This is a genomic window from Pseudomonas brassicacearum subsp. neoaurantiaca (genome assembly GCF_013608025.1).
GTDB lineage: Bacteria > Pseudomonadota > Gammaproteobacteria > Pseudomonadales > Pseudomonadaceae > Aquipseudomonas.
The window spans coordinates 113780-170327 of sequence record NZ_VDLV01000012.1 but is presented as its reverse complement, the minus strand read 5'-3'; the positions used below and the strand labels follow the sequence as shown (position 1 = coordinate 170327).

Annotated in this window: 58 protein-coding genes (1 of these 58 only partly in view); 7 read left to right on the top strand and 51 right to left on the bottom strand. The window is 60.7% G+C overall.

Going from position 1 to position 56548, the window contains the following annotated elements; all coding sequences use genetic code 11:
* The 14 genes from FHK92_RS10510 to FHK92_RS10445 form a co-directional block, all read right to left on the bottom strand.
* Positions 1 to 707 carry the 5' portion of a transglutaminase family protein gene (locus FHK92_RS10510; protein ID WP_181287985.1) on the bottom strand. It extends 97 nt beyond the left edge of the window, so the window shows 707 of its 804 coding nt (coding positions 1-707); its start codon is at positions 705 to 707; its stop codon lies off the left edge, out of view.
* On the bottom strand, positions 704 to 1654 hold the full coding sequence (locus FHK92_RS10505; RefSeq protein ID WP_181287984.1) for an alpha-E domain-containing protein: 951 nt from the start codon (positions 1652 to 1654) through the stop codon (positions 704 to 706). Before FHK92_RS10505 ends, FHK92_RS10510 begins: the two co-directional genes overlap by 4 nt.
* 10 nt (positions 1655 to 1664) lie before the next feature.
* Entirely contained in the window at positions 1665 to 3074 is a 1410-nt protein-coding gene (locus FHK92_RS10500; protein WP_181288047.1) for a circularly permuted type 2 ATP-grasp protein, read from the bottom strand.
* A 279-nt stretch (positions 3075 to 3353) separates the two neighbouring features.
* Positions 3354 to 3695 (bottom strand): ribonuclease E inhibitor RraB, encoded by a 342-nt coding sequence (locus tag FHK92_RS10495; RefSeq protein ID WP_181287983.1) that lies wholly within the window; start codon positions 3693 to 3695, stop codon positions 3354 to 3356.
* Between the two features lie 202 nt (positions 3696 to 3897).
* Positions 3898 to 4134 carry a hypothetical protein gene (locus tag FHK92_RS10490; protein WP_181287982.1) on the bottom strand — a complete coding sequence of 79 codons (237 nt, stop codon included), beginning with the start codon at positions 4132 to 4134 and terminating at the stop codon, positions 3898 to 3900.
* Between the two features lie 136 nt (positions 4135 to 4270).
* The gene (locus FHK92_RS10485) at positions 4271 to 4879 is read right to left on the bottom strand and encodes an START domain-containing protein (RefSeq protein WP_181287981.1); all 609 of its coding nucleotides are present in this window, start codon (positions 4877 to 4879) and stop codon (positions 4271 to 4273) included.
* A 55-nt stretch (positions 4880 to 4934) separates the two neighbouring features.
* Positions 4935 to 5189, bottom strand: a complete 255-nt coding sequence (locus tag FHK92_RS10480; protein ID WP_181287980.1) for a YkgJ family cysteine cluster protein — start codon at positions 5187 to 5189, stop codon at positions 4935 to 4937.
* A gap of 147 nt (positions 5190 to 5336) precedes the next feature.
* The gene (locus FHK92_RS10475; protein WP_181287979.1) at positions 5337 to 5813 is read right to left on the bottom strand and encodes a translation initiation factor 2; all 477 of its coding nucleotides are present in this window, start codon (positions 5811 to 5813) and stop codon (positions 5337 to 5339) included.
* Positions 5814 to 5899: 86 nt separating this feature from the next.
* Positions 5900 to 7342 carry an aminotransferase-like domain-containing protein gene (locus tag FHK92_RS10470; RefSeq protein ID WP_181287978.1) on the bottom strand — a complete coding sequence of 481 codons (1443 nt, stop codon included), beginning with the start codon at positions 7340 to 7342 and terminating at the stop codon, positions 5900 to 5902.
* A gap of 198 nt (positions 7343 to 7540) precedes the next feature.
* Complete coding sequence (locus tag FHK92_RS10465; protein WP_181287977.1) at positions 7541 to 8350, bottom strand: OmpA family protein; 810 nt, start codon at positions 8348 to 8350, stop codon at positions 7541 to 7543.
* On the bottom strand, positions 8347 to 8706 hold the full coding sequence (locus tag FHK92_RS10460; RefSeq protein WP_181287976.1) for a DUF4398 domain-containing protein: 360 nt from the start codon (positions 8704 to 8706) through the stop codon (positions 8347 to 8349). The genes FHK92_RS10465 and FHK92_RS10460 overlap by 4 nt, the downstream gene beginning before the upstream one ends.
* Positions 8707 to 8715: 9 nt before the next feature.
* Positions 8716 to 9540, bottom strand: coding sequence for a substrate-binding periplasmic protein (locus FHK92_RS10455; protein WP_181287975.1), 825 nt, complete (start codon positions 9538 to 9540; stop codon positions 8716 to 8718).
* 74 nt (positions 9541 to 9614) lie between these two features.
* Positions 9615 to 10544, bottom strand: a complete 930-nt coding sequence (locus FHK92_RS10450; RefSeq protein ID WP_181287974.1) for an electron transfer flavoprotein subunit alpha/FixB family protein — start codon at positions 10542 to 10544, stop codon at positions 9615 to 9617.
* A 2-nt stretch (positions 10545 to 10546) separates the two neighbouring features.
* Positions 10547 to 11296, bottom strand: a complete 750-nt coding sequence (locus tag FHK92_RS10445; protein ID WP_007908338.1) for an electron transfer flavoprotein subunit beta/FixA family protein — start codon at positions 11294 to 11296, stop codon at positions 10547 to 10549.
* A 544-nt stretch (positions 11297 to 11840) separates the two neighbouring features.
* On the opposite strand from FHK92_RS10445, the gene FHK92_RS10440 reads away from it, so the two are divergent.
* Positions 11841 to 13505 carry an electron transfer flavoprotein-ubiquinone oxidoreductase gene (locus tag FHK92_RS10440; RefSeq protein ID WP_181287973.1) on the top strand — a complete coding sequence of 555 codons (1665 nt, stop codon included), beginning with the start codon at positions 11841 to 11843 and terminating at the stop codon, positions 13503 to 13505.
* A gap of 183 nt (positions 13506 to 13688) precedes the next feature.
* On the opposite strand, the gene FHK92_RS10435 is transcribed toward FHK92_RS10440, so the two are convergent.
* Positions 13689 to 14579, bottom strand: a complete 891-nt coding sequence (locus tag FHK92_RS10435; protein ID WP_181287972.1) for an AraC family transcriptional regulator — start codon at positions 14577 to 14579, stop codon at positions 13689 to 13691.
* A gap of 180 nt (positions 14580 to 14759) precedes the next feature.
* Between FHK92_RS10435 and FHK92_RS10430 the strand changes: the two genes are divergently transcribed.
* A complete protein-coding gene (locus tag FHK92_RS10430) occupies positions 14760 to 15812 on the top strand; it encodes an NAD(P)-dependent alcohol dehydrogenase (protein WP_181287971.1) in 1053 nt (350 codons plus the stop codon).
* Positions 15813 to 15818: 6 nt separating this feature from the next.
* On the opposite strand, the gene FHK92_RS10425 is transcribed toward FHK92_RS10430, so the two are convergent.
* The 5 genes from FHK92_RS10425 to FHK92_RS10405 form a co-directional block, all read right to left on the bottom strand.
* Positions 15819 to 16622: an IclR family transcriptional regulator gene (locus FHK92_RS10425; RefSeq protein ID WP_181287970.1), complete on the bottom strand. Its 804-nt coding sequence runs from the start codon at positions 16620 to 16622 to the stop codon at positions 15819 to 15821.
* A 59-nt stretch (positions 16623 to 16681) separates the two neighbouring features.
* Positions 16682 to 17992, bottom strand: a complete 1311-nt coding sequence (locus FHK92_RS10420; RefSeq protein ID WP_181287969.1) for an MFS transporter — start codon at positions 17990 to 17992, stop codon at positions 16682 to 16684.
* A gap of 178 nt (positions 17993 to 18170) precedes the next feature.
* Positions 18171 to 19319: a galactonate dehydratase gene (dgoD, locus tag FHK92_RS10415; RefSeq protein ID WP_181287968.1), complete on the bottom strand. Its 1149-nt coding sequence runs from the start codon at positions 19317 to 19319 to the stop codon at positions 18171 to 18173.
* Positions 19320 to 19368: 49 nt separating this feature from the next.
* Entirely contained in the window at positions 19369 to 19989 is a 621-nt protein-coding gene (locus FHK92_RS10410) for a 2-dehydro-3-deoxy-6-phosphogalactonate aldolase (protein ID WP_181287967.1), read from the bottom strand.
* Between the two features lie 19 nt (positions 19990 to 20008).
* Complete coding sequence (locus tag FHK92_RS10405) at positions 20009 to 20992, bottom strand: 2-dehydro-3-deoxygalactonokinase (protein WP_181287966.1); 984 nt, start codon at positions 20990 to 20992, stop codon at positions 20009 to 20011.
* Positions 20993 to 21181: 189 nt separating this feature from the next.
* On the opposite strand from FHK92_RS10405, the gene FHK92_RS10400 reads away from it, so the two are divergent.
* Positions 21182 to 21814: a glutathione S-transferase family protein gene (locus FHK92_RS10400; RefSeq protein ID WP_181287965.1), complete on the top strand. Its 633-nt coding sequence runs from the start codon at positions 21182 to 21184 to the stop codon at positions 21812 to 21814.
* A 3-nt stretch (positions 21815 to 21817) separates the two neighbouring features.
* On the opposite strand, the gene FHK92_RS10395 is transcribed toward FHK92_RS10400, so the two are convergent.
* A complete protein-coding gene (locus FHK92_RS10395) occupies positions 21818 to 22300 on the bottom strand; it encodes a GNAT family N-acetyltransferase (RefSeq protein ID WP_014339485.1) in 483 nt (160 codons plus the stop codon).
* Between the two features lie 168 nt (positions 22301 to 22468).
* On the opposite strand from FHK92_RS10395, the gene FHK92_RS10390 reads away from it, so the two are divergent.
* On the top strand, positions 22469 to 22816 hold the full coding sequence (locus FHK92_RS10390; RefSeq protein WP_181287964.1) for a hypothetical protein: 348 nt from the start codon (positions 22469 to 22471) through the stop codon (positions 22814 to 22816).
* A 31-nt stretch (positions 22817 to 22847) separates the two neighbouring features.
* The gene (locus FHK92_RS10385; RefSeq protein WP_181287963.1) at positions 22848 to 23228 is read left to right on the top strand and encodes a Rho termination factor N-terminal domain-containing protein; all 381 of its coding nucleotides are present in this window, start codon (positions 22848 to 22850) and stop codon (positions 23226 to 23228) included.
* 404 nt (positions 23229 to 23632) lie between these two features.
* On the opposite strand, the gene araH is transcribed toward FHK92_RS10385, so the two are convergent.
* The 23 genes from araH to FHK92_RS10270 form a co-directional block, all read right to left on the bottom strand.
* Positions 23633 to 24601: an L-arabinose ABC transporter permease AraH gene (araH, locus tag FHK92_RS10380; RefSeq protein ID WP_181287962.1), complete on the bottom strand. Its 969-nt coding sequence runs from the start codon at positions 24599 to 24601 to the stop codon at positions 23633 to 23635.
* Positions 24602 to 24611: 10 nt separating this feature from the next.
* On the bottom strand, positions 24612 to 26156 hold the full coding sequence (araG, locus tag FHK92_RS10375; RefSeq protein ID WP_181287961.1) for an L-arabinose ABC transporter ATP-binding protein AraG: 1545 nt from the start codon (positions 26154 to 26156) through the stop codon (positions 24612 to 24614).
* Between the two features lie 75 nt (positions 26157 to 26231).
* Complete coding sequence (locus FHK92_RS10370) at positions 26232 to 27236, bottom strand: substrate-binding domain-containing protein (protein WP_181287960.1); 1005 nt, start codon at positions 27234 to 27236, stop codon at positions 26232 to 26234.
* Positions 27237 to 27410: 174 nt separating this feature from the next.
* Positions 27411 to 28229, bottom strand: coding sequence for an SDR family oxidoreductase (locus FHK92_RS10365; RefSeq protein WP_181287959.1), 819 nt, complete (start codon positions 28227 to 28229; stop codon positions 27411 to 27413).
* Between the two features lie 236 nt (positions 28230 to 28465).
* Complete coding sequence (locus tag FHK92_RS10360) at positions 28466 to 29341, bottom strand: SMP-30/gluconolactonase/LRE family protein (protein ID WP_181287958.1); 876 nt, start codon at positions 29339 to 29341, stop codon at positions 28466 to 28468.
* Entirely contained in the window at positions 29338 to 30084 is a 747-nt protein-coding gene (locus tag FHK92_RS10355; protein ID WP_181287957.1) for a FadR/GntR family transcriptional regulator, read from the bottom strand. The genes FHK92_RS10360 and FHK92_RS10355 overlap by 4 nt, the downstream gene beginning before the upstream one ends.
* A 263-nt stretch (positions 30085 to 30347) precedes the next feature.
* Complete coding sequence (locus tag FHK92_RS10350) at positions 30348 to 30908, bottom strand: DUF1285 domain-containing protein (RefSeq protein ID WP_181287956.1); 561 nt, start codon at positions 30906 to 30908, stop codon at positions 30348 to 30350.
* Between the two features lie 15 nt (positions 30909 to 30923).
* Complete coding sequence (locus tag FHK92_RS10345; RefSeq protein WP_030137717.1) at positions 30924 to 31529, bottom strand: DUF4823 domain-containing protein; 606 nt, start codon at positions 31527 to 31529, stop codon at positions 30924 to 30926.
* A gap of 231 nt (positions 31530 to 31760) precedes the next feature.
* The gene (locus FHK92_RS10340; RefSeq protein ID WP_181287955.1) at positions 31761 to 32729 is read right to left on the bottom strand and encodes a GTP 3',8-cyclase MoaA; all 969 of its coding nucleotides are present in this window, start codon (positions 32727 to 32729) and stop codon (positions 31761 to 31763) included.
* Between the two features lie 138 nt (positions 32730 to 32867).
* The gene (locus FHK92_RS10335; RefSeq protein ID WP_181287954.1) at positions 32868 to 33506 is read right to left on the bottom strand and encodes a TetR/AcrR family transcriptional regulator; all 639 of its coding nucleotides are present in this window, start codon (positions 33504 to 33506) and stop codon (positions 32868 to 32870) included.
* 382 nt (positions 33507 to 33888) lie between these two features.
* Positions 33889 to 34683 (bottom strand): TatD family hydrolase, encoded by a 795-nt coding sequence (locus FHK92_RS10330; RefSeq protein ID WP_181287953.1) that lies wholly within the window; start codon positions 34681 to 34683, stop codon positions 33889 to 33891.
* A gap of 11 nt (positions 34684 to 34694) precedes the next feature.
* Positions 34695 to 35051 carry a PilZ domain-containing protein gene (locus tag FHK92_RS10325; RefSeq protein ID WP_181287952.1) on the bottom strand — a complete coding sequence of 119 codons (357 nt, stop codon included), beginning with the start codon at positions 35049 to 35051 and terminating at the stop codon, positions 34695 to 34697.
* A gap of 40 nt (positions 35052 to 35091) precedes the next feature.
* Entirely contained in the window at positions 35092 to 36078 is a 987-nt protein-coding gene (locus FHK92_RS10320) for a DNA polymerase III subunit delta' (RefSeq protein ID WP_181287951.1), read from the bottom strand.
* The gene (tmk, locus tag FHK92_RS10315) at positions 36071 to 36703 is read right to left on the bottom strand and encodes a dTMP kinase (protein WP_181287950.1); all 633 of its coding nucleotides are present in this window, start codon (positions 36701 to 36703) and stop codon (positions 36071 to 36073) included. The genes FHK92_RS10320 and tmk overlap by 8 nt, the downstream gene beginning before the upstream one ends.
* 19 nt (positions 36704 to 36722) lie before the next feature.
* A complete protein-coding gene (gene mltG, locus FHK92_RS10310; protein WP_181287949.1) occupies positions 36723 to 37883 on the bottom strand; it encodes an endolytic transglycosylase MltG in 1161 nt (386 codons plus the stop codon).
* Between the two features lie 3 nt (positions 37884 to 37886).
* Positions 37887 to 38702: an aminodeoxychorismate lyase gene (gene pabC / locus FHK92_RS10305; RefSeq protein ID WP_181287948.1), complete on the bottom strand. Its 816-nt coding sequence runs from the start codon at positions 38700 to 38702 to the stop codon at positions 37887 to 37889.
* Entirely contained in the window at positions 38702 to 39946 is a 1245-nt protein-coding gene (gene fabF / locus FHK92_RS10300; protein ID WP_181287947.1) for a beta-ketoacyl-ACP synthase II, read from the bottom strand. Before fabF ends, pabC begins: the two co-directional genes overlap by 1 nt.
* Positions 39947 to 40054: 108 nt before the next feature.
* Positions 40055 to 40291: an acyl carrier protein gene (gene acpP, locus FHK92_RS10295; protein ID WP_003175607.1), complete on the bottom strand. Its 237-nt coding sequence runs from the start codon at positions 40289 to 40291 to the stop codon at positions 40055 to 40057.
* Positions 40292 to 40481: 190 nt separating this feature from the next.
* Positions 40482 to 41225, bottom strand: coding sequence for a 3-oxoacyl-ACP reductase FabG (gene fabG / locus FHK92_RS10290; protein WP_030137707.1), 744 nt, complete (start codon positions 41223 to 41225; stop codon positions 40482 to 40484).
* A gap of 15 nt (positions 41226 to 41240) precedes the next feature.
* Complete coding sequence (gene fabD, locus FHK92_RS10285; protein WP_181287946.1) at positions 41241 to 42179, bottom strand: ACP S-malonyltransferase; 939 nt, start codon at positions 42177 to 42179, stop codon at positions 41241 to 41243.
* Positions 42180 to 42302: 123 nt separating this feature from the next.
* On the bottom strand, positions 42303 to 43313 hold the full coding sequence (plsX, locus tag FHK92_RS10280) for a phosphate acyltransferase PlsX (protein WP_181287945.1): 1011 nt from the start codon (positions 43311 to 43313) through the stop codon (positions 42303 to 42305).
* Between the two features lie 4 nt (positions 43314 to 43317).
* Positions 43318 to 43500: a 50S ribosomal protein L32 gene (gene rpmF / locus FHK92_RS10275; protein ID WP_003179396.1), complete on the bottom strand. Its 183-nt coding sequence runs from the start codon at positions 43498 to 43500 to the stop codon at positions 43318 to 43320.
* A 13-nt stretch (positions 43501 to 43513) separates the two neighbouring features.
* Positions 43514 to 44041, bottom strand: a complete 528-nt coding sequence (locus tag FHK92_RS10270; protein ID WP_181287944.1) for a YceD family protein — start codon at positions 44039 to 44041, stop codon at positions 43514 to 43516.
* Between the two features lie 105 nt (positions 44042 to 44146).
* Between FHK92_RS10270 and FHK92_RS10265 the strand changes: the two genes are divergently transcribed.
* The gene (locus FHK92_RS10265) at positions 44147 to 44725 is read left to right on the top strand and encodes a Maf family protein (RefSeq protein WP_181287943.1); all 579 of its coding nucleotides are present in this window, start codon (positions 44147 to 44149) and stop codon (positions 44723 to 44725) included.
* A 167-nt stretch (positions 44726 to 44892) separates the two neighbouring features.
* On the opposite strand, the gene FHK92_RS10260 is transcribed toward FHK92_RS10265, so the two are convergent.
* From FHK92_RS10260 to rluC, 3 genes are read right to left on the bottom strand one after another with little or no spacing between them, the layout of a single operon-like run.
* Positions 44893 to 45882, bottom strand: coding sequence for a S49 family peptidase (locus tag FHK92_RS10260; RefSeq protein WP_181287942.1), 990 nt, complete (start codon positions 45880 to 45882; stop codon positions 44893 to 44895).
* Between the two features lie 20 nt (positions 45883 to 45902).
* Complete coding sequence (locus tag FHK92_RS10255) at positions 45903 to 46565, bottom strand: HAD-IA family hydrolase (RefSeq protein WP_181287941.1); 663 nt, start codon at positions 46563 to 46565, stop codon at positions 45903 to 45905.
* A complete protein-coding gene (rluC, locus tag FHK92_RS10250; protein ID WP_181287940.1) occupies positions 46555 to 47511 on the bottom strand; it encodes a 23S rRNA pseudouridine(955/2504/2580) synthase RluC in 957 nt (318 codons plus the stop codon). The genes FHK92_RS10255 and rluC overlap by 11 nt, the downstream gene beginning before the upstream one ends.
* A 699-nt stretch (positions 47512 to 48210) precedes the next feature.
* Between rluC and rne the strand changes: the two genes are divergently transcribed.
* Complete coding sequence (gene rne / locus FHK92_RS10245; RefSeq protein WP_375154607.1) at positions 48211 to 51420, top strand: ribonuclease E; 3210 nt, start codon at positions 48211 to 48213, stop codon at positions 51418 to 51420.
* Positions 51421 to 51672: 252 nt separating this feature from the next.
* On the opposite strand, the gene FHK92_RS10240 is transcribed toward rne, so the two are convergent.
* Genes FHK92_RS10240 through FHK92_RS10225 form a run of 4 tightly spaced genes read right to left on the bottom strand, consistent with a single transcriptional unit; the run spans position 51673 to position 56034 of the window.
* Positions 51673 to 52263, bottom strand: a complete 591-nt coding sequence (locus FHK92_RS10240; protein ID WP_181287938.1) for a nucleotidyltransferase family protein — start codon at positions 52261 to 52263, stop codon at positions 51673 to 51675.
* A gap of 20 nt (positions 52264 to 52283) precedes the next feature.
* Positions 52284 to 53255: an XdhC family protein gene (locus FHK92_RS10235; RefSeq protein WP_181287937.1), complete on the bottom strand. Its 972-nt coding sequence runs from the start codon at positions 53253 to 53255 to the stop codon at positions 52284 to 52286.
* Positions 53255 to 55567, bottom strand: a complete 2313-nt coding sequence (locus FHK92_RS10230; protein ID WP_181287936.1) for a xanthine dehydrogenase family protein molybdopterin-binding subunit — start codon at positions 55565 to 55567, stop codon at positions 53255 to 53257. The genes FHK92_RS10235 and FHK92_RS10230 overlap by 1 nt, the downstream gene beginning before the upstream one ends.
* Complete coding sequence (locus FHK92_RS10225) at positions 55564 to 56034, bottom strand: (2Fe-2S)-binding protein (RefSeq protein WP_181288046.1); 471 nt, start codon at positions 56032 to 56034, stop codon at positions 55564 to 55566. Before FHK92_RS10225 ends, FHK92_RS10230 begins: the two co-directional genes overlap by 4 nt.
* Between the last annotated feature and the right edge of the window lie 514 nt (positions 56035 to 56548).

The following is a 56548-nucleotide window of genomic DNA, read 5'->3' as shown; positions in this document are numbered from 1 at the left end:
CAGGCGTCCAGGTAATCCAGGCCTACCGCCAATTTCAAGTGTCGCTCCGGACGGGCCAGTTGGTTGGTCACGTCGAAGCTGTACCAGGCATCATCGAGCCATGCTTCGGCCCAGGCATGGCTCGCCAGGTGTTCGCTGTCTTCATTGAACAGATAACCCGACACATAACGCGCCGGCACGCCCAGGCTGCGGGCGCACGCCAGGAAGGCATGGGCATGGTCCTGGCAAACCCCGCTGCGACCGGCAAACGCCTGGGCCGCGCTGGTCTCCACTTCGGTTGAGCCCGGTGTGTAGGCCATGTGCTGGTTGAGCCCATGCATCAGATCAATCAGCGCCACACGATCGCGACGCTGCTTGCATTGCGCCTGGGCGAAGGCGCGAAGGGCTTCGTCCGCTTCGGTGAGCCGGGTGAAACGCAGGAAGGGCAACGCCGACTGGCTTTCGTGCTCGGCTTCGCGCGTCGGGTCGATATCCACCTGGCCACGGGCACCGATGATGATGGTTTCGTGGGGCTCGTCCAATGTCAGTACATGAAGGATATTGCCGAACGGATCGAGCTGCGACCGCACCGGCCGGGGCAGGTCCAGCTGCCAGCTCAGCACATGCTGGCGTTCGCTGTCGTGCGGCGTCAGGCGCAGGTATTGGATGCTCGCGCGAACCTGGTCTTCATAGTGGTAGGCCGTTTCGTGGCTGATCGAGAGTCTCATATGACCTCCAGGTAGGAACTGTGAATGGCATTGCCCAGTTCACGAACCAGTGGGATGAATTCGGTGAGCCAGGCGTGCAGCCCACCGTCGAGGATTTCATTGATGCCGGTATAGCGCAGGCGTGCGTCCATCTCCGCCGCCAGGCGTTGGGCCTGCCGACCGTTGCTGCCGGGCAGGCTGGCGAGGATCTGGTCGATCTCTTCGGAGCAGGCATGCAAGGAGCGCGGGACGTCGGCGCGCAACAGCAGCAGTTCAGCCACGTGCCGGGCGCCGGGAGCGTCGCGGTAGATTTCGGTGTAGGCCTCGAAGGAAGACAACGCTCGTAGCAACGCGCTCCATTGATAATAGGCATGGGCCGTGCCGTCGCTGACGGCATGGGCCTGGTCGCCGGCCATTTCGTAGCGGGCGTCGAGCAGGCGCAGGGTGTTGTCGGCCCTTTCGATGAACGTTCCCAGGCGTATGAACCTGAACGCATCGTTGCGCATGATCGTGCCGTAGGTGGCGCCGCGAAACAGGTGGGACCGCTCCTTGATCCATTCGCAGAATCGGCTCATGCCGTAGCGACCCAGGCCTTGCTCGGCGATCTGGCGAATTTCCAGCCAGGTGGCGTTCACGTTTTCCCACATGTCGGCGGTAATTCGGCCACGCACCGCATGGGCACTGGCACGTGCGGAACCCAGGCAACTGTAGATACTGGCGGGGTTGGCCGACTCCAGGGCAAAGAAGTGCAACAGGCGCTCGGCGTGCAGATCGCCATGCCTGTCACGGTAGTCATCCAGCGTGCCGGTAATGAGCAACGGCATGGCCAATTCATGCAAGCCGTCGCCGCGGCCATCCTGGGGCATCAATGACAGCGAATAACTGATGTCGAGCATCCGCGCGAGGTTTTCCGCGCGCTCCAGATAACGCGACATCCAATACAAGTCCGAGGCGGTCCTGCTTAACATGGCAGCTCCTTCATTCCTCGACCACCCAAGTGTCCTTGGTGCCTCCGCCCTGTGATGAATTCACCACCAGGGAACCTTCGCGCAGCGCCACGCGGGTCAGGCCACCCGGCACTACACGGGTTTCGCGCCCTGCCAGGACAAACGGGCGCAAATCGATATGACGTGGTGCAATGCCGTTTTCGACAAAGGTCGGGCACGTCGACAACGACAACGTCGGTTGAGCGATGTAGGCGTGCGGCTTGGCCTTGATCCGCTCGCGGAACGCGTCGATCTGCGCCGTCGTCGAGGCCGGTCCCACCAGCATGCCGTAACCGCCAGAGCCCTGGGTTTCCTTGACCACCAGATCCGGAAGATTCGCCAGCACATAGGAAAGTTCAGCGGGGTTGCGACACTGCCAGGTCGGGACGTTGTTCAGGATCGGTTCCTCGTCCAGGTAGAAACGGATCATGTCGGTGACAAACGGATACACCGATTTGTCATCCGCCACACCCGTGCCGATGGCGTTGGCCAACACCACATTGCCCGAACGGTAGGAGGACAGCAGCCCCGGCACGCCGAGCATCGACTGCGGATTGAAGGCCAGCGGATCGAGGAAGGCGTCATCGAGACGACGGTAGATCACGTCCACCGCTTTCGGCCCGTCCGTGGTGCGCATGAAGACCTTGTCGTCACGTACGAACAGATCCGCGCCCTCCACCAGCTCGACGCCCATCTCACGGGCGAGAAAGGCGTGTTCGAAGAATGCACTGTTGAAACGCCCGGGCGTCAGGACCACGACGCTTGGGTCGTCCAAGTGACTGGCGCTTTTCAACGTATCGAGCAGCAAGTTCGGGTAATGGTCAATCGGTGCGATGCGTTGCGCGGCGAACAGTTCGGGGAACAGGCGCATCATCATCTTGCGGTCTTCGAGCATGTAGCTGACGCCACTGGGTGTACGCAGGTTGTCCTCGAGCACGTAGTACGTGCCGTCACCATCGCGCACCAGGTCGACGCCGCAAATGTGGGCATAGACATCGCCATGCAGATCCAGCCCCTGCATCGCCAATTGATATTGATCGTTCGCCAGCACCTGTTCGGCCGGAATGATGCCGGCCCGGATGATCCGCTGTTCGTGATAGAGGTCGGCCAGGAACATGTTCAGCGCCTTGACCCGCTGGATACATCCACGTTCGACCATTCGCCATTCACTGGCGGGAATGCTTCGCGGAATGGTATCAAAAGGGATCAGGCGCTCCGTTCCCTGCTCATCGCCGTAAAGCGTGAACGTGATGCCGGCGCGATGAAACAACAGGTCAGCCTCGCGTCGCCGCTGTGCCAGGAGCTCGTCGGGCGTTTCGGCCAACCACCGGGCGAACGCTCGATAATGTGGGCGGACCTGGCCGCCGGCATCGTACATTTCATCAAAACCAGTGCGGATCATGCCGTACTCCTTGTCACCCTGGCTCAGGCGTCGCAAGGCCCGTGCCAGCGGCATAAACGCTTTATGATCAACAGCTTGGTTTATCCCTCGACAGGCCGGGCACCCTTGTGGTGCAGCCGATCTCCCTGTCCGGCTTGCGTCGCTTCATTGCGACGCAGGACATCGCTCTCCCTGAGCATAGTCAAGATAGAGAGGCGACAGTGATGAATCAGCGGACGTGCCAGACATGAAAACGGCCGACACAAAGGTCAGCCGTTGCTGTGACGCACAAGGAAAATGTCAGGCCTGCAGGCGCCGGATCTCCTGCTTGACGCCCCAACCTTCGATGATGCCACCCAGGGGCTCCACCACGGCTTCGAAGTTCAGCTCGAAGTCGCCGATGTCATCATAGGTGGCGTACATCACCCGGCTCAGTTCCAACGACCAGGCTCCGTCTTCCCGAGCACTGATCTGCGCGTTCAACGATTCGCCGCGAAAATGACCTGCCGCCCTGCGCGCCCGCTCCTCGTCGGGGAAAATGGCGTAGAACTCGATGGGATGGAACCGGGAAAAATCGAAACCGCCCTCTTTCATGCGGCGCAGCACGCTGGTGCTGATGTCTTCTTGATAGGCTGTGCTCATGAAACGTCCTCCTCAGACCGATGGATAGACTTTCCGTCTTCCCGTGCGAGCAACCTGCGGTTACAAGCAGTACGGCATCAACTGACCGTCGGGACACAAGCATGTAGCTGACAAGACCGGACCTTGGCGATCCTTTCGCTGATCTCGATTGCAGAGTAGCTTCAAGTCATCGCAACTGCCAAGCGGGACCAGACAAGGATTTTCATGAAATCGGTTTAATGCTGATGATTTCAATGCTGTTTTGGGATTTGAGACTTTTGAGCGTAGGGTCTTCGGTGCGACCTTCCAGGTCGTTGAGGTCAAGCTTGGCGGGGACTGGCAACAGCTTCTGCCGGATCAACTGGGCAGCCTGCTCCATGGTGGGCTCCTGGTCGTAATCGAACTGCTCGGCGATGGCTTCGCCGTGATCGTCAACGAAAGTGATTTCCCACTTTTGCATCGGTGTCTCCTTGATCAATTCATGGCAGGGCTTGCCTTCATCTCGACATTGACGGCGAAACAATCGTTCCGCTGAGGCGCAGATGGCGCAGATGAAAAAACCGCCTCGGAGGCGGTTTCTTCATAGACTGTAGCCGTTATTTTTCGGCGCGTTCTTTCAACGCTTTCAGCGTGTTGAACGGCGCGTCAACCACGAACTTGTTAGCCAGCCAGGACGGTACGTCACCGCCCGGCTCGGTGTGGACCTGGTAGGTCACTTCGATCCGGTCCGCACCCTTGGGGGTGAATGTCCAGAAGCCGTCGACTTGTGCCACACGTACAAAGCCCTTCTCTTCCGGCGCGTAAGTCGGTACGCCCTTGAGCTTGCGAGTCAGGCTGCCATCGGCACCTTCCTCGGAGGTGACTTCCAATACGGAATCACGGGACGTAACCGGCCACGGCGTATTGAACTGCGTGTAGGTCCAGCTCTTGTTGCCTTCATGCTTGAGCAGTTTCTGGCTCTTGCATTCATGGATCCAGGCGCAGGCGCCAGGCACGTCTTCCTGCAGGGCTCGCAATTTGGCCATGGTGGTCTTCATGACGGTCACGCCACGGTAGGCCTTGTATTTGGAACCGGCCACTTCACTGAGGGACACCTGGATACCGTCCTTGTCCTTGACGACCTCCCAGTCCTCTGCCTGGGCGGTAGCCGTTGCCAAAAACACGGTCAAACCACACAACACAGCCATACGATGCAGCGAACCCATAGGTTGTTTTCCTTATTGTCCAAGTTCGTTCATGTCAGTTTTGACGATTGCCCCGCTACGCTGCCGTGACCTGCTCCCACCATCCGATCAACCGAATGGCTTCGTCGCTGCTGCTGCCGCAGACCTCGATGTCGGCTTCAAACGCCGAGCACACCGCAGGGCGTTCCGGTCGGCCGAAGATCTGGCAAAGATTATCGACCGACAACTGTACGCAACGTTCTCCCGCCGGCTTGCCCTGTGGCATGCCTGGGATGGGTGAGCTGATGGAAGGGGCGATGCAACAGGCGCCACAGCCTTCACGGCATTTCATGACGACAAATACCTCACGACAGGTAATGGTTGGTAACAGCCACAGAGTAACGGCTAAAACAGGTGTTTTAAATTACCGTCCCCGTGTTTTTTCGCAGAAGGCGCGATGACTGGGCAGTCAGCGACGAACAGCAGGACTGCGCCCGGCTTACTGCTTGAATTCGAACTCCAGCGCGGCGCCTTCCACCTCGTTGCGCTCCTGATTGCGCAGCGGCAACTGCATCTCGTTGCTCAACAGGCGGCCGTTGAGCTGGAACGGCCCGGGCTTGTCCCCGAACATCGCCGGCAGCAGTGGCTCGCGCTTGGGTAACAGCACCTTGCCCGGAGGTTGCAGCTCTTCGACCATGCCATGGGGCAGGCTCAGGTCCAGCTTGGCCGGAGGCAGTGGCGTCTTGGCGACTTCGTGGGCGGATTTGCTCTTTGAGGCGATCGGCGCGCGTTTTTTCTGTGCCGGCGCTGCCTTCTTGGCGGGAGCCTTCTTGATCGCTGCGTTTTTTTTCGGCGTTTCCTTGGCAGCGCTGGCTGCCGGCTTCTCCTGCGCTGAAGCCGCCACGGCGACGCCTCCCATGTGCAGGACACTCAACAGGCCGATCAAAACCCAGACAGCAGGAATATTGGTTTTCATAAATACAACGGCACTTACGGCAGAGACCTTAATGCTGGCCTGATAATGCGGCGCTGACAAGCACATCGAAGCGACACGCGGGGTTGCTACAGATATCCGTTGGCGGTCTCCTGGCATAACTGCTTGGCCAACAGCCCCAGCGTCATCAGGGCCCGCTCCGCCTCACGGTTCCAGGGTGTGCCGCAGTTCAGACGAATGCAGTGGTTGAACTGTTCGGTATTACTGAAGATCAACCCCGGCGCAATACTGATGCCTTGCTGCAACGCCTGTACATGCAACTCCTGGGTATTGACCCGCCCCGGCAGGCTGACCCACAGGATGAAGCCACCGGTAGGACGGCTCATTTGCGTGCCTTCCGGGAAATATTGCTGGACCGCCAGTTGGAATGCGCTGAGGTTCTTGCGGTACTCCTGACGGATGTAGCGCAAGTGCCGATCATAGCCGCCATTCTCCAGATACGCCGCGATGCCCATCTGCGTGACGCTGCAGGCCGAATGAGTACTGAACGTCTGGAGCCGCTGGATTTCCTGCTGGAACTTGCCAGCAATCATCCAACCGATGCGTACCCCTGGGGACAAGGTCTTGGAAAAACTCGAACAGTAGATCACCCGGTCCAATCGATCATAGGCTTTCAGCGCCTTGGTACGGCCCTGTTCGAACATCAATTCACCATAGATGTCGTCCTCGACGATCTGGATATCGAAGTCCGACGCCAGGCGCAGCAGTTGCTTTTGCCGCTCCTCCGGCATGGTGCCGCCAAGGGGGTTGCTCAGGCGCGTGGTCAATACCAACGCCTTGATCGACCATTGGTTGGCCGCCAACTGCAGGGCCTCGAGGCTCATGCCGGTGACCGGGTCGCTGGGAATCTCGATGACCTTGAGGCCCAGCAGATCCGCCAGTTGCAGCAAACCGTAATAGGTCGGCGACTCCGCAGCGATCAGGTCCCCTGGCCGGGTCAGCACGCGCAAGGACATTTGCAGCGCATCCACGCAACCGTGAGTGATCACCACTTCGGAAGGGTCCACCACGACACCGGCGTCACGCATGCGAATCGCCACCTGGCGGCGCAACGGCTCGAAACCGGGGCTGAACATGTAGCTGAACGCCCGCGGGCTGTGGAAACGCGTGACCTTGGCCAGTTGCTGATGCAGCGCCCGAACAGGCAGGTAATCGACGCTGGGCACCGCTGCGCCCAGTGGAAACACCCCTTCGCGGCGCGACTCGACCAGTACCTGCTGGATAATGCTGCTGCGCGTCACCAGCCCGGGGCGCTCGACCCGGGCGATATCCGGCGTCGGCGCGGTCAGGGCTGGCGTCTGGTGCACGTAATAGCCCGATTGCGGCCGCGCGCGAATCAAGCCCTGGTCTTCAAGATTGGCGTACGCCTGCAGCACGGTGGCGTGGCTGACGTTGAGCTGCGAGCTCATCTTGCGCACCGAAGGCACACGTTCACCGGGTTGATACACACCGCGCCGGATGTCTTCGGCCAGCTGTTGAGCAATACGTTGATAGAGCAGGAGGTTGGTCATGACGCAGCACTCGATTTCACGGGCATTTTATTCTTGTCGGAAACTTTACCGGAACAGTTTAGAAGTGTACTGGGACAGTTGCCAGATTACCCGACAGTACAGTGCAGTGACAGCCCAACTGTACTCACTTACCGTGAATCACCAGCCAATAAAAAACCCGGCGCCTTTAAGGGGCCGGGTTTTCCAGTGACGCAGCCCTCAGCGGGCGGCGCCGAGCTGGCCTTTATCGTCGGAGAAGACGATTTCAACGCGTCGGTTCTGTGCCCGGCCGCGCTCGGTTGCATTGACGTCTACCGGGTACTGATCGCCGTAGCCTTCGACCTGGATGCGCTTCTCGTCGATGCCCAGGTCCACCAGCACGTCGGCCACGGCCTGCGCGCGGTCACGGGACAACTTGAGATTCTCCTGCTTGCCGCCGGTGCTGTCGGTGTAGCCTTCGATACGCACCACGCGCTTGGGATTGAGCTGCAGAAATTGCACGATCTTGAGCGCCACGCGATTGGCCGAGTTCTTCAACTCTGCCTCGCCGGTATCGAACAGAACGTCACCAAGGGTCATCACCAAGCCCCGGTCAGTCTGGGTGGTGGCCATCGCCAGGATCTGTTCTTCCAGCAACTTGCCCTGCTGCTGGACGCTCTGCAGCTTGGATTCGCGCAAGGCCAGCTGCAGGCGCTGACGTTCCAGCTCGAGTTTCAACGCACGCTCCTCGTTGAGCACCTGGTTGCTATGTTCGCGAGCGATCTGGCTGTAGCGTTGGCTCAGGTAGGCGTAATGCTGCACGTCCTCGCCACTGCCCCAATAAGTGGACAAGCGATCGGCACGGGCCAGGGATTCACCGGCACGGATGACGTCCTTGGGCGCGGCACGCAACACGTTGGAATCTTCCTTGACCTTCTGGAAATCGGCGCTGGCCTGCTCCAGTGCCGCTTCGCTGCGCTGGCCAGCGCAGCCGTACAGACTGGCCAGTCCTGCGAGAACCAAACCGCCGAATATGTGGGAGTACTTCATTGGGCATCCTCCCTCAGCTGTTTGCGCAAGCGCTTGATGCGCGTATCGAGCACGTTCAGTTGCTCCTGGCTCTTGAGAGTCAGCACCTTCGCTTCGGCCAGGCGTGCATCCAGTTCGGCCTGTTCGGCCCGCATGCGTGCCTTCTTGTAGGATTCGTCGGTCATGTTGCCTTTGGCGCGGGCAAACTTTTCCTCGGCGAGTTTCAATTCAGGCACTTCATCGGCGGTGGCGCCTACTGCGTGGGCTTGCTCGATGGCTTGCTCAGTCAAGCGGATCTGTTCATTCGGCGCCGGATCGGCTGCACAACCCGCCAGAGCCAGAACGGCCAGGGCAGCGAAAAGAGGTCGAATAGTCACTAATGTTCCCTACTGTTTTGGGGCACTGACAGTTGGTTGCAACTGTGTTCGCCAACGCTCCAGATTGCGCTGCAACACAGCCTCTGCCAGGCCGGACGCGGCCAATTCTGTCATCTTTTGCGCCAGCTGTCCGCGTAACCATGGGTCGTTGCAGGCGGAGTTATGGGAAACCGCGAGGAACAGGCCCGGCTTGTCCATCGGTTGCGGCGCAGCTTGCAGGTCATTCGCCATTCCCAAGGTCTGCGCCATCGCCAGGCCTGAGTAGCGCCCAGCCAGTACATATTCCACTTCGCCCAGGAGCAATTTCTGAAAGGCCTGGGTCAGGTTGGGCGTACGGGTCAGGGTTAGATTCTGCTCAGCGAAGACGCCAAATCCCTGTGTCATTCGGGCCTTTTCCGACAAGGCGCCGGGATGCCCATGAAGGTCCTCCGGTCGCTCGACAACCAGTGTCGAATCCTTGCGGGTCCACACTAGGTAGTCATTCTCCAGCAGGGGCGGATGCACGTAATCCAGCACTTCGAGGCCAGTCGTGGTCAACGGGGCGTCGGTGAGCAGGTCCATGCGTCCGCTGCGCACTTCGTCCAGCGCCTGGGCGCGCTTGCCGGCGTAAAGAATTTCAATCTTGATGCCCAGCGCTTTCGCCACTTGCTCCAGCAGATCGGCGCCAGCGCCGATCAAATGCTTGGGATCCTGGGGGTCTTGCCATAGATACGGCGGCGCATCGGGGCTGCCGGTGGCGATCAGGCGCTCGCATTTGCCAGCGGCGACCGACAGGCCTGGCGCGCACCCCAGCGCCAACAGCAACGACCAGCCAGCCAATCGGCGAAGATCCATCGCACCACACTCCCGTCCGCAGAAATAAAAAGCCCGGCCAAAGGGCCGGGCTCTTTATAAGTGAAGACGCTGGATTAGACCAGCTTCTCCAGCTCAGGTACGGCTTCGAACAAGTCCGCAACCAGGCCGTAGTCGGCCACCTGGAAGATCGGCGCTTCTTCGTCCTTGTTGATCGCAACGATCACTTTGGAGTCTTTCATGCCAGCCAAGTGCTGGATCGCGCCGGAGATACCGACGGCGATGTACAGCTGTGGCGCAACGATCTTGCCGGTCTGGCCGACCTGCATGTCGTTGGGCACGAAGCCTGCGTCCACCGCCGCGCGGGATGCGCCAACGGCAGCGCCCAGCTTGTCGGCGAGGGCGTACAGGTGCTTGAAGTTGTCACCGTTCTGCATGCCGCGGCCGCCGGAAACGACGATCTTGGCAGCGGTCAGCTCAGGACGGTCCGACTTGGCCAGTTCTTCGTTGACGAAGCTGGAGATGCCGGCGTCGTGGGCAGCGCCTACGGCTTCAACGGCAGCCGAGCCACCTTCGGCGGCAACCGGGTCGAAACCGGTGGCGCGTACGGTGATGACTTTGACCGAGGCAGTCGATTGCACGGTGGCAATGGCGTTGCCGGCGTAGATCGGACGCTTGAAGGTGTCGGCGCTTTCGACCGAGATGATTTCGGATATCTGGTCGACGTCCAGAGCAGCGGCGACGCGTGGCAGGATGTTCTTGCCGTTGGAAGTCGCGGCAGCCAGGATGTGGCTGTAGCCCTTGCCCAGCTCGGCCACGAGCGGCGCGACGTTTTCCGGCAACTGGTGCGCGTAGGCGGCGTTGTCGGCGTTCAGGACTTTGCTGACGCCCGCGATTTTCGCAGCGGCTTCGGCAACGGCGCCAGCGCCCTGCCCGGCCACCAGGACGTGGACATCGCCACCGATTTTGGCAGCGGCAGCAACGGTGTTCAGCGTGGCTGGAGCCAGCGCTTTGTTATCGTGTTCGGCGATTACCAAGATAGTCATTTTTAGATTACCTTCGCTTCGTTTTTCAGTTTCTCGACCAGTTCAGCCACCGACTTGACCTTGATGCCCGCGCTGCGTGCAGCCGGCGCTTCGACTTTCAGGGTCTTGTTGGTGGAGGCGGTGGAAACGCCCAAAGCGTCAGGAGTCAGCACTTCAAGCGGCTTCTTCTTGGCTTTCATGATGTTTGGCAGGGACGCGTAGCGCGGCTCGTTCAAACGCAGGTCAGTGGTGACGATGGCCGGCAGTTTCAGGGAAACCGTCTGTGCGCCGCCGTCGATTTCGCGGGTCACGGCAACGCTGTCGCCCGACACTTCGACTTTCGAAGCGAAGGTGCCCTGGCCGTAGCCGCTCAATGCAGCGAGCATCTGGCCGGTCTGGTTGTTGTCGCTGTCGATGGCCTGCTTGCCGAGGATGACCAGCTGTGGCTGTTCCTTGTCGACAACGGCTTTCAGCAGTTTGGCAACGGCCAAGGAAGTCAGGTCTTCGGCGGACTCGACGAGGATGGCACGATCGGCACCCAGCGCCAGCGCAGTACGCAGTTGCTCCTGGGCGGTGGTCGGGCCGATGGAAACGACGACGATCTCAGTCGCCACGCCTTTCTCTTTCAGGCGTACGGCTTCTTCTACGGCGATTTCGCAGAAAGGGTTCATCGACATCTTGACGTTGGCGAGGTCGACGCCGGAGTTGTCCGCCTTGACGCGAACCTTGACGTTATAGTCGACCACTCGTTTGACAGCTACAAGAACCTTCATGGATTCCTCGTTACTCTCCGGTGAAAAGAAAGTCGCCCGGGCGAACCTGGCGGTTGATGATCATGGGCGCAAGGGCACCTCTAAAAACGCCGGCATGAACCACACATGACCTTGCTCACGGGAGTGAAGACCATTCGTCAGTGATGACCGATGAGTCATTCATTATCGCGGCGTGTAAACTGCGCGTCCAAACCTCGCAATTCGTCACTTTGTGCTGCCTTCGCCCTGTCTTTAGAGGTGCTCTTGAAACCAACAGTCAGCCTACGGCGAGCGCAAAACCGCCCGTATCTTGACCGGAACACCTATTCCGGTCAATACGGCAAAATGGCCAGTCATAAGCCGTACGTCAGTGATTTATCTGGGCTGCGGCGTTTTCAAACAAACGTTTGTATTGGACCCTGAGAGTGGTGTAGATATAATGCGCCGCTTAGAGAGAGAGCCGCGTCTCATCCATTGTCGCTTTCGTCGCTTCGCGAAGGAAACAACGGATGCAACGCCAAACCTCCAATTAGAAAAACTGTGAGCCTTGAGTAGGAGATAGCCTGTGGAACGCGAATACATGGAATTCGACGTGGTCATCGTCGGTGCCGGCCCCGCTGGCCTGTCTGCCGCCTGCCGACTGAAACAGAAGGCCGCCGAAGCCGGTAAGGAAATCAGCGTCTGCGTGGTCGAAAAAGGTTCCGAAGTCGGTGCGCATATCCTCTCCGGCGCGGTGTTCGAGCCCCGCGCCCTGAACGAATTGTTCCCGGACTGGAAAGAACTCGGTGCGCCATTGAACACGCCGGTCGTGCGCGATGACATTTATGTCCTGAGGAACGCCGAGGCCGGGAGCAAAATCCCTGACTTCTTTGTGCCCAAGACCATGCACAACGAAGGCAACTATATTATTTCCCTTGGCAACCTGTGCCGCTGGCTGGCCCAGCAGGCCGAGAACCTGGGCGTGGAAATCTACCCAGGCTTCGCCGCCCAGGAAGCGCTGTTCGATGAGAACGGCGTGGTTCGCGGAATCATTACCGGCGACCTGGGTGTCGATCGCGAAGGCCACCCAAAGGAAGGCCTCTACACCCCTGGCATGGAATTGCGTGGCAAATACACGCTGTTCGCCGAAGGCTGCCGTGGCCACATCGGCAAGCAATTGATCAAGCGCTTCAACCTGGACAGCGAGGCCGACACCCAGCACTACGGCATCGGCCTGAAGGAAATCTGGGAAATCGATCCGGCCAAGCATCAACCAGGCCTGGTAGTACACACCGCTGGCTGGCCGCTGGACATCATGGGCACCGAGAACACTGGCGGCTCTTTCCTTTATCACTTGGAAAACAATCAGGTGGTGGTCGGCCTGATCGTTGACTTGTCCTACAGCAACACGTTCCTGTCGCCGTTCGACGAATTCCAGCGCCTCAAGCATCACCCGGTTCTCAAGCAGTACCTCGAAGGCGGCAAGCGCGTCAGTTACGGCGCACGCGCAATCGCCAAGGGCGGCTTGAACTCGCTGCCGAAAATGGTCTTCAAGGGCGGCGCGCTGATCGGTTGCGATCTCGGCACCCTGAACTTCGCCAAGATCAAGGGCAGCCACACCGCGATGAAATCCGGCATGCTCGCCGCCGAAGCCGTGGCCGATCGCCTGTTCGCCGAGTCCGAAGGCGGTGATGAACTGACTGCCTATGTCGACAGTTTCAAGAACAGCTGGCTGTATGAAGAACTGTTCGCCAGCCGCAACTTCGGTGCAGCAATCCACAAGTACGGCGCGATCGTCGGCGGCGGTTTCAACTGGCTCGACCAGAATATCTTCGGCGGCAAGATTCCATTCACCCTGCGTGACACCAAGCCGGATTACGCTTGCCTGAAACCGGCGGCCGAATGCAAGAAGATCGACTACCCGAAACCGGACGGCAAGATCAGCTTCGACAAGCTCAGCTCGGTATTCATCTCCGGTACCAACCACGAAGAAGAACAGCCTTGCCACCTGAAGCTGACCGACCCGAGCATCCCGATCAGCAAGAATCTGCCGCTGTACGACGAACCGGCCCAGCGCTACTGCCCAGCCGGCGTATACGAAGTGATTACCAAGGAAGACGGCGAGAAGCGCTTCCAGATCAATGCCCAGAACTGCGTTCATTGCAAGACCTGTGACATCAAGGACCCTGCACAGAACATCACCTGGGTCACGCCGGAAGGCGCCGGCGGGCCGACTTACCCGAACATGTAAGCTGACACGCTGAACATCGAGGCTCCCGTTATGGGGGCCTTTTTGTTGCCTGCAATCTAACAGACACCGCAAACCAATGTGGGAGCGAGCTTGCTCGCGATAGAGATTGTTCATTCAACAAAAATGTCGACTGATACACCGCCATCGCGAGCAAGCTCGCTCCCACAAGGGATCTTCAGAGGCTCAGGCGACGCGCTCTTCTCCAGGATTACGCTCGAAGTAACGCTTGTACTCCCGGCTGAACTGCGACGGGCTCTGATATCCCACCTGATGCGCGACCTGCGCCACGCCCATGCCCTCGATCAGCAGCAGCCGCTGGGCCTTGAGCAAGCGCAACCGCTTGAGATACTGCACCGGTGACAACAATGTGCTGCGCTTGAAATGCTCATGAAAGGTCGAGGCGCTCATGTTCGCGCAACTGGCCAGCGTCTCGACGTTCAGCGGCTCGGTGAAATGCGCGTGCAAATGGCTCAGGGCCACGGCAATCCGCGCGAACTGCCCTTGCTGCTCCACCAGCGCCCGCAACACATCGGCCTGGGGCCCGCGCAACGCGACGAAGAGCAATTCCCGCAGCCGCACCTGGCCCATGACCTGGCACTCCAGTGGATCGTGCAAGCAGCGCAACAACCGCTCGACAGCCCCACGCATGGCGTCGTCGAGCACCGCGCTGGTCATCGATTCCGGTGTCTGCGGCGGCAGATTCCGACCGGGCATCAACCCCATGGCCAGTACAAGTTCCCCCAGCATCGCCCGATCGATCGCAACGGAAACGCCAAGCAGCGGAGCATTGGGCATGGCGTAGGTTTCGCATTCGAACGGCACCGGCAGCGCCTGGATCAGATAATGCCCGGCGCCATATTCCAGCGTGCGAGGTCCCAGGTAGGCCAGTTTGCTTCCCTGGGCAATGATCACCAGGCTCGGCTCGTAGAGCTGCGGGCCACGAGCGACGTCCTGGCTGGCGCGAAGGGCCTGCACGCCGGGCAGTCGCGTAGGGACGAAACCGTCACGGGTCGCCAAGGGTTCTATCAGTGAGACCAGCGTGGCGTTCGCATCGAGATGACGAGTCAACAACATAGGTGAAAACTTCACGAAAAAAGGGATGAAACCATCATCGCAGGTCTTGCGTCACAAGAAATCAAATCCTGGCCAACGCCGGAGGATTAGGCATGACAGGCGTAGGAATCGCCATCGCCGCCTGTCGCCAGGACTCCCAGAATGGAACCCCTCACCGTTCACTGCTAAGCGAGGTCCATCATGTACACAGCCATCGGATATGCCGCCCAATCGGCCACCACTCCCCTCGCCCCGATGAAGTTCGAGCGTCGCAGCCCGCGCGCCGACGACGTGGCGATCGAAATCCTCTACTGCGGCGTCTGTCACTCCGACATCCACCAGGCCCGCAATGAATGGGGCATCGCCGTTTACCCGCTGATGCCCGGCCATGAAATCATCGGAAAAGTCACCGCCGTCGGTGCGAATGTCACCCGTCACAAAGTCGGCGATCTGGTAGGCGTGGGCTGCATGGTCGATTCCTGCCGCGAGTGCGAAGCTTGCCGGTCCGATCTTGAGCAATACTGCCTGGAAGGCATGACCCAGACCTACGCCAGCCCGGACCGCATAAGTGGCGGCCACACCATGGGCGGCTATTCCGACAGCATCGTGGTCAGCGAGCATTTTGTGCTGCGCATCCCGGCAGCACTCGACCCGGCCAGTGCCGCACCGCTGCTCTGCGCCGGCATCACCACCTATTCGCCGCTCAAGCACTACGGCGTGAAGGCCGGTGACAAGGTCGGCGTGCTGGGCATGGGCGGCCTGGGCCACATGGGCATCAAGTTCGCCAAGGCCATGGGCGCGGAAGTGACGCTGTTCACCCGCTCGGCGAGCAAGGCGGAAGAAGCCCGTCGCCAAGGCGCGGACCATGTGATCGTATCCACCGACGCCGAACAGATGGCCGCCGCGGCAGGACGTTTCCACTTCCTGCTGGACACCATTCCGGTGCAGCACGACCTCAACCCCTACCTCGACACGCTGCGTTTCGACGGTGTGCATATCATCGTGGGCCTGGTCGAGCCCGTTGACCCACCGGTACACGCGGCAAAACTGATATTGGGTCGCCGCGTCCTGGCCGGCTCGCTGATCGGCGGCGTCGCAGAAACCCAGGAAGTGCTGGATTTCTGTGCTGAACACAACATCAGCTGCGACATTGAAATGCTCGACATCCGCCAGATCAACGAGGCCTACAGCCGCATGATCGCCGGGGACGTGAAGTACCGCTTTGTCATCGACATGGCGACACTCAAGGCCTGACGCTCGTCAGACCTTGGCGCCCAGTTCCGCCGACAGCCGGGCTGTGACCCCTTTGACCAGGGGAATCAGCTCGGCCATCTTTTCCAGCGGCATGTACGGCACGGTGCTGGCGATGCTGATACCGGCGACGATGCGCTTGCCGGCATCACGAATCGGCGCCGCCACACAGCGGATCGACGGTTCGTTGTCCTCCAGGTCGAAGGCATAGCCCCCCGCCACATACTCCACCATCCGTTGCTGGAACTGCTCCCAGGATTGCTCTTGATGCTGGGGCCAGAACTGATTCTTCCCACTGGCAGGCAAGCTGATTTCGTACAGCCGCTTCCATTGTTCCTGGGAGTCATCGAGCATCAGCGCCTTGCCGATCCCGGTCCGCGCCAACGGCATGCGATGACCCACCCGTGAACGCATCTCCGGGCCGTTACGCCCAGGATTCTTCAGCAGGTACAGGACTTCGTCGCCCTCGCGAATCGCCAAGTGCACGGTGTCCCCGGTCAACGCGGACAGCTCGTCCAGGTACGGCCCCGCCAGGCTCACCAGGGGCAATTCTTCCCGGGCCTGGAAACCCAACTCGATCAACTTCGGCCCCAACAGGTAGCCCACTTGCGGCACCACGCGCAGGTAACGTTCGTCCACCAGGCAACTGGCCAGGCGATGGGTGGTGCTGCGGGTGGTGCCGATCAGCCGGGCGATTTCCTTCAAGTCGCGGGCGCCACTGGCAACCGCCTGGACCACGCCCAGGCCGCGCAGCAATGTCTGCGTGCCGGTAGGAGCGGCATCCTTGATGATTTTTGGATCGTCTTGCTGCATGGCCGGCCTTCAACAGTGAGCGGGGAACGGGCGGCATTATGGTCGCCCGTCTCGTAGGACTACAACTCGATGCGCTCGACTTTCCCGACCAGCAGGATGTAGGACAACGCGCCCATCAAGGCCAGTACGGCGATGTAGGTAATGGCCGGGGCGAACGAATCACCGCTGGCGAGGAAGCCAATGACGATAGGCGTGGCAATGGCCGCAAGGTTACCGATGAGATTGAACACCCCGCCGGTCAAACCGAGCAATCTTGCCGGTGCCAGGGTCGACACCAACGACCAGGTGATCGAAGCCAGGCCATTGCCAAAGAATGCCAGGGCCAGGAACGCGATCACCAGCGGTGTCGACTCGACGAAGTTGGCGCCGATGATCGAGGTGGAAATCAACAGCCCGCCAATGATCGGCAACTTGCGCGCGAACCCCACCGTGGCGCCGCGACGGATCAGCCAATCGGAGAAGAACCCCGAACAGAGCACGCCGACGAACGCAGCAAGGAACGGCAACGACGCCAGCAAGCCGGACTTGATGAAGTCCATGCCGCGATATTTCACCAGGTAGGTCGGGAACCACGTCAGGAAAAACCACAGCGTGGAGTTGAGGCAGAACTGCCCCAGGTAGATGCCCCACAACTTGCGTTGGGTCAGGACGATGCCGAGGTCGCTCCAGCTGAATTTGGCCTTGGCCTTGGCGGTCTCGGCCTGGATATCCACCAGCCCGCCGCCCTCGCGGATCAGTTCGATTTCAGCGGCGTTGGCGCCTTTGAAGTCCCGTGGCTCGCGATACACCGCGTACCAGATAACCGCCCAGAGAATGCCCACCGCACCTGTGGCGACAAACACCATGTGCCAACCAAACGCGTGTTGCAGCCACGCCAGAACCGGAGTCAGGAATGCCAGGCCGACGAACTGGCCGGAGGTATAGAAACCAATGGCCGTGGCCCGCTCGCGCTCGGGAAACCAAGTCGTCACCACGCGGCTGTTAATCGGATAAGCCGGTGCTTCCAGGGCACCTACGGCCATGCGCAGCACGAACAAGGCGATGAAACTGGCAGCGAAACCGAGCATCACCGTGGCCGCCGACCACAGCAACAACGCCACGCTATACAGGATGCGCGGCGGCACTCGGTCCACCAGCCAGCCACCGGGGATCTGCATGGCGGCGTAGGTCCAGCCGAACGCCGAGAAAATCAGCCCGACGTGGATCGGGTCGATACCCAGGTCGGTGGTTAGCGCCGGGGCGGCGATAGAGAGGTTGCTGCGGTCCAGGTAGTTGATCACCACGGTGATGAACAGCAGGACCATGATGAAAAAACGCTTGCGGCTGGGCGTCACCAACGACGCCTGCGCGCTTAGGGTGTGCGCTTGCATGTGAGGTGCCTCTTTTTATGTTTATTGAGGAAACGGGCGCATCGAGGATGATCTCCCTGCTTGCGGAGATCCAATTGTGGGAGCGAGCTTGCTCGCGATGACGGTGTGTCAGTTGGCGCATGTGTGACTGATGCATTGCCATCGCGAGCAAGCTCGCTCCCACAGGGTCAGGCGTGACTCACCACTCGGCAAAACTGCCATCGGCATGGCGCCAGATCGGGTTGCGCCAGCGGTGGCCGATGGCCGCGCGCTCGATGACGTATTCCTCGTTGATCTCGATGCCCAGGCCAGGACCGTTCGGGATTTTCACGAAGCCTTTGTCGTAGTCGAACACCTGCGGGTCCTTGATGTAGTCCAGCAGGTCGTTGCTCTCGTTGTAGTGAATACCCAGGCTCTGTTCCTGGATAAACGCGTTGTAGCAAGCCGCGTCCAGTTGCAGGCACGCCGCCAGGGCGATCGGGCCCAGCGGGCAGTGCAGCGCCAGCGCCACGTCATAGGCTTCGGCCATGTTGGCGATCTTGCGGGTTTCGGTGATGCCGCCGGCGTGGGACGCATCCGGCTGGATGATGTCGACGTAGCCTTCGCTGAGCACCCGCTTGAAATCCCAGCGCGAGAACAACCGCTCGCCCAAGGCAATCGGGGTGCTGGTCAGCGGCGCCAATTCCTTGAGAGCTTCGTAGTTTTCGCTGAGCACCGGCTCTTCGATGAACATCAGCTTATAGGGGTCGAGCTCCTTCATCAGCACCTTGGCCATCGGCTTGTGCACGCGACCGTGGAAGTCCACGCCAATGCCGACGTTCGGCCCGACTGCATCGCGCACCGCCGCGACGTTGGCCAGGGCCAGGTCGATTTTTTCAAACGTGTCGAGAAACTGCAGTTCTTCGGTGCCGTTCATCTTCACTGCGGTGAAGCCCCGCCCTACCGCCTCTTTCGCTGCCCGGGCGGTGTCCGCCGGGCGGTCGCCGCCAATCCAGGAGTAGACACGGATCTTGTCGCGCACCTGGCCGCCCAGCAAATCGCTGACCGACACGCCCAGAGCCTTGCCTTTGATGTCCCACAACGCCTGGTCGATACCAGCCAGGGCGCTCATGTGCACAGCGCCGCCACGGTAGAAGCCGCCGCGATAGAGCACGGTCCAGATGTCTTCGATGTTGCGTGGGTCTTTGCCGATCAGGTAGTCGGACAATTCCTCAACGGCAGCCGCCACCGTATGGGCACGGCCTTCCACCACGGGTTCGCCCCAGCCGGTCACGCCCTCGTCGGTCTCGACCTTGAGGAAGCACCAGCGCGGCGGAACGATAAACGTGGTCAGTTTGGTGATTTTCATCTTCTTGTCTCTCTTGTCAGATGCAGCGCGCGGGGCGCTGGAAAAGTCTTCAGTTCAAGGCATTCCATGCGGCCACATAGGCCTTGGCGCGCTCCGCCACTTCATCCGCTGTCAGGCCCGGCTTGAACAACCCGGAACCGAGGCCGAAACCCTTGACGCCGGCCTCGAGGAACACCGCCATGTTGTCCGGCGTAATCCCGCCCACCGGCACCAGCACCGTCCCGGCCGGCAGCACCGCGAGCCAGGCCTTGACCACCGCCGGGCCCATTTGCTCGGCGGGAAACATCTTCAGCACATGGGCACCTTCGGCCAACGCGGCAAACGCTTCCGTGGGCGTGGCGACGCCAGGCGACAAGTACAAACCCGCCGCCTTCGCCGCCCGCAGCACCTTCGGATCGCTGTGGGGCATGACGATGACTTGGCCGCCAGCGGCCTTGACCTGCTCCACTTGTTCCGGCGTGAGCACGGTACCGGCACCGATCAGGCAATCGGCGGGCAAGGTACTACGCAGGATGCGGATACTTTCGTACGGTTCGGGGGAATTGAGCGGCACTTCGATGACGCGAAATCCCGCGTCATAAAGGACTGTGCCGATGGCGGCCGCTTCCTCGGGACGCAGTCCGCGCAGAATCGCGATCAGCCCGTTGTGCGCCAGCGCTTGTGTGAGCATGTCAGGTCTCCAGTCAGGTTTAACGCGATGCGGTGGTTTCGAGCAGGCCGGCCGCCACGGCCAGTTGCCACAAACCACGCTCGGTGGCCTGTTCGGCCAGGGTCACCCGGGCGAAACCGCAGGCGTCGAGGGCCCGCTGGTAACGGGCGCAAAGTTGAGAGTTGCCGATCAGCACCACGGTCGGCAGGTGAACGCTGTTGCGCCGATGACGCTGCACGGCGGCCAGGGCCGTCAGCTCGTGGCCGATCAGGACGCCCGACAGGTAATCGGCCTGGGCGCTCGCGCCGAGCTCGCCGGTCAAGCCCAGGCTGCGGGCGCTGAACACCGTGGACAACGGGCCGGTCTGGCCATCCGCCGACAACGCCACCTGCACGCCGCGATCGAACGCCACGCCGTCGAACGCCGCGCCACGCTGCTGGGTGCGGCCGAGAATGCTGTGGTCACTGAGCACGGCGAAGATCTCGCCGGTCATGAAGGTGTCGAAATGGACGATGCAGCCGTCGGTCACTTCCACCCATTTCGAATGACTGCCCGGCAACCCGATCAGCACCGCTTCGTTCGGCAGGCTGTGCAACGCACCGAGCACCTGGGTTTCTTCGCCGCGCATCACATTGGGCAGGCGGGAACGTTGGATCACCCCTGGCACGATGTGAACATCGACACCACGAAGGCTCCGAACGACTTGTAGGGAATGTCCGAGATTCGCGACGTTTGCCGGCGTGTCGCAGTAGGGCGCTTCCCGCCAACCTTGGGCGCTGCCCACCATGCCGCAGGCAATGACGGGCAAGCCTGGCTGCGCATCCAGCCAATCGCCGCAGGCTTCATCAAAGGCCAGCTCAAAACCATCGGTGCAGACCTGGCCCGCCACGGTTCGCGGCCCGGACGGCAACTGCATGATCCCCGACGACAGCGAACGCTGTTCGAGCACCTCGCCTCCAGCGGCAAGTTTGTAAGCCCGTAATGAGGTGGTCCCCCAATCGAGCGCGATCAATTGCGCCTGCATCCGCTTCACCTGTTTTGTTTATTTGGCAGTGAGTGAGGCGGACTATAAACCCGGGCGCAGGAAAATCTCAATATATAAATATCACTCCCATATATTGGGATTTCAGCCATAACGGCAAAACCATCGCCATCCCGCCAAGACCCTGCTACGTTTTCTGACCGGACGCCAAACAACTCAGGGAAATAAGTGATGGGACAAACGCTGAAAATCCTCGGTCGCACTTCCTCGATCAACGTCAGAAAAGTCCTGTGGACTTGCCAGGAACTGGACATCGCCTACGAGCGCGAAGACTGGGGCATCGGCTTTGCGTCGACCCATGATCCGGCGTTCCTGGCACTCAACCCCAACGCCCAGGTGCCGGTGATCATTGATGAAAACGGCGTGCTCTGGGAGTCGAACACCATTTGCCGCTACCTCGTAGGTAAGCATCGGCGTGAAGATCTGCTACCCGTCGAACCTGCCGCACGAGCGCGTGTAGAGCAGTGGATGGATTGGCAAGCCACCGAGCTCAACCCGTCGTGGGGCGATGCGTTTTACGGACTGGTGCGCAAGCACCCGGATTTCCAGGACCCACGACTCATCGCCGCCGGCGTCAAACGCTGGAACGACAAGATGGGCTTGCTGGAACAACAACTGAACCACACCGGCGCTTACGTAGCCGGCGCGGACTTTTCCCTCGCGGACGTGCTCCTCGGCCTGTCCGCCCATCGCTGGCGCCAGACGCCCATGGAGCGTCCGGATTACCCGGCGGTGGCCGCTTATTGCAAGCGGCTCGAACAGCGGCCGGGGTTTGCCGAGTACGCGTCCGACGCGTACTCATGAACCTCAGTTGCCGTTAGCGAAGTCCCGCAGCACCTTGCCATCCATTCGATAGCGCACCCACTCTTCCTGCGGTTGCGCGCCGAGGGACTTGTAGAACTCGATGGCCGGGGTGTTCCAGTCCAGTACGCTCCACTCGAAGCGACCGCAATCGTTGTCGCAGGCGATCTTCGCCAGATGCCGCAACAGCGTCTTGCCCGCCCCGCCACCACGCTGTTCAGGCGTGATGTACAAGTCTTCGAGGTACAGGCAGTTGCTGCCCAGCCAGGTGGAATAGCTGAAGAAAAACACCGCGAAACCGATCGGCACGCCATCACGCAAGCAGATCAAGCCGTGGGCGGTCGCGCCTTCGCTGAACAGGCTGCGCTCGATGTCCGCAACGCTGGCGATGACTTCGTGGCGGGCTTTTTCGTAATCGGCAAGCTCGGTGATGAACGCAAGGATTTGAGGCGCATCGCTGGGTTGCGCGGGACGGATCTCGATCGACATGAACGGGCCTTGTAGCCAATTGAAAGCGCCATACTAAGCCGCCCGGCGGCGCTCGTCACATCTTCTGCTGACAAACTTGCACAGCGCCGTTCGTCGCCCCTCAGGCACCAACCCCGCTCCAGCGCGGCCAAAAATCTGGCAAGCATTCCAAAAAATGGAGGCGACACCATGATCAACTCAAGGCTGACTGCATTTACCTTCGCCGCAATGCTGTCCTCGGCGGCATTCGCGGCCACGACCTCAGGCACCGGACCAACCGACCCGGTCCAGGCACCGAACTCGCCCGCCACCCAAGGCTTGCCCAAATTGAACACCGACGGCACCGGCGGCGGTAGCCTGAACAATGGCCAGCCACCTGCGACGGGCACCGATCCACGGGTCCAAGGCAACGACACGGGTCGTCAGGGTGGCATGAACACTCCCGACTCCACCGCCCCGGACAACGCCGAGACTGGCGTGGGTTCAAAAACCACCACCGGAGGCTCGGGCTCTGAAGGTGGCGCCGCCAGCCAGTAGGCTCTACTGGACACTGAGGAGGAGACATCCCATGCCTCGTGGAAGCAAAGAGAAATACACCGACAAGCAAAAGCGCAAGGCCGAGCACATCGAAGAGAGCTATGAGCAGAAAGGTGTGTCGGAAGGCGAGGCCGAGGCTCGAGCCTGGGCCACCGTCAACAAGCAGTCCGGCGGCGGCGAACGCTCCGGCGGCTCCGGCAAGAAAAAACCGGCCGAGGCGAAACAGTCCGACCGCAAGGAATCAGCCCGCCGCGCCGCCAAGACCCGCGAAGGTCATCCGCGCACCAGCAAAGCCTCCCATGAGGCCCAGACCGTGGACAGCCTGATGAAGGAAGCCCGGGCGAAAAACATTCCCGGGCGGTCAAAGATGCGCAAGCAGGAGCTGGTCGAGGCGTTGCGCAAGGCTGGGTGATGGTTGACGTCTGTGAGGACGTCTTCGCGAGCAGGCTCGCTCCCACAGGGTCTGTGATGCACCTCAGGACTTGTGGCCGGCACAAAAACCAGTGGGAGCGAGCTTGCTCGCGAAAGCGGTGGGTCAGCTAAGACAGTATTGAATGTGCCAACGCCATCGCGAGCAAGCTCGCTCCCACACTGGCTCTGCGCTGCGCCGAGGTTCTGAGCCCAGCACAAAAACTGTGGGAGCGAGCCTGCTCGCGAAAGCGGTGGATCAGCTCAGGAAGTATTGAATGTGCCAACGCCATCGCGAGCAAGCTCGCTCCCACAGGGTTTGTGATGCACCTCAGGACTTATGGCCGGCACAAAAACCTGTGGGAGCGAGCTTGCTCGCGAAAGCGGTAGATCAGTCACCAACGATCTTCAACGCTGTTTCAACCGGTCAATCACCACCGCCAGCAGCAAGATCGAGCCGCGGATGACGTACTGGTAGAACGTGTCGATGTTTTTCAGGTTCATCGCGTTTTCGATGATCGCCAGGATCAGCACGCCGGCGATGACATGGCGGATCATGCCGATGCCGCCGCTCAACGAAACCCCACCCAGCACGCAGGCCGAGATCACCGTCAGCTCGAAGCCTTGGCCGATCATCGGTTGGCCCGAAGTCATGCGCGACGCCAGGATCACGCCCGCCAGCGCACCAATAACACCGTGTACGGCGAAGATGATGATCTTGGTGCGATCAACGTTCACCCCTGCCAACAACGCAGCTTCCTGGTTGCCACCGATGGCCATGGTGTTGCGCCCGTAGGTGGTGTAGTTCAGCAACCAGCCGAAGAACAGGAAGCAGGCAATGGTGATCAGGATCGGCACCGGCACGCCAAACAACTGGCCGTTGCCGAAGACGAAGAAAGATTCCTCGGAGACACCGACCGCTTTACCGTTGGCAAAGATATAGGCCAGGCCACGAACGATCTGCATGGTCGCCAGTGTGGTAATCAGCGCATTGACCCGCAGTTTCGCGATCACGATGCCGTTGATCAGGCCAACGATCAGCCCCATCACCAGCGCCGCGCTGACCCCGAGGAAAACGCTGTCGGTGTCGCGCATCACCACCGCCGCGACCACACCGGCACAGGCAATCACCGAACCGACCGATAAGTCGAAGTGCCCGGACGCCAGGCAATACAACATCGTGCAAGCCGCGATGCCAGTGGTGGAAATCGCCAGGCCCAGGCCGCGCATGTTCAGCGGTGACAGGAAATTGTCGATCATCAGGGTGCAGAGCACGAAGATACCGATGGCCGCCAGCAACATGACCCAGTCGTCGAGGAAGCGGCGCAGGTCCAGGGGTTTGCGTGCCGTTGGCAGTGCATTGTTTTGAATGGTCATGATTTACCTCTCAGTTCGCCGCGTCGGCAACGCGTTGGCGCGGCAGCGCCAGTTGCAGCAGGTTGGATTCGTTGGCCTGGTCACGCGGCAGCTCGCCACGCATGGCCCCTTCGCAGAGCACCAGGATTCGGTCGGAAATGCCCATCACTTCCATCAGGTCGCTGGACACCACAATCACCGCGATGCCGTCGGCCGCCAGGTTGTGGATAATCTGGTAGATCTCGGCCTTGGCACCGATGTCGATACCACGGGTCGGCTCGTCCAGCAGCAGGACTTTCATCGGCATCGACAGCCAGCGACCCAGAATCGCCTTCTGCTGGTTGCCGCCGGACAGGTACATGATTTTCTGGCTCGCCGCCGGAGTCTTCACTTTCAGCGACTTGATCTGCTTGTCGGCATTGCCCCGCTCCCAGTCCCCACGCAACAGGCAACCCAGCGCGGAATGAGCCGGACGGGCGCTGATGTTGATGTTTTCGCCCACGCTGCCCAACGGGATGATGCCTTCTTTCTTGCGGTCTTCCGGGCAGAGCAGCACGCCAGCGCCGATGGCATCACGGGGTGAACGCAGCTTCAGCTCCTTGCCGTGCAGCACCAGGCTGCCCTCGCTCTGGCGCTCCAGGCCACTGAGCAAGCGCAGCAGCTCCGTGCGACCGGCGCCGACCAGCCCGAACAGGCCGAGAATCTCGCCCTTGTGCACCTGGAAACTCACCGGTTCGCGCAAGCCCGGCCCGAGCAGGCCTTTTACCTGCAACGCGACATCGCCGCGCTCCCGAGGGCGGTAGTCATAAATGTCCTCGATATCGCGACCGACCATGCAGGTGACCAATTGATCATGGGTGAGCTCGCTCATGTTCTCGAAGGTGCGGACATAACGACCATCCTTGAAGACCGTCACCGCATTACAGATGCGGAACACCTCTTCCATGCGGTGGCTGACGTACAGCACCACTTTGCCCTCGTCCCGCAGGCGGGCGATGATCGCCATCAACCGGTCGATTTCCCGGGCCGACAGGCTGCTGGTCGGCTCGTCGAAGGCGATGACGTGGGCGCCACGGGACAAGGCCTTGGCGATTTCCACCAGTTGGCGCTGGCCAAGGGACAGGCGACCGACTTTTTCCTGTGGGTCAATTTCGTCCGCCAGGCCTTTGAGCAGCGTCAACGCCTGCTGGCGCAGCACGCCGCGATTGACCAGGCCGAAACGCGCCGGCAAGTGACCGAGGAACAGGTTCTCCGCGACGGTCATTTCCGGCACCAGGTGCAATTCCTGGTGAATCACCGCGACACCGCTGGCGATGCTGTCGGCAGTGCCTTTGAAGGCCATCGTCTGCTCGCCGATCTGCAAGTCACCGCTGCTCGGAATGTAGGCGCCTCCGAGAATCTTGAGCAAGGTGGACTTGCCCGCGCCGTTCTCGCCCATCAAGGCATGCACCTGCCCCGGATGCGCGACGAAACTGATATTGGCCAGCGCCTGCACGCCGGGAAAGGATTTACCGATCCCATTGAATCGCAAGCTGCCGCCGATGTTATGTTGCCGTGTCGCTGTTTGCGCTTGCATAACCACCTCGAACTTACAGAGATCAAGCGACCCGGTCACGCCTGTGACCAGGGCCGCTTTTGAATCAATCGGCCATCAGTTCCACAGGCCGATCTTTTCCAGCTCCTGCTTGAAGTTCTCCCGGGTGATCAGCGTCACCTCGTCCATGGCGGTGTACTTCGGCGGCTCCTTGCCGGTGGTGATCCACTCGTACATCATTTCGGCGGTCTTGTAGCCTTCGATGTGCGGGCTTGGCAGCATCGAACCGAAGAAGCCGCTTTTCGGTTTCTTCAGCTCACCGATGGCATCGGTGCCGTTGATGCCGATGCCGATCACATTGTCTGCCTTGAAGCCGGCGGCTTCGGTGGCGCGCACGCCGCCCAGCACGGTGTTGTCGTTCATGCCGCCGATGATCAGGTTTTTCGCAGCGCTTGGCAGCTTCACCAACGCCGAGTTGGTGGAGTCCATGCTGCCCGGCACGTCGAGGGTCTTGAGCGCCGTGAACAGGATATGGTCTTCCGGCATCCCGGCTTTTTTCAGGGCATCGACCGAACCGTCAGTGCGCTTCTTGCCAGTGTCCAGCTCGTTGAAGGTGTTGACTACAGCGTAGGTTTCCTTCCAGTCCCAGTTGCGTTTTTTCGCTTCAGCGGCCATCGCCGCGCCTTGCTTCTGGCCGACCTCGAACGCCGCCATGCCCAGGTAAGGCACGTCTTCCATGAACTTGCCCTTGGAATCGACAAAACGGTCGTCGACGGCAATTACCTTGAGATCATTGAGTTTGGCCTTGGCCATGATGGCCGGGCCGAGGGACACGTCTGGCGGGCAGATCACGAAGCCCTTGGCACCGTTGGCGGCGAGGCTGTCGATGGCCGAGAGGGTTTTCTCACCGTCAGGCACGGCGATCTTGATCAATTGGAAGCCTTTGTCCTTGGCCGCCTTCTCGGCGAACGCCCACTCGGTCTGGAACCAAGGTTCCTCTGCCTGTTTGACCAGGAAACCGATTTTTACCGGATCGGCCGCGAGCAAGTGGCTGCTGAGGCTGACCGCGGTCACCGCCAGGGCGGCGCGACACAGGGAACGGATCCCACGACGATGTTTCATAGCTGACTCCTTGTTTTTTTTATTGAAAGCCAAACGTCCAGGGGTCTGCTCCACGTAGGTGGAAATGCGCAGGCTGGTCGCTCAAATCGTGTTACTGCACAGCATAGGTCTAAATAGTCATATCGTATGATGATTGGATTACAGGCGAAGTTTCCTACCGCAATCCAAGAATGTTCAGTCGTGGTACATGACCGAACGTCCACCATCGATGGTGATGCATGAGGCATTGATAAACGGTGCTTCGTCACTGGCCAGGAACACAGCCGTCATTGCCACTTCGATCGGCTGCCCGATGCGCCGTGGCGGGTGCAGATCCAGCGCGCGCTGGCGTTCGGCATGGGGATCGGCGAAGCCGTTCCAGTAATCGATGTTCAGCTGAGTCTCGATGTAGCCCGGCGCAATGGCATTCACGCGCACACCCTTGGGCGCGTACTCGATGCCCAGGGCACGGGTCAGGCCCAGCAGCCCATGCTTGGCGACGGGATACGGGAAACAGCCCGGAATGATGTGGGACGAATGGGTCGAGGCAATGTTGATGATGCTGCCCACGCCCTGCTCGATCATTTGCGGCAATACCGCCTTGCAACCGTACCAGGCGCCATCCAGGTCGATGGCGAAGCAGCGACGCCAATCCTCTTCGGTCATTTCCAGCGGATCGCGGAACACATTGACACCAGCGCAGTTCACCAGCACATCGATGCGGCCGTGCAGTTCAATAGCCCGGCGGGCCATGGCGTGCAGATCCTGCTGGTTCGAAACGTCGACCTTAAGCGCCTGGACATCGGCGCCTTGTCCACGCCAATGGACAGCGACGGCTTCGACCTTTTCCGCCTGGATATCGCTGATCACCAGTCGCGCCTGTTGCGACGCGAATGCGGCCACGATTGCCTCGCCGATGCCTTGGGCCGCACCGGTCAGTAACACGACTTTGTCTTTCAGTCGCTGGCCTTTTGGAGGCTCGGCCACGGGCGGCAAACGCAGCATGTCAGCCATGGATCATGGCTCCTGCAAGCAGGCACGACAAAAACCGGACATCCATGGATGGCCGGCCAGACAGAGCCTGAACGAGGAATTGCTCGCGGACGTCGCCGGGGCGTCCGAGAAAAGATCGATGCATCGCTTCACCTGTTTTGTTTTTTTAGTGTGAGTGCGTATTGCTGATGGAGCCGACTATAAACCCGACCGCCAAATAATCTCAATATATATATTTACATCCCATATTTTGGGATTTAACCAGCGAACCGCGTACAAGCCACGCCCGGCACATCGACGCGCATCGACAACACCGCACCGTCCAGCGGATGACCGAGCGGACTGGCCGCACTGGTGATGTACAGCGTCTTGAGATCTTCTCCTCCGAATACACAACTGGTCGGGCGACTGACCGGCAATTCGATCACTCGATCGACGTGGCCGTCCGGATGCAAGCGCAGCAGGCAGCTGCCGTCCCAGCGAGCGTTCCAGACATAGCCCCGCGCATCCATGGCCGAACCGTCCGGGCCGCCACGGGAATGGGGCCCGAACCAGACTTCAGCCGGCGCCAGCTTGCCATCGGGATAAATGAAATGGCGGTACAGCGTGCCGTCCAGGCTTTCGCCGAAATACACCGTCGTGCCATCGGGGCTCCACAGCAGCGTGTTGGGAATGCCCAGGCCGCGCAGCAACGGCATCACACGGCCATCGGTTCCGACACGGAACAGGCCGCCGGAACGGCGCTCGACAGGCAGGTCTTCGCCATTCTCGCCAATATTGTTCTGCATGGTACCGAGCCAGAGCTGGCCCAACGCGTCGCAGCGGGCTTCGTTGGCGCGATTACCTGGCTGCGGATCGGCCATGCACAGCAGCTTCAGGCGCGGCTCCAACCCTGGCGAATCGAGATCCAAGCGATAGACGCCGCTGCTCAGCGTGACCAAGGCGTCGCCGCTCTGGGTCGGGATAAACGCCGAGACGTGTTCGGGCATCTGCCAGATCTGTACGTTCGCGCCAATCAGCCGCAGCGCCTGCTTGCCGGCGATGTCGACCCAATACAGTGCCTGAGTCGGCTCATCCCAGAATGGCCCCTCGCCCAGCTTCGCGCGGTGTTCCGTCAAGGCCGTCCACTTCATTGAATCCTCCTGTTCCCGGGTTTCCCGGCGTTATCTGTCCGACCGGCCATGACATTTGGGTAAAAGCGCTTGATGGCCAGGTCTGCGTTATCGATCAAAGTCATGCAGGCCCAGACGCCGCGCGTCGCGTCCCGGGCGGCGATCGCCTCGGCAATGTCCTTGTGGATCGGCAAGGTGCGGCGCAGTTCGTCCGGGTCGGCCGCCGACACCTCGAACGAAACCGCCAGCAGCGCGCCCAGGGCCGGGACCATTTGCTCGATGAATTGATTGTGGCTGGCGGCGAGGATGCATTCATGGAAGAACTGGTCGGCGCGGTTGTAATCCGCGCCGCTGTCCACCGCCCGCTCCAAGGCATGATAGGCCACGCGGATCGCCTGCACCTGCTCGGCCGTCGCCCGTTCGCAGGCCCAGCGGACGGCCATGGGTTCGATGGTGCGTCGTAGGTCCAACAGGTCATCGACGAAGTTTTCCGGCAGCCCGCTGCGTGACAGCCAGCCGACCACTTGCGGATCAAACAGATTCCAGCGGCGCACCGGCAGCACTCGCGTGCCGACCTTCGGCCCGACTTCCAGCATGCCTTTGGCGACCAGGGTCTTGATGGCCTCGCGAATGACCGTGCGGCTGACGCCCAGTTGCTCGCCCAGGTCTGCTTCGACCTTGATGGTTTGCCCAGGCTTGACCTGGCCGGCGGCGATCCAGCCCCCCAGCCAATCGACGGTCGATGCGTGAAAACTGCTGGACATGAATACCCCGTGGGCGTTTTTTGTTAGGCGCCCACGCTAATCATCATATGATTGGGTGTCAATTTGAATTTTGCCTAACCACTTTGGGAGCGGGCTTGCTCGCGATTGTGGTGGGTCAGCTGAAGCAGATATTGGATGGGCCGGCGCCTTCGCGAGCAAGCTCGCTCCCACATCGGATGTGTTGATACACAGATTTTGTGAACGCCCAGAACCCATGTGGGAGCGAGCCTGCTCGCGAAAGCGGCGCCTCGGTGCTCAGAGGGTCAGGGTTCGAGGCCGATGGGGAAAAACTCGCCACCACTCCAGACGCCCAACCAACGCTGCCCATCGATCTCGCGGCTGACCGCCAGCTCCACCAGTTGATAGAACACGTTGCGATGGATCAAGGCTTCGAGGTTGCTGCGCACATGCACGTAGGGCGCCGGTTCCTGGGTCTGGGGATCGATCACCACGCGCATCGGATGTTCCGGGCCGGCTTCGGTGGATTCCTCGACATTGGTGGTGAAGCGCAACAACTGCCCTTCTCCCTGCCCTTCGACTTCCAAGGTCACGGCCACGAACGGCGCGTCATCGACCTTGATGCCAACTTTTTCCACAGGAGTAATCAGGAAGTAATCATCGCCGTCGCGGCGGATAATGGTGGAGAACAGCTTGACCATCGGCTTGCGTCCGATGGGCGTGCCCAGGTAATACCAGGTGCCGTCCCGGGCGATACGCATGTCGATGTCGCCGCAGAAGTCAGGGTTCCACAAGTGGACCGGCGGCAGGCCTTTGGTCTTGGGGATCTGCCCCAGCAGGTCATTGGCTTTTTGCGGTCCGCTCATGGTGTCTCCTTCTGTTTATTCGTCGCTCATCCCCAGCAGGCTGCGGGCGTACTCACGCAACGGCGTGGCGATGAGGTCTTGTGGCTGCTTGTCGTGCAACGTCAGCAAACCGCCACGGCTCTTGATGCGTGCAGTATCAATCAAATACTGGGTGCTGGTCTCGATCAACATGATTTGAATCACGCTGGTGTCGACGCCCAGGCGATCCACGGCCTCTTCATCCAACCATTCGTCGGTGTTGCCGATGCGGTTGTCGGCCTTGGCGAAGCGGGTGTAAAGCAAGTAATGGGCACCGGCGGCCCGCGCTTCGCCCATCGCCTGGTCGAGACCTTCCGGGACTCGGGCGCGACGAACCATCGGGAAATATTCGATGAAACCGTTGAAGGCTTCTTCTGCCACGACGTTAGGCCGCGGATAGGCGCTGCCTGGCGGAGCGAAAGCGCCCTGGGCGATGTAGATAAAGGAGTCCGGCTGGATGCGCAGGTTGTTCACACGGCGACTGTCGCTATGGTCCAGCAGACCGGCGTCGCTCATGTGATAACGAACGCCCTCCCCCATGTCGCTGACATTCATGCAGCCACCAAGCGTCAAAACGGTCAGCAGCAAAAACAGGCTACGCATCCTATCCTCCAAAAACCGGTGACGGAAAACCGGCGAATGGCCGTGGGATGCAGCTTTTGCGCCAGCTTGATGGGGGGATGGTTCGTTATTCCTGTGGCGAGGGGATTTATCCCCACTGGGTGCGAAGCGCCCCCAAAGGATAGAAATGTTCGACCCGATTCTCCGAGGCGATAGTTCCGAAGGTTGCTACGCAACCCAGCGGGGATAAATCCCCTCGCCACAGCAGCCTTTTCAACCACCGATGATTTTCATGATGGTCGCACCGCCGGAGAACGCCACTTCCTGCTTGTCTCCCAATGCCTTGACCAGCAGACGCTGGAGCGCCGGCAAGGCTTGGTGGCGAGGCTTGTCCAGCAGATCGCCGACGAAGTGACGGTTACTCGACGACAGGCAGCCGTGCAGCCAGCCCGTTGAAGACAACCGCAGTCGCGAACAGGTACGGCAAAACGGCACGCTTTCGTTGGCGATCACGCCAAAGTGCCCCAAGCCCGGAATCTCATAACGCACCGCCGTGGCATCCACCGGCGCATCGGCTTGCAGATATTCGTATTGCTCGCCAATCAGGCTCAGCAGTTGCTGGAGACTGACGAACTGTTGCAGGAACGCGTTGGAATCGCTGGCCAGATGGCCCATGCGCATCAACTCGATGAAGCGCAGTTCATAGCCACGTTCCAGGCAGTACTGGAGCAATGGCATCACCTGATCGAGGTTTTGCCCGCGCAACGGCACCATGTTGACCTTGATCTTCATCCCGGCGGCCCGTGCCTGCTCCATGCCGTCGAGCACGGTCGCCAGGTCGCCGCCACGGGCGATGCTGCGAAACGCTGCGGGGTCCAAAGTGTCGAGGGAAACGTTGATTCGTCGGATGCCGGCATTTACCAGCAGAGGAAGCTTCTTCGCCAGCAATTGGCCGTTGGTGGTCAGGCTGATGTCATCCAGCCCCATCTGCCCCACCGCCATCATGAAGGTCTCCAGCTTGGGGCTGACCAGCGGCTCGCCGCCAGTAATGCGCAACCGCTCGATGCCGGCGGCCTCGATCAGATAAGCCACGCCTCGCGCCATGGCCTCGGCCGACAGTTCATCCTGCGCAGCCACCAGCCGCTTGCCATCAGGCACGCAGTAGGTACAGGCGTAATTGCAGGCTGAAGTCAGGCTGATCCGCAAATTGCGAAAACGCCTGCCTTGACGGTCAACGATCATGGATCACTCCGGCGAAAGAAGAATCGGGCCCGCGAAAATTGACCTAGAAATCAAGTTTTCGCAAGACCCAAGCCTGAGTATATTCCTGGGGCACTGCGCCATGTAAGCGGACATGGCGCAATCAGGTAGCTGAATGCCTCAACTGCTCGGGGCTTCCGGGTCGCGCTTGCGCTTGTTGCCCATGCGCACACCGATATCCATCAGGAACTGGAAGAAACCTTCCTGATCTTCGAGCACGTTGCTCCAGAACGGCGAGTGATACAGCGCCACCGCGCCATGCACCAGCGCCCAGGCAGCGCAGTAGTGGAAATAAGGCGGCACGTCTTCGAGCTTGCCTTCGCTGATCCGGCCTTTGATCAACAGGGTCAGGCGATCGAAGTTCGACGCGCGGATCTTGTGCAGCTCCTCGACCATCTCTGGCACTTGGTTGCCCTTGACCACCTTCTCTTCCAAGCGATCGAACAGGCGGTAACGCTGCGGATCGCACATACGGAACTCGAAGTAGGCACGGGACAGGGCTTCCTTGTCCTTGTCGACATCGGCCGAATGCAGGAGCTCGTTCAAATCGCGCTCGTAATCGAGCATCAGGCGCAGGTAGATCTCGGCCTTGGATTTGAAGTGTTTATAGATCGTGCCTTTGCCGATACCCACGGCATCCGCAATCATCTCGACGGTGACGCTGTCTTCGCCCTGGTCGAGGAACAACTTGAGCGCGGTGTCGAGAATTTCCTGCTCGCGGCGACGAAACTCACGGACCTTACGGGGTTCTTTGTGCATAAGAAAAAGGTCTGAAGGGTCAAAATTCGAAGCCGGGTATTATGCCTAACTTACGCAAAAATGCACGGATCATCCGTTCTGGGCCGCAGATCTCAACAAAACCGCGCAACTCCGGCTCCTCCGTTTCAGCTCGTGCCATATCGCCGCGCGGGCGTCAGGCAGTGAGAACCTATCCGAAGCGAACGTATTCCAAATTTGTTTAAAAACCAACCCGATGAAACTGGACGCACTGCCATAGTGATCAATACTTGAACTGTCGGCGCGACATCTCCCCCAAGTGACGTGCCGATAAAGGTGCCAACGGACCGCGTGCCTTTGTTTTACTCCTAATGGTCTTAACCCGGATTCACCCCCCAGAACCCGGGTTTTTTTTGCCTCGGTTTCAGGCCATCGGCGAACGGACGCGCGCCAATGGGAACAGCCGCTTGAAGTTTTCGGTGGTTTGTTCCGCGAACCGGCCATAGGATTCGCCCCGCAACATCGCCAGGAATTCCGCCACTTCCCGCACGTATTGCGGAAGGTTTGGCTTACCGCGATACGGGATCGGCGCCAGGTAAGGCGAGTCGGTCTCGACCAAGAGGCGATCGGCCGGCACCTTGCTGGCAACGTCGCGCAAGGCGTCGGCATTACGGAACGTGACGATACCGGACAAGGAAATGTAATAACCCATGTCCAGCGCAGCCTTGGCCATGTCCCAATCTTCAGTGAAGCAATGCAACACACCGGCCTGGGGCAACGCCGCGTCGCGCAACAGGGCCAAGGTATCGGCCCGGGCCCCACGGGTGTGGATAATCACCGGTTTGCCGGTCTGTCTTGCGGCTTCAAGATGCAAGCGGAACGACGCCTGCTGTACCTCGGCGGCCTCCGGCTCGTAGTGATAATCGAGACCGGTTTCGCCGATGGCGACGACCCGAGGATGGTCGAGTTCATGCAGCAGCCAATCCAGGGCGGGCGAAGCGTCCGGTTGTACGTCCAACGGGTGGATGCCGACCGAACAATCGACATCCTCGTAACGTTCGGCCAGTACCTTGACGTCGGCGGCGTTGTCGGCGCTGACGCCGATGCACAGGAAATGTCCGACGCCCCGCTGGCGCGCGGCATCCAGCGCGGCGTCCAGGGAACCACCGTGGGCGGCAAGGTCGAGGCGATCGAGGTGGCAATGAGAGTCTACGAGCATAAGGGGCCAGGCTACATCGTATGGGTAGGACGGTCGGACTTGAGCGATCCGGCCAGGTGGGTTTCGATCTGATTGCGCGCCGAGTTGTCGCCGTCGTTGAACTGCACGCCAACGCCGGCGGCCCGGTTGCCCTGGGCGCCTTTGGGGGTTATCCAGATGACCTTGCCGGCGACCGGGATCTTCTCCGGTTCGTCCATCAGGCTCAACAGCATGAACACCTCGTCGCCCAGGCGATAATTCTTGTTGGTGGGAATGAACAGGCCGCCGTTCTTGATAAACGGCATGTAGGCCGCGTAAAGCACGGATTTGTCCTTGATGGTCAGGGACAGGATGCCGTTGCGTGGCCCGGGACTGACAGGTTCGTTCATGCTGATCTCCGCTGCGATTGAGCTGAGTCTAGTGTCTCTGTCAGTTACGACCAGGCAAACTCGCCCATTGCACCAACAGCGCCTCCAGCAACAACACGCGATTGAGGTTCGCCTTGCTCAGCACCTTCTGACGTTGGGCAAGAATCCAGTCCTGAATGTTCAAGATTTTGTCCTGGCTGCTTTTTTGCGCCAGGTACTGGATCACCTTGCGCATATCGGGCAATCCGAGACCGGCTTCGTCCTCGGTGAGCTGATAACGCAGGATCAGGCTCGACCAGTCGCAGAACCAGTCGAACAACAGCAACAAGGGAATGGCGTTCCACCCCTCGGCCAGTTGTGTCGGCGATTGCTGCTGCTTGAGCAGCTTCTTCACACCGTCCACAACCAGCGCCCGCTGCTCACGCACGCCCTGGGCCTGGAGGCTGACCGCCGCCAGCGGTGAACCGGCGGCCAGGGTCAGCAGTTCGACGCGTTCTTCGTCGGAGCTGTCAGGCAAGGCCTTGCCCAGCCATTGCAGGCTCATTGCCTCGCTGGGTAGCGGACAGGCCTGCTGAACGCAACGGCTCTTGATGGTCGGCAGCAATCGGCTTGGCTGATGGCTGACCAGCAACAGCACGGTATCGCCGGAAGGCTCTTCAAGGCTCTTGAGCAAGGCGTTGGCGGCGTTGATGTTCATCGACTCCACCGGCTCGATCAGCACCACTTTGCGCCCACCCATCTGCGAGGTCTGGACCACAAAGCTGACCAGGTCACGAACCTGGTCGACCTTGATCGCCTTGTCCGCCTCTTCCGGCTCCAGCACGTAATTGTCAGGATGACTACCGGCCCTGAGCAGCAAGCAGGACTTGCATTCACCGCAGGCATTCGAGGCCGTCGGGGCCTGGCACAGCAGGCTGGCCATCAGGCGTTCGGCCAGCGCTCGCTTGCCAATGCCGCCCGGGCCATGCAACAGGTAGGCATGGGCGTGCTGGGCACGGCCCGCCAGTTGTTGCCAAAGGCCGTCCTGCCAAGGATAAGCTTCAGCCACGGGCACGCTCCAGCAAGCGCGGCAACAAACCCTCCAGCGATTGCTGGACCTGCGTCAACGGCTGAGCGGCATCGATCAACAGATAACGCGCCGGATCGGCCTTGGCGCGCCCCAGGAAGGCATTGCGCACGGTGTTGAAGAAAGCCTGCCCTTCGAGCTCGAAGCGGTCCAACCGGCCGCGAGCGCTTGCCCGTGCCAGGCCGATTTCCACCGGCAGGTCGAAAACCAGGGTCAGGTCGGGACGCAGGTCACCCTGGACAAAGGTTTCCAGCGTCGTGATGCGTTCTAGGGACAAGCCACGCCCGCCGCCCTGATAGGCGTAAGTCGAATCGGTAAAGCGGTCGCACAACACGACAGCGCCGCGAGCCAGCGCCGGGCGAATCACCTCGGCCAGATGCTGTGCCCGGGCGGCAAACACCAGCAACAGTTCGGTATCGGGATTCATGACCTCATCGGCAGGCGCCAGCAGCACCTCGCGAATCCGCTCGGCCAGCGGCGTGCCGCCCGGCTCGCGGGTCAGTACCACCTCGATACCGGCTGCGCGCAGGCGCTCGGCGAGGTACTCGCGATTGGTGCTCTTGCCGGCGCCTTCGGGGCCTTCCAATGTGATAAACAAGCCAGTCACAGACGATCCTCAATCAAAGTCATTGCGGGCTCGGTGGCTCGCTTGCATTCGGTTCGGGGGCAGGCTCTTGCGGCGGCACCTGAGGCACGGCTTCCGGCGCCGTATCCGGTGACGCTGCGGGAATCGGTGCCGAATTTTCCGTGGCCGCCGGGGCCGGACTGGAGCGGTAATCGGCACGGCGCTTGAGCTGGAATTCGCGCACTGCGTTGTTGTGCGTCTCCAGGTCATCGGAAAAGACATGGCTGCCATCGCCACGAGCAACGAAGTAAAGGCTGTTGCCGTCGGCCGGGTTCAAGGCCGCGTGGATCGCTTCGCGCCCTACCATTGCAATCGGTGTCGGTGGCAAACCTGGGATCAGGTAAGTGTTATAGGGATTTTCTTCTTTCAGATGGGCACGGGTGAGCTTGCCGGTGTAGCGCTCGCCCAGGCCATAGATCACGGTCGGATCAGTCTGCAGCAGCATGCCCAGGCGCAGGCGACGCACGAACACACCCGCGATCTGGCCACGTTCCTGGGGCACCCCGGTTTCCTTTTCAATCAGGGAGGCCATGATCAGGGCCTGATAGGGTTGGTTGTACGGGACGTCGGCGGCACGCTGTGCCCACTCCTTGGCAAGCACGTCGTCCAGCCGATCGTAGGCTTTCTTCAACAGATCGGCATCGGTGGTGCCCCGCACGAAGCGGTAGGTATCCGGAAAGAACCGGCCTTCAGGAAAGACGCCTGAATGACCAAGGCGATCCATGACCTGGCTGTCACTCAGGCCGGCGAGGGTCTGCTGGAGTTTTTCGTCCTTGGCCAGTGCGGCGCGCACCTGACGGAAATTCCAGCCCTCCACCAGCGTCACGCTGTACTGCACCACATCTCCGCGCTTCCAGACGCCGATCAAGGCGTCCATGGTCATGCCCGGCACCATCCGATATTCACCGGAGTGCAATGGCTGGTCGGCAAGATTGAAGCGCCAATAGATACGCAGCCAGAAGGCGTCCTTGATCAGGCCGTCGGCTTCGAGGCGCTTCAGGGTTCCGGTGGGGGTGGTCCCGTTGGGTACGTCCAACAACTCTTCCTGGGTGATGTTCAGCGGCTGTTGCAGCGCCGAATGAATCTTCCAGGCCGAAGCGCCCAACAACAGCCCTGCCAGAACCAGTCCGGTTTCCAGCAGCAGCAAGAATTTACGTCTCACGAATCAAGCATCCAATAGCGCACGGGCAAGGGTCTGCAGTTTACGGGTGAGTGGGCCAGCCGACCAGCGTGCCGAACCGCATCCGAGTACCGGCCACACGCCATATACGCTGTTGCAGACAAAGACCTCATCGGCCTGGTGCAACTGTTCGAGGCTGATGTCCATGATTTGCGTAGCGATACCTTGGGTATCAGCTTGAAACAACAATTCTGCGCGCATCACCCCGGCGACACCACAACGGCTCAGATCCGCTGTAGACAAAACGCCATCGCGCACCAGGAACAGATTGCTGAACACGCCTTCGATCACCCGCCCGGACGCGTCCTGCATCAAGCCGTCGGCATACCGCGAATCAGTCCACTCGGCACGGGCCAGCACCTGTTCCAGGCGATTGAGATGCTTGAGACCGGCAAGCAAAGGCTGCTCGGACAAGCGCACTGAACAGGGAAACAGAAGGACGCCTTGCTCGGCATGGGCAGCGGGATAAGCAACAGGAGCGCTGCCTTGCAGGATGCGTCGGGCGGCGGCCGAGGGATCGGCGCCATAACCACGCTGACTGTCGCCACGGGTCACGATCAGTTTCATCACGCCGTCACCCTGACGCCGGGCGTAAGCGCTCAGCTCGGCGCTCACTACCGTCATGTCGACCCTGAGCGCCAATCGCTGGCAGCCTGTTTCCAGGCGCTGCAAATGGCGCTCCAGCAAGAGTGGCATGCCATTGCGCACGGCAATGGTCTCGAACAACCCATCGCCATAAGCCAGGCCGCGATCTTTCAGCGACAGCATGTCAGCCGGTTGACCGTCGACCCAGCTCTCCATCAACCTGCGAACCGGCGGAACACCAGCGAGCCGTTGGTCCCGCCAAAGCCGAAGGAGTTGGACAACACCACGTCGATGTCCATGCCACGGGCCGTATGTGGCACGAAGTCCAAGTCACACCCTTCGTCCGGCTCATCGAGGTTGATGGTCGGCGGCGCCGTCTGGCTGTTGATCGCCAAGACGCTGAAAATCGCTTCCACTGCCCCTGCCGCACCCAACAGGTGACCGGTCATGGACTTGGTGGAGCTGACCGCCAGCTTGTAGGCATGTTCGCCAAACACCGTCTTGATCGCCTGGGCTTCGGCCAAGTCACCCGCCGAAGTCGAAGTGCCATGGGCGTTGATGTATTGCACTTGATCGCCGTTGATTTTCGCGTCACGCAAGGCATTGGCGATGCAACGGGCGGCACCGGCGCCATCGGCCGGAGGCGACGTCATGTGGTACGCATCGCCACTGGTGCCAAAACCGATCAGCTCGGCATAGATGGTCGCACCGCGGGCCTTGGCGTGTTCCAGCTCTTCGAGCACCAGTGCACCGGCGCCGTCGGACAACACGAAGCCGTCGCGGCCCTTGTCCCATGGCCGGCTCGCGCGGGCAGGCTCATCGTTGCGGGTCGACAGCGCACGGGATGCGCCGAAACCGCCCATACCGAGGCCGCAAGCGGCCATTTCGGCGCCGCCTGCAATCATCACGTCGGCTTCGTCGTACATGATGTTGCGCGCGGCCATACCGATGCAGTGGGTGCCGGTGGTGCACGCCGTGGCAATGGCGTAGTTAGGCCCCTGTGCACCCAGGTGGATGGACAGGAAACCGGAAATCATATTGATGATCGAGCCCGGCACGAAGAACGGAGAAATCCGTCGCGGCCCCGAATCGTGCAGCGTACGGCTGGTTTCTTCGATATTGGTCAAGCCGCCAATACCCGAGCCCATGGCCACGCCGATGCGTTCGCGGTTGGCATCGGTCACTTCCAGCCCGGCGTTGCGCACCGCCTGGAACCCGGCTGCCAAGCCGTATTGAATGAATAGGTCAAGCTTGCGAGCTTCCTTGACCGACAGGTATTCCTCGACATTGAAGCCTTTTACCGAGCCGCCAAAACGGGTGGAATAGGCAGAAAGGTCGGTGTGTTCGATCAGACCAATGCCACTACGGCCAGCCAGAATGCCCTGCCAACTGCTTGGCACATCCGTGCCCAGTGGCGACAACATACCCATACCGGTGACTACGACGCGTCTACGCGACACAGCACTCTCCTTTTTCAAATGACGACTTTGCATCAGGCCTAAAGAAAAAACCGCACGCCGTGATGGCAGTGCGGTTTTTCCATGACAGCTAGCGACGACTAAAAACGATTACGCCTGGTGGCTGGTAACGTAGTCGATAGCAGCTTGTACAGTAGTGATCTTTTCAGCTTCTTCGTCAGGAATCTCGGTCTCGAATTCCTCTTCCAGAGCCATCACCAGCTCAACAGTGTCAAGGGAGTCGGCACCCAGGTCTTCAACGAAGGAAGCGGTGTTCACAACTTCTTCTTCTTTAACGCCCAGTTGCTCGGCAACGATTTTCTTGACGCGCTCTTCGATGGTGCTCATACCTTGTTTTCACTCCTAATGGACAAATTCAGGCAGCTGGCCGGTGGGTAAGTGTATAGAAAGACTTTTCGGTTTTTCAACCGAAAGCTTCACTCCTCGAACCCGGGGGCCCGCCGCCTATAAATAGATTGCAGCTTTATAACGGATTTTAGACAGCTCGTATGACATTTTTTGAAGCAATCCGTCACATTTAACTCATGTACATCCCGCCGTTCACCGGGATTGTAGCCCCAGTCACGTATGCCGCACCGTCCGAAGCAAGAAAAGCGACCACAGACGCGATTTCTTGAGCTTGCCCCAGACGACCCAGCGGAATCTGGGTCAACAAGGCTTCACGCTGTGCTTCCGGCAGTTCACGGGTCATGTCGGTGTCGATGAAACCCGGTGCAACCGAGTTTACCGTAATCGAGCGCGAACCGACTTCTCGTGCCAGCGCACGGCTGAAACCTTCCAGACCGGCTTTCGCCGCAGCATAGTTTACTTGGCCTGCGTTGCCCATGGCACCCACAACCGAGCCGATACTGATAATTCGGCCCCAACGTGCCTTGGTCATACCGCGCAAGACGCCCTTGGACAGCCGGTACAGGCTGTTCAGGTTGGTGTCGACCACGTCGAACCACTCGTCATCTTTCATGCGCATCATCAGGTTATCGCGGGTGATGCCAGCATTATTAACCAGGATTGCCGGCGCACCGAACTGTTCCTGGATGCTTGCCAACACGGCGGCAACGGATTCGTCGCTGGTCACGTTGAGCTCAAGCCCGGTGCCCTGGATGCCGTTTTCCTTCAAGGTCGCGGCGATACGCTCGGCGCCCGAAGCGGACGTCGCGGTGCCGACAACGATGGCGCCTTGACGACCCAGTTCCAGGGCGATGGCCTGGCCGATGCCGCGGCTTGCACCGGTCACCAGTGCAACTTTACCTTGCAGACTCATGCAAGCTTCTCCTGTTCAGGCTTGCGCTGCGCGAGCGGCAGCGAAAGCGTCTGGGGTGTTGAGATTGGAAGTGGACACGCCTTCGGCGCAGCGCTTGTTCAGGCCGGCCAGCACCTTGCCAGGGCCGCATTCGACCAGTTCGGTCGCGCCCTTGGCGGCCAGCGTCTGCACCGACTCAACCCAGCGAACCGGCTTGTAGAGCTGCTCCAGCAAATCGCGCTTGAGCGTCTCGAGATCCGGCGCCACGTTGGCGCTGACGTTCTGCACCACAGGAATCTGCGGAGCCTGCCAGTCGATGGCGGCAATGGACTCGGCAAAGCGCTCGGCGGCCGGACGCATCAGCTCGCAATGCGAAGGCACGCTGACCGGCAATGGCATGGCGCGCTTGGCGCCACGAGCCTTGCAGCCTTCGATGGCGCGCTCCACGGCGGCCTTGGCCCCGGCGATAACCACCTGGCCCGGCGAGTTGAAGTTGACCGCGCTGACCACGTCGCCTTGCGCCGCTTCAGCACAGGCAGCCAACACATCGGCATCTTCCAGGCCGAGGATCGCGGCCATGCCGCCCTGCCCGGCCGGAACGGCTTCTTGCATCAACTGGCCACGACGCTCCACCAGTTTCACCGCATCAGCCAGGCTCAGGCTGCCAGCGGCCACGAGGGCGCTGTATTCACCCAGACTGTGACCGGCGACGAATGCCGGGCGCGCGCCGCCTTCAGCCAGCCACAGGCGCCACAAGGCAATCGAGGCGGTGAGGATGGCCGGTTGGGTTTTATCGGTTTGATTGAGTTGCTCTTCCGGCCCTTGCTGGGTCAGTGCCCACAAGTCGTAGCCGAGCGCGTCGGATGCTTCTTTGAATGTTTCGAGGATCAGCGGGTATTGCGCGCCCAGCTCGGCCAGCATGCCGAGGGACTGCGAGCCCTGTCCTGGAAAGACGAATGCGAGGGAAGCAGACATGAAAACAAAGCCCCTAATGATCTTGTCGTCAAAAATTGACGCCCCTGGGGGCGCTAGGAAACTGACAGTTGGATGGCGGCTTGAACCGACCGGTCACATTTAAGCATTGTCAGACGAAAACGCCTAAGTTAACAAATCTTCGAGACGGCCGTGCAGGCGTTCCGGCAGGTTTTCCTGCACTTCAATCACCGCCCGGTTGATCGCACTTTGAAATCCCTGCACGCCCGCTGAACCATGGCTCTTGATGACGATGCCTTGCAGTCCGAGGAAACTCGCACCGTTGTGCCGCGCCGGCGCCAGGTCTGCCTGCAGCCGCCGCATCAATGGCAGCGCCAGGGCACCTACCATCCGCGAAGCCAGGCTTTGCTTGAACAATGTCTCGATGCGCTGACCGATCATGGTCGCCAGCCCCTCGCTGGACTTGAGCAGGATATTGCCAACGAAACCATCACAGACCACCACATCGGCCTCGCCTCGATAGAGGCCATCGCCTTCGACGAATCCGATGTAATGGATGCCCCGCGCATTTTGCAACAAGGTCGCCGCCAGCTTGACCTGCTGGTTCCCCTTGATGTCTTCGGTGCCAATGTTCAGCAGCGCAACGCGAGGTCGCGCGATACCGAGGGTTTGCGCGGCAACCGAGCCCATCACAGCGAATTGCAGAAGGTGCTCGGCACTGCAATCGACGTTGGCGCCCAAATCGAGCAGTTGGCAGAACCCGCTCTGGGTCGGGATCGCCGCGACCATTGCCGGACGATCAATCCCCGGCAATGTCTTCAGCACATAACGGGACAGCGCCATCAGCGCCCCGGTATTGCCCGCACTGACACAGGCCTGGACCTTACCGTCGCGCAGCAGTTCAAGGGCTACCCGCATCGACGCGTCGGGTTTGCCGCGCAGGGCCTGCGCCGGCTTCTCGTCCATGGTGATGACTTCGGAAGCTGGCACAATTGTCAGGCGCGCACGATCGACAGCCGATTGGCCGTTGAGCAATTCTTCAAGGAGAGAGGGTTGACCGACGAGGGTCAGATGCAGCGAGGGTGTAGCATTCAGACAAGCAAGGCTGGCCTGAACAATGCTGCGGGGACCGAAGTCCCCGCCCATTGCGTCAATCGCGATGACTTGAGCGGACAAGTGATTACTCGTCGGCGCCCTTGTCGATCACTTTACGGCCACGGTATACGCCTTCTGGCGATACGTGGTGACGCAGGTGAACTTCACCAGTGGTTTTTTCTACAGACAGGGTGCTAGCCTCGAGAGCGTCGTGCGAACGGCGCATGTCACGGGCGGAGCGGGATTTTTTGTTCTGCTGAACAGCCATAATTGATTAACTCCTAAACGTTTGGGTCACGCTTTAACTGCGCCAATACACTGAACGGGTTGGACCGCGTTACCTCGTCCTCGCTCGGTTCGGGCTCATCTGCTCCCGCCGGCTGCTGGCATTCTTCCGGATGATGAGCAGGCACAATGGGCAAGGCGAGCAGAAGCTCCTCCTCGATCAGTGACTGCAGATCCAATGGATCTTCGCCCAGTTCCAGCACGTCATAACCTTTCGGCAACGACTGGGTATTCGCACCCTCCTTCACCACGGCGTAACTGCATTCGCTGTGGATCGGCAGGGTGACCAGCTCAAGACAACGCTGGCAAATCATTTTGACTTCAGTGTCGATAAAGCTGTGGATTACCACAGATTTACGTTCATCTCGCTCAAAAACGAATTTGGCCTGGACCGTCCCGACATCGTCGGAAAGCGGGTCGCAGAGTCTCTTCAAATCGGCCAGCAGCAGTTCACCTTGAAGGGTGGTGCCACGGTCAGCCAATTTGCGCGGGTCAACGTGAGGTGGAATCGGGTCATTCAACATAGGCGCAGCATTATAGGGATGCACCGGGCCATGTCAAAGGAAATTCAGCCCTGTCCGTCACTTGCGCGCCTGGCTAGAATCCTCCCCTGCCCATCGGAGAGCGCCATGCTGCCTTTATTACTCGCCTCAAGCTCGGTTTATCGCCGGGAACTGCTCGCCCGCCTGGGGCTGCCATTCGTCTGCAGCTCGCCAGACATCGACGAAAGCCGCTACCCCGACGAAGCTGCGGTCGACCTGGTAAAGCGCCTGGCCCGGGAAAAGGCCCTGGCATTGGCCGACAGACACCCAGCACACCTGATCATCGGCTCGGACCAGGTCGCCGTGCTCGGCGAGCGCATCCTGGGCAAGCCCCACACGTTCGAGAATGCCTGCGAGCAGCTAATGGCCGCCAGCGGCGCCAAAGTAACCTTCCTGACCGGCCTGGCGCTGCTTAACAGCCAGACAGGCCGATGCCAGGTCGACTGCGTTCCGTTCACCGTGAATATGCGGACGCTGGATCCGGCTCGCGTGGAGCGCTACCTGCGCACCGAACAGCCATACGACTGCGCGGGCAGCTTCAAGGCCGAGGGCCTCGGTGTGAGCCTGTTCCAGAGCACTGAAGGCCCGGACGCCACGAGCCTGATTGGCCTGCCGCTGATTCGTCTTGTGGATATGTTGCTGGCTGAGGGCGTTGACATTCCCTGAAACCTAGGCAACCCATTTGTGGCGAGGGGATTTATCCCCGCTGGGCTGCGCAGCAGCCCCCTCAATCGCTCTGATGCACCGAGGCATCAACCTTCAGGGTCGCTCCGTGCCCCAACGGGGATAAATCCCCTCGCCACAGTAGCCCCGCCAACCAGAGCGCAAGGAACCTAGCGCAACGCCGGCCCTTGGAAGCCCATCCACATCGCCAAATGCTCGGCAATGCTAGCCCCCAACTTCTTCGAGAAGCGGTCAAACGGCGACTCTTCGATGGTGAAATCCACCAGATCCTTCTGACCGATCACATCCCGCGCCACGGAGCTGGCACTGCCCAGGCCATCGATCAAGCCCAGGGGCAAGGCCTGCTCGCCAGACCAGACCAGCCCGGAAAACAGCTCCGGGTGCTCTTTGTCCTTCAAACGGTCGCCCCGCCCTTTCTTGACGCTGGCAATGAACTGATTGTGGGTGGTGTCCAGCACGCCTTGCCAGAAGGCGGTTTCCTCAGGCTTTTGTGGCTGGAACGGATCAAGAAACGACTTGTGCTCACCGGAGGTATAAACCCGACGCTCCACACCAAGCTTTTCCATGGTCCCGACAAATCCATAACCGGCCGCTGTCACGCCAATGGAGCCGACCAGGCTGGCCTTGTCGGCATAGATCTGGTCCGCCGCACTGGCAATGTAATAGGCGCCTGATGCGCCGAGATCGGCGATCACCGCATAGACCTTGATGTCCGGATGCAAGCCGCGCAACCGAACAATCTCGTCATAGACATAACCCGACTGCACTGGACTGCCGCCCGGGCTGTTGATGCGCAGCACCACGCCCTTGACCTTTGGGTCCTCGAACGCTGCCCGCAGGCTGCCGACGATGTTGTCCGCACTCGCAGACTCCTTGTCGGCGATCATGCCTTCGATGTCGATCAACGCGGTGTAAGCCGAGCCGCTGACGGCGTTCTTTTCGATGCTCATCAGCGGCGTGAAGAGCATGAGCGCGCCAAAGAGATAAACGAAGGTCAGTAATTTGAAGAAAATACCCCAGCGGCGTGAGCGACGCTGCTCTTGCACACTGGCAAGCAGGGTCTTCTCCAACAGCTTCCAGCTTTTCTCGTCACCGCTTTCGGCGCTTGCCTTGGCCGGGGCCTTCCATTCGTCCGTCATGCATGCCTCTCCATCAAAACTTAATCGGCACGCCGGCTCAACCAGGCGTGCAATTCAGGAAAGCGGTCAATCGCCAGGCACGGCTCGAAGGCCTTCAACGCCTCGATCGTCTGCGCGCCGTAGCTGACAGCCACCGACCCCATGCCAGCATTGCTGGCCATCTGCAGGTCAAACGACGAGTCGCCGACCATCAGCGCCTGTCCAGGCGACACATCGCAATGGGCGAGGATCTGCTCAAGCATTAATGGATGTGGCTTGCTTGCGGTTTCATCCGCAGCGCGGGTGATATCGAAATAATCTTCCCAGCCATGAGCCTTCAACACCCGATCCAACCCACGCCTGGCCTTGCCGGTCGCGACTGCCAGGTGATACCCCTCTTCGCGCAAGGCGTCGAGCGTTTCCACCACGCCATCAAACAACGGCGAAGGCTCGGCTTCCAGGGCAATGTAATGGTCGGCATAATGCTGGCGAAAAACGATCAGCTCACCGTCGTCGATTTCCGGATAAAGGCTGCGAATCGCCTCCGGCAAGCCGAGACCGATGATGCCTTTTACCGCCAGATCATCGCGCCGGGGAAACCCCGTACGATCCGACGCAACGTGCATCGCGTCCACGATCCGACCGATGGAGTTCGCCAGAGTGCCGTCCCAATCGAATATCAGCAGCTTGTAGTCAGGATGCACTCAACCGCTCCACGGTTTTGGCCCACATATCATCGACGGGAGCCTGCAATTTCAGCTCGCCGCCATCGGGCAGCGGCACGGTCAACATGTAGGCATGCAGAAACAGGCGCTTGCCACCCAAGTCGCGGATTTCCTTGGTGAAATCGTCATCGCCGTATTTGCTGTCGCCGGCGATGCAGTGTCCGGCATGCAGCGTGTGGACGCGGATCTGGTGGGTGCGGCCGGTGACCGGCTTGGCCTCGACCATGGTGGCAAAGTCGCCGAAGCGCCGAAGCACCTTGAATATGGTCAGCGCCTCCTTGCCTTCCTCGTTGACCTCCACCATGCGCTCGCCTGAACGCAGGTTGCTCTTGAGCAACGGTGCACGGACTTGCTTGACGGAGGTATCCCAACGCCCACGTACCAGCGCCATGTAGCGCTTGTCGACACCATCGCCACGCAATTGCTCGTGCAGGTGACGCAACATGCTGCGCTTCTTGGCGATCATCAGCAGACCGGAAGTATCGCGGTCGAGGCGATGAACCAGCTCCAATTCCTTGGTATCTGGACGCAACTGACGAAAGGCTTCGATCACGCCGAAATTCAGGCCGCTGCCACCATGGACCGCAATGCCTGCGGGCTTGTTGACCACGATCAGGGCTTTGTCTTCATAGATAATCGAGGCTTCAAGGCGCTGCAGCAGCCCCTGGGCCAGGGGCACCGGCTCATCGCGCTCGGGCACGCGAACCGGCGGCACGCGCACGATGTCACCAGCCTGGAGCTTGTACTCGGGCTTGATCCGACCTTTGTTCACCCGCACTTCGCCTTTGCGCAAAATGCGGTAGATCAAGGTCTTGGGCACGCCTTTGAGCCGGGCTAGCAAGAAATTATCGATTCGTTGGCCGGCATATTCCGGCGAGACCTCAAGCAGTTGAACGCCAGGGGTCGAAGGGGCAGTAGTCGTCATGGCGGCGATCATAACAATTTTTTATGGAATTGAAGCACTTAATCATTGCTGCTATAGTCGCGAACGCCGCCAAAAGCGGCTGGACAGCGGACTAGCGGTCAAAAACCGGCCCTGACCAACGCAATTCACGAGGACGAGAGGCCGTCCTACGGGGTTCTTGCTACGTAACGGCAGAGTTTGCAGGTGTAACGAGCGCAGGTGACATGAGGCCTGAAATACGCCGCAAAGCAGAGTTCTGACTCGCCTTGCGTGCCACATTCACGGCCAGTTCACAAAGTGCAGTCACCCGGAAACGACCCCGAGCGAGAGCTTCGGAAACAACGCCTAAATTAGCCATGATGCGTGACCTCCCCTTTCGGAGCTCACGGTAAATGCCAACCCGCTGCGGATTCTGCGCGCGGCAGCACCCGAATTATCAGGGATACGTGTAGGGTGGAGATGTACAACCGTCGGACTGTGTAGCACTAGGCTTATATTTAGACGCTTCATCTCGTCCACAGGCGCCGGTTGATTCCTCCTCCTGACTGAGTGCTTGAGTACCAGCAAGCAGGACGCGTCCGTCGCGACTTCGCCGCCATTGGGTCGAACTCGCTGGACACTGGAATGGCACTGCCATCTCCAGGACGCACCTGACACCGACCGTGAGAAGTCGTGTGTGCCGAACGCCGTTTCCGGCAGCCCGGAAACCGACGGTACTACATGAAAAGAATGCTGATTAACGCAACTCAACCCGAAGAGTTGCGTGTTGCACTGGTAGACGGCCAGCGCCTCTACGACCTGGATATCGAATCCGGTGCACGCGAGCAGAAGAAGGCCAACATCTATAAAGGCCGGATTACTCGCATCGAACCAAGCCTTGAGGCTGCCTTTGTCGATTTCGGCTCCGAGCGCCACGGCTTCCTGCCCCTCAAAGAAATCTCCCGCGAATACTTCAAGAAGGCCCCCGAAGGCCGCGTCAACATCAAGGACGTCCTGAGCGAAGGCCAGGAAGTCATTGTCCAGGTCGAGAAAGAAGAACGTGGCAACAAGGGCGCCGCCCTGACCACCTTCATCAGCCTCGCCGGCCGTTACCTGGTCCTGATGCCGAACAACCCGCGTGCTGGCGGCATTTCCCGTCGCATCGAAGGCGAAGAGCGCAACGAACTGCGTGAAGCCCTCAACGGCCTGGTCGCACCCGCCGACATGGGCCTGATCGTTCGCACTGCCGGCCTGGGCCGCAGCAGCGAAGAAATGCAGTGGGACCTCGACTACCTGCTGCAACTGTGGACCGCCATCAAAGAAGCTTCGCTGGATCGCTCCGCGCCGTTCCTGATCTACCAGGAAAGCAACGTGATCATCCGCGCCATCCGCGACTACCTGCGCCAGGACATCGGCGAAGTGCTGATCGACAGCGTCGAAGCCCAGGACGAAGCCCTGACCTTCATCCGCCAGGTGATGCCGCAGTACGCCAGCAAGATCAAGCTCTACGAAGACAGCGTTCCGCTGTTCAACCGCTTCCAGATCGAAAGCCAGATCGAGACCGCTTTCCAGCGCGTCGTCGAGCTGCCGTCCGGCGGTTCCATCGTCATCGATCCGACCGAAGCCCTGGTGTCCATCGACATCAATTCGGCACGCGCCACCAAAGGCAGCGACATCGAAGAAACCGCTTTGCAGACCAACCTTGAAGCCGCCGAGGAAATCGCTCGTCAGTTGCGCCTGCGTGATATCGGCGGCCTGATTGTCATCGACTTCATCGACATGACCCCGGCCAAGAACCAGCGCGCCGTGGAAGAAAAGGTCCGTGAGTGCCTGGAGGCCGACCGCGCCCGCGTACAGGTCGGTCGCATCTCGCGCTTCGGCCTGCTGGAAATGTCCCGTCAACGCCTGCGTCCGTCCCTGGGCGAAAGCAGCGGCATCGTTTGCCCGCGTTGCAACGGCACCGGCATCATCCGTGATGTTGAATCGCTGTCCCTGGCGATCCTGCGCCTGATCGAAGAAGAAGCCCTGAAAGACCGCACCGCCGAAGTCCGTGCCCAGGTGCCGATCCCGGTGGCCGCGTTCCTGCTCAACGAAAAACGCAACTCGATCACCAAGATCGAACTGCGTACCCGTGCCCGCATCGTCATCCTGCCGAACGATCACCTCGAGACGCCGCACTTCGAAGTGCAGCGCCTGCGCGATGACAGCCCTGAAGCCCACACCAACCAGTCCAGCTACGAAATCGCTGCTGCCGCTGCCGAAGTGGAAGACGTGCAGCCGGCTGCCGCCACTCGCACCCTGGTTCGCCAGGAAGCAGCGGTCAAGACCGCTCCGGCCCGCGCCAACGCTCCGGTTCCGACCGAAGTGGCCGCTCCGGTCGCGACCCCGGTCGCAGCACCAGAGCCAAGCCTGTTCAAAGGCCTGGTGAAGTCCCTGGTCAGCCTGTTCGCCACCAAGGAAGAGCCTGCCGCCCCGGCCGTCGTCGCCAAGCCGGCCGCTACCGAGCGCCCTGCCCGCAACGAAGAGCGCCGCAACGGTCGCCAGCAAACCCGCAACCGCAACGGTCGTCGCGACGAAGAGCGCAAGCCCCGCGAAGAACGTGCACCGCGTGAAGAGCGCGCGCCACGTGAGCCGCGCGAAGAACGCCAGCCTCGCGAAGTCCGCGAAGAAGCGCCAGCCGTAGCCCGCGAAGAGCGAGCACCGCGTCCGCCGCGTGAAGAGCGTCAGCCTCGTGCGCCGCGTGAAGATCGCAAGCCGCGTGGCGAGCGTGAAGAACGTGTTCGCGAACTGCGCGAGCCACTGGATGCCGCCCCGGCCGCCGCTGTAGCCGCTGCCGCCACTGCTGAAGAGCGTCCGGCTCGCCAGCCTCGCGAAGAACGCGCACCGCGTCCTCCACGTGAAGAACGCCAGCCTCGCGCCGAGCAGGCCGCCGCCGCTGCCAGCGAAGAAGAACTGCTGAACGCCGAAGAGCAAGTACAGGAAGATGGCCAGGATATCGCCGAAGGCGATCGTCCACGTCGTCGCTCCCGTGGCCAGCGTCGTCGCAGCAACCGTCGTGAGCGTCAGCGCGATGCCAACGGCAACGTGATCGAAGGCTCGGAAGAATCCGAGTCCTCCGAAAACGCCGAAGCGCCAAGCGCTGCCGACCTGGCTGCCGGCCTGGCCGTCACCGCGGCCGTTGCCAGCAGTGCGATCAGCGCTCCGGCCGAAGCCCAGGCAAACGAGCAGGCTGAACGCGCCACCGCTGCGGTGGAAGACGCGCCAGTTGAAGCCCCTGTCGTCGAATCCACTGCCCCGGTAGAAGTCACCGCTTCGCCAGAAGTGGAACTTGCGCCGGCACGTGAAGCCCAGCCTGAAGCTGAAGTCGCCGCCGAGCCAACGCCGGTCGCTGAAGCCTCCGTCGTCGCTGCCGAACCGGTTGTCGAGGCACCGGCAGAGGAAAAGGCTCCAGAGCCTGCCCGCGAGGAGCAGACTGCATTCAACTGGACCGCAGAGCCAGCCGCACCAGCACCTGTTGTCGAGCCTGAGCCAACGCCAGAGCTCGTAAAAGCGGTCGAGCCAGAAATGGTCGAACCCGCTCCAGTGGTCGAAGCACCGGTGGCTGTCGAAGCGCCTGCCCCCGCGCAAGAGCCTGCACCTGCCAGCGCCCTGACCGCGAATGGCCGCGCCCCGAACGATCCACGTGAAGTGCGTCGCCGCAAGCGTGAAGCCGAGCGCCTGCAGAAGGAAGCCGAACAAGCTGCCGCTGCCGCCGCTCAAGCGCCTGCTGCCGAACCGGCTCCAGTCGTGGAAGAAGTCGTCGAGGCAGCCCCTGCCCCGGCCGCTGAAACCCCAGCCGAACCAGCAGCCCCGGCGTTCGACGAGCCCCAGCACACCGCTGAAGAAGTCGAAGTTGCTCCGCGCCACACTGAAGCCCTGGAAAAAGAGCACGAGCCTAAACCTCACGCCTGATTCCACCGCCCAGTAAAAAGCCCCGCCTGGTCATGCCAGGCGGGGCTTTTTTATGCCTTCGGACTTATCCACAAGAGCTGCGCCCTTGCACAAGATTTATAGCCACTGAAAATCCAATGTGGGAGCGAGCCTGCTCGCGAAGGCGGCGACGCAGTCACTTCATCGCAAGCTGACACACCGCTATCGCGAGCAGGCTCGCTCCCACATCAGGAGATGTGCTACCGACACAGAATCACTGTTCATCAATAAGATTTATTTAAAGGCCAGCGCCTCAGGCACATCCACATCCCATGTGACGCCTAGATCATCCACCGGGACTTCGGCCACCTGCGCCCCGGCAAAAAGCACCTTGGCACCACGATCGCCTGTCAGCCCCATCAGTTTCGGTCCAAACCCACGACCAAATCCCACCGGATGCCCGTACTCACCCGCCAGGACCGGAACACTGATGCCATCCTCGCGTATCCCCGCCGCCACCCGCTCGATGCTGGACGGCAAGATAAAAGGCATATCGCCCAAAACAATCAGCCATCCATCAAGGTCCGGGCAGGCCTGGACGCCCGCAGCAATGCTGTCGCCCAACCCGGTCGAGTCCAGTTCGACAAAGTCGCACCCGTAAGCCTGGGCTATCCGAACGGCTTGCGGCCGCCCCTTGCTCGCCACCAGCACGCGTTTTCCCAGTGACGCAGGCAGGTTGACCAGTACATGTTCGATCACCGACCGGACGGCGCCATCACGCCCCGTGCAGTCGGCCAGCAACTTATCCTTGTCCGCACCGGCCACCTGACGGAAACGACTGCCCGATCCCGCTGCCAGGATAATCACGCCTATCGATTTTCCCATACGCCCTCCTCGCCCACGGCCTACAGCGATTTTTTTTGCCGCAGCTCCACGCCATTCTTGATGGCCACGATTTCAGCCAGCAGCGACAAGGCGATTTCCGCCGGGGTGTGGCTGCCGATGTGCAAGCCGATCGGCCCGTGCAGGCGTCCGATCGCCTCTGCGGACAAGCCTAGCTGAGCCAGGTTATCCCGCCGCTTCTGGCTGTTGACCCGCGAGCCCAGGGCACCAACGTAGAAAGCCTTGGAGTCCAGGGCGGTGAGCAGCGCCATGTCATCCAAACGTGGATCGTGGGTCAAGGCTACGATGGCTGTGCGCTCGTCAGTCTGGATGCTCAGCACGGCCTCGTCGGGCATGCCCGAGACAAAGCGGCCATGTTGCTCTTCCCAACCGTAGACGAACTCCTTGCGCGGATCACAGATCAACACCTCGAAATCCAGCAAGCGAGCCATTTCCGCCACGTAGCGGGACAGCTGCCCGGCGCCGATCAACAAAAGCCGCCAACGAGGGCCATAAATGGCGCGCAGCACCTGCCCATCGAACACCAGGGCGTCAGTTTTGCTCGCCGGAGCCAGAGTCACGCGACCAGTTGCAATCGTCAGCTCACGGGCGACGATCTCATGGGCCTCGCAACGCTCCAGCAACTCGGCAACCCAGTGAGGATCGCCCACCCGTTCCTCCGTCAGGCGCAAGGTGCCGCCACACGGCAGGCCGAAGCGCGCCGCCTCCTCGCGGGTGACGCCGTAGGTGATGAGTTGCACCGGCGGACCGTCCGCCGGAATGCGCCCGTCGTGCAGTCGGGCGATCAGGTCATCCTCGACACAGCCGCCCGACACCGACCCGATCACCACGCCATCCTCGCGCAGGGCCAACATGGCCCCCGGAGGCCTTGGCGCGGTACCCCAGGTCTGGACCACAGTGAACAACACCACCCGCTGGCCGGCGCAACGCCATTCCAGCACGCTGCGCAATACGTTCAGGTCAACGCTGTCCATCAGGCTTTGGCCTGTTGCCAGCCTTGCAGCTGATAACGCACGGGCAGATCACGGATACGCTTGCCGGTGGCGGCGAAGATCGCGTTGCACAGGGCTGGTGCAATAGGTGGCACGCCCGGCTCGCCGACACCGCCCAACGGCACCTCACCCGGCGGAGTGACCATGTGCACCGCGACTTCCTTCGGAGCCAGGGACATGCGCGCGACTTCGTACATGTGGAAATTATCCTGCTGGACCTTGCCGTCCTTGAAACTGATCTCCCCGACCATCGCGTTACCCAGGCCCATGACGCAGGCGCCTTCGAACTGCGAGCGGATGCGCTCAGGGTTGATCTGCGGGCCACAATCCACGGCGATGTCCGCCTTGTGCACGATTACCGTGCCGTCGTCCTTGACCTCGACTTCGAGCGCCGCCGCCACGTAAGTGACGAAGCTGTAATGCACCGCCAATCCCAATCCTCGTCCCTTGGGTAGCACACGCCCCCAACCGGCAGCCTTCGCGGCGGTTTCCAGCACGGTGCGGATTCGCGCCGTATCGATGGGATAGAGCTCGGGGGATTCACGGTAGTTAGTGTCATTGAGGCTGTTCGGATCGATCTTGCGGTCCGGGCCGAGCAGTTTGAGGTGATACTTCAGCGGATCCTGGCCGGCCTTGTGCGCCAATTCGTCGATGAAGCTCTGGATAGCGAACCCATGGGGAATATTCGACACCGAGCGGTACCAGCCAACCCGCGTGTGGGCCACCGCCTCGGGATTTTCCAGGCGCATGTTAGGAATGGCGTAGGCCATGTTCGTCACGCCCATCCCCACTTCGAACGGCGCTTGGTGGATCGCGCCCGGCGCGAACAGCGCGGTGATTGTCGGGGCCACGGTGCGGTGCAGCCAACCGGAGGGCAGCCCGTCCTGGTTCAGGCTGGCCTTCAGGTATTCGGCCGAGACGGTGTGGAAGTACGAATGATGAATGTCGTCCTCCCGGGTCCATTGCACCCGTACTGCCTGGCCGGGAAACTCCTTGGCCAGCACGGCCGCTTCGACGACAAAGTCGGGTTTTGCCTTGCGCCCGAAACCGCCGCCCAACAACGTGATGTTGACCGTGACCTTCTCGAAAGGAATGCCCAGGCGCTCGGCCACGCGTTCACGGGTGACCTGCGGGTCCTGGCTCGGCGCCCAGGCTTCGCATTGGCCGTCCTCGAACCGGGCGACGGCGACCATCGGTTCCATGGGCGACTGGGACAGGTGCGGCAGGTAGTACGAAGCCTCCAACGTCGAATCGGCCTTGGCCAGCGCGGCGTCGAGGTCGCCGGTGCTGCGCAGGACTTTTCCCGGCTTGCGAGCGGCGGCTTCCAGTTCCTTGCGGTAGGCAATGGAGTCGTAACCGGCATTCGGGCCATCGTCCCATTGGATTTTCAGTGCTTCGCGGCCCTTGATCGCCGCCCAGGTGTTCTTCGCCACCACGGCGACGCCGCCCAGCGGCTGGAATTCGGAGGGCAACGGACGCCCCTCGATCTGCACCACTTTGACCACGCCCGATACTTTCAGCGCTGCACTGCTGTCGACGGACTTGACCTTGCCGCCATAGACCGGCGGGCGCGCCACGACGGCATAGAGCATGCCGTCGAAATGCACGTCGGCGCCGAACACCGCGCGACCGTTGACGATGTCCGCACCGTCGATGGCGCGGCTCGCTTCCTTGCCGATATAGCGAAACTCCGAGGGCTGCTTGAGACGCAGGCTGTCACGCCCCGGCACTGGCAAGGCACTGGCGGCGGCAGCCAATTCGCCATAACCCAACTCTCGACCTGAAGGCTGATGCACCACTTTGTGCAGTTGCGCGTGGCATTCGCCAACCGGCACCTTCCACTGGGCGGCGGCGGCCAGTTCGAGCATGGTCCGGGCGGCGGCACCGCAGCGACGCATCGGCTCGTACCAGTGGCGCATGCTGCGCGAACCGTCAGTGTCCTGGTTGCCAAAACGCGCCTCGTCCGCCGGTGCTTGCCGAACCTTGACGAGCGCCCAGTCGGCATCCAGTTCGTCGGCCACCACCATGCTCAGGCTGGTGCGTACGCCCTGGCCCATTTCCGAACGGTTGCAGATCACGGTCACGCTACCGTCGGCGGCAATGCTTACGTAAATCTTGGGGTCATCGACCGCGCCATGGGGCATCCCCTCAGCGCCATATTTCTTCTCTTCGGCGAAGGCATCCGGCACCCCCCAGGTGGCCGCCAGCACCAGCACGCCGGTGGCGCTGGCGCCCTTGAGGAAACTCCGACGGCTGAGGTTGCTCAGCACGAAATCATTGGGCAGACGGCTCATGCCTTGGCCTCCTTCAAGTGGCTGGAAGCCTGGCGGATCGCAGTCTTGATCCGGTTGTACGTGCCGCAGCGGCAAATGTTGCCAGCCATGGCTTCTTCGATCTGCTCGTCGCTGGGGTTGGGATTGGTCTTGAGCAACGCCGTGGCAGACATGATTTGCCCGCCCTGGCAATAACCGCACTGTGCCACGGCGGTATCCAGCCAGGCCTTCTGGACCACTTGCCCGACCGGGTCGACATGAAGCGCGTCGATGGTGCTGATGTCCTGGCCTTTCACCGAGCCGATCGGCGTGATGCAACTGCGCGCCGGAGCGCCGTCGATATGAATGGTGCACGCGCCGCACAAGCCCATGCCGCAGCCGAACTTGGTGCCGTTGTAGCCGGCCACGTCTCGGATCGCCCATAGCAGCGGCATGTCCTCGGTCACATCCAGTGTGTGGTCTTTTCCATTGAGTTTCAGGGTAATCATGGGCACGCCCGCATCGTTATCGAGTTATGGGGGGCGAGCCATCTGCCGTTGGGTTATCGGTTCGATATCGCAGACTGGCTCAGGCTAATCGGGCTCTCTTGTGCACACACGAGCAAGCGTCTGCGCCGGGCCTTTTGGATGCGAGTGATCGCATCGTCAGCCAATTAAATTAACCCAGGAACAGGCAAAACGCCCTGCACAATCCTGCACGAATGAATTTCGGCAGAACACCCAGAGCGTTTTACCAAGCTCGATCCTGCCCTTCCTGAATTGGAAAAATCACGGCCAGTACGTCCGTCATCCACTGATTTCTGCAAGAAATCGGCTCCCCTGTAGGCAACTTCCTAAGGAATAGGAACGCGCCTTTATAGGACGCTTCTGAATTTTCAGAACGGGCGGTTTGCCTATGGTATCTGCCCTTCGCCGTGAGCCAATCTGGTCCCCTCGACAACAAAAAACCACGCGCCATGAGCGTGGTTTTCCAGGGGCATCCATGACTAACCCACTCCCGACC

Bases quoted from the DNA above. Each gene is read 5' to 3' on its own strand.
- FHK92_RS10505 (WP_181287984.1), bottom strand. From the start codon at position 1,654: ATGTTAAGCAGGACCGCCTCGGACTTGTATTGGATGTCGCGTTATCTG.
- FHK92_RS10500 (WP_181288047.1), bottom strand. From the start codon at position 3,074: ATGATCCGCACTGGTTTTGATGAAATGTACGATGCCGGCGGCCAGGTC.
- FHK92_RS10495 (WP_181287983.1), bottom strand. From the start codon at position 3,695: ATGAGCACAGCCTATCAAGAAGACATCAGCACCAGCGTGCTGCGCCGC.
- FHK92_RS10490 (WP_181287982.1), bottom strand. From the start codon at position 4,134: ATGCAAAAGTGGGAAATCACTTTCGTTGACGATCACGGCGAAGCCATC.
- FHK92_RS10485 (WP_181287981.1), bottom strand. From the start codon at position 4,879: ATGGGTTCGCTGCATCGTATGGCTGTGTTGTGTGGTTTGACCGTGTTT.
- FHK92_RS10480 (WP_181287980.1), bottom strand. From the start codon at position 5,189: ATGAAATGCCGTGAAGGCTGTGGCGCCTGTTGCATCGCCCCTTCCATC.
- FHK92_RS10475 (WP_181287979.1), bottom strand. From the start codon at position 5,813: ATGAAAACCAATATTCCTGCTGTCTGGGTTTTGATCGGCCTGTTGAGT.
- FHK92_RS10470 (WP_181287978.1), bottom strand. From the start codon at position 7,342: ATGACCAACCTCCTGCTCTATCAACGTATTGCTCAACAGCTGGCCGAA.
- FHK92_RS10465 (WP_181287977.1), bottom strand. From the start codon at position 8,350: ATGAAGTACTCCCACATATTCGGCGGTTTGGTTCTCGCAGGACTGGCC.
- FHK92_RS10455 (WP_181287975.1), bottom strand. From the start codon at position 9,540: ATGGATCTTCGCCGATTGGCTGGCTGGTCGTTGCTGTTGGCGCTGGGG.
- FHK92_RS10450 (WP_181287974.1), bottom strand. From the start codon at position 10,544: ATGACTATCTTGGTAATCGCCGAACACGATAACAAAGCGCTGGCTCCA.
- FHK92_RS10445 (WP_007908338.1), bottom strand. From the start codon at position 11,296: ATGAAGGTTCTTGTAGCTGTCAAACGAGTGGTCGACTATAACGTCAAG.
- FHK92_RS10435 (WP_181287972.1), bottom strand. From the start codon at position 14,579: ATGTTGTTGACTCGTCATCTCGATGCGAACGCCACGCTGGTCTCACTG.
- FHK92_RS10430 (WP_181287971.1), top strand. From the start codon at position 14,760: ATGTACACAGCCATCGGATATGCCGCCCAATCGGCCACCACTCCCCTC.
- FHK92_RS10425 (WP_181287970.1), bottom strand. From the start codon at position 16,622: ATGCAGCAAGACGATCCAAAAATCATCAAGGATGCCGCTCCTACCGGC.
- FHK92_RS10420 (WP_181287969.1), bottom strand. From the start codon at position 17,992: ATGCAAGCGCACACCCTAAGCGCGCAGGCGTCGTTGGTGACGCCCAGC.
- dgoD (WP_181287968.1), bottom strand. From the start codon at position 19,319: ATGAAAATCACCAAACTGACCACGTTTATCGTTCCGCCGCGCTGGTGC.
- FHK92_RS10410 (WP_181287967.1), bottom strand. From the start codon at position 19,989: ATGCTCACACAAGCGCTGGCGCACAACGGGCTGATCGCGATTCTGCGC.
- FHK92_RS10405 (WP_181287966.1), bottom strand. From the start codon at position 20,992: ATGCAGGCGCAATTGATCGCGCTCGATTGGGGGACCACCTCATTACGG.
- FHK92_RS10400 (WP_181287965.1), top strand. From the start codon at position 21,182: ATGGGACAAACGCTGAAAATCCTCGGTCGCACTTCCTCGATCAACGTC.
- FHK92_RS10395 (WP_014339485.1), bottom strand. From the start codon at position 22,300: ATGTCGATCGAGATCCGTCCCGCGCAACCCAGCGATGCGCCTCAAATC.
- FHK92_RS10390 (WP_181287964.1), top strand. From the start codon at position 22,469: ATGATCAACTCAAGGCTGACTGCATTTACCTTCGCCGCAATGCTGTCC.
- FHK92_RS10385 (WP_181287963.1), top strand. From the start codon at position 22,848: ATGCCTCGTGGAAGCAAAGAGAAATACACCGACAAGCAAAAGCGCAAG.
- araH (WP_181287962.1), bottom strand. From the start codon at position 24,601: ATGACCATTCAAAACAATGCACTGCCAACGGCACGCAAACCCCTGGAC.
- araG (WP_181287961.1), bottom strand. From the start codon at position 26,156: ATGCAAGCGCAAACAGCGACACGGCAACATAACATCGGCGGCAGCTTG.
- FHK92_RS10370 (WP_181287960.1), bottom strand. From the start codon at position 27,236: ATGAAACATCGTCGTGGGATCCGTTCCCTGTGTCGCGCCGCCCTGGCG.
- FHK92_RS10365 (WP_181287959.1), bottom strand. From the start codon at position 28,229: ATGGCTGACATGCTGCGTTTGCCGCCCGTGGCCGAGCCTCCAAAAGGC.
- FHK92_RS10360 (WP_181287958.1), bottom strand. From the start codon at position 29,341: ATGAAGTGGACGGCCTTGACGGAACACCGCGCGAAGCTGGGCGAGGGG.
- FHK92_RS10355 (WP_181287957.1), bottom strand. From the start codon at position 30,084: ATGTCCAGCAGTTTTCACGCATCGACCGTCGATTGGCTGGGGGGCTGG.
- FHK92_RS10350 (WP_181287956.1), bottom strand. From the start codon at position 30,908: ATGAGCGGACCGCAAAAAGCCAATGACCTGCTGGGGCAGATCCCCAAG.
- FHK92_RS10345 (WP_030137717.1), bottom strand. From the start codon at position 31,529: ATGCGTAGCCTGTTTTTGCTGCTGACCGTTTTGACGCTTGGTGGCTGC.
- FHK92_RS10340 (WP_181287955.1), bottom strand. From the start codon at position 32,729: ATGATCGTTGACCGTCAAGGCAGGCGTTTTCGCAATTTGCGGATCAGC.
- FHK92_RS10335 (WP_181287954.1), bottom strand. From the start codon at position 33,506: ATGCACAAAGAACCCCGTAAGGTCCGTGAGTTTCGTCGCCGCGAGCAG.
- FHK92_RS10330 (WP_181287953.1), bottom strand. From the start codon at position 34,683: ATGCTCGTAGACTCTCATTGCCACCTCGATCGCCTCGACCTTGCCGCC.
- FHK92_RS10325 (WP_181287952.1), bottom strand. From the start codon at position 35,051: ATGAACGAACCTGTCAGTCCCGGGCCACGCAACGGCATCCTGTCCCTG.
- pabC (WP_181287948.1), bottom strand. From the start codon at position 38,702: ATGGAGAGCTGGGTCGACGGTCAACCGGCTGACATGCTGTCGCTGAAA.
- acpP (WP_003175607.1), bottom strand. From the start codon at position 40,291: ATGAGCACCATCGAAGAGCGCGTCAAGAAAATCGTTGCCGAGCAACTG.
- fabG (WP_030137707.1), bottom strand. From the start codon at position 41,225: ATGAGTCTGCAAGGTAAAGTTGCACTGGTGACCGGTGCAAGCCGCGGC.
- fabD (WP_181287946.1), bottom strand. From the start codon at position 42,179: ATGTCTGCTTCCCTCGCATTCGTCTTTCCAGGACAGGGCTCGCAGTCC.
- rpmF (WP_003179396.1), bottom strand. From the start codon at position 43,500: ATGGCTGTTCAGCAGAACAAAAAATCCCGCTCCGCCCGTGACATGCGC.
- FHK92_RS10270 (WP_181287944.1), bottom strand. From the start codon at position 44,041: ATGTTGAATGACCCGATTCCACCTCACGTTGACCCGCGCAAATTGGCT.
- FHK92_RS10265 (WP_181287943.1), top strand. From the start codon at position 44,147: ATGCTGCCTTTATTACTCGCCTCAAGCTCGGTTTATCGCCGGGAACTG.
- FHK92_RS10260 (WP_181287942.1), bottom strand. From the start codon at position 45,882: ATGACGGACGAATGGAAGGCCCCGGCCAAGGCAAGCGCCGAAAGCGGT.
- rluC (WP_181287940.1), bottom strand. From the start codon at position 47,511: ATGACGACTACTGCCCCTTCGACCCCTGGCGTTCAACTGCTTGAGGTC.
- rne (WP_375154607.1), top strand. From the start codon at position 48,211: ATGAAAAGAATGCTGATTAACGCAACTCAACCCGAAGAGTTGCGTGTT.
- FHK92_RS10240 (WP_181287938.1), bottom strand. From the start codon at position 52,263: ATGGGAAAATCGATAGGCGTGATTATCCTGGCAGCGGGATCGGGCAGT.
- FHK92_RS10235 (WP_181287937.1), bottom strand. From the start codon at position 53,255: ATGGACAGCGTTGACCTGAACGTATTGCGCAGCGTGCTGGAATGGCGT.
- FHK92_RS10230 (WP_181287936.1), bottom strand. From the start codon at position 55,567: ATGAGCCGTCTGCCCAATGATTTCGTGCTGAGCAACCTCAGCCGTCGG.
- FHK92_RS10225 (WP_181288046.1), bottom strand. From the start codon at position 56,034: ATGATTACCCTGAAACTCAATGGAAAAGACCACACACTGGATGTGACC.